This window comes from Streptomyces sp. NBC_00086, assembly GCF_026343255.1.
Taxonomy (GTDB): Bacteria; Actinomycetota; Actinomycetes; order Streptomycetales; family Streptomycetaceae; genus Streptomyces.
On sequence record NZ_JAPELZ010000001.1, the window covers coordinates 7,223,543 to 7,281,213 of the forward strand.

Annotated in this window: 45 protein-coding genes and 1 riboswitch (2 of these 46 running past the window's edge); of the genes, 23 read left to right on the forward strand and 22 right to left on the reverse strand. The window is 72.3% G+C overall.

All coding sequences use genetic code 11. From position 1 onward, the window contains the following. Nucleotides 1-2,061: the 5' portion of a M28 family peptidase gene (locus OG276_RS32795; protein WP_266913316.1), read on the reverse strand. 1,407 nt of this gene lie to the left of the window's left edge; 2,061 of the gene's 3,468 nt are visible here — the first part of the coding sequence; the start codon lies at nucleotides 2,059-2,061; its stop codon lies off the left edge, out of view. Nucleotides 2,062-2,280: 219 nt separating this feature from the next. On the opposite strand from OG276_RS32795, the gene OG276_RS32800 reads away from it, so the two are divergent. The 3 genes from OG276_RS32800 (at nucleotide 2,281) to OG276_RS32810 (ending at nucleotide 5,749) form a co-directional block, all read left to right on the forward strand. Beyond that, on the forward strand, nucleotides 2,281-3,240 hold the full coding sequence (locus OG276_RS32800; protein ID WP_266910901.1) for a LysR family transcriptional regulator: 960 nt from the start codon (nucleotides 2,281-2,283) through the stop codon (nucleotides 3,238-3,240). A 121-nt stretch (nucleotides 3,241-3,361) separates the two neighbouring features. Beyond that, entirely contained in the window at nucleotides 3,362-4,762 is a 1,401-nt protein-coding gene (locus OG276_RS32805) for a sulfatase (RefSeq protein WP_266910903.1), read from the forward strand. Between the two features lie 156 nt (nucleotides 4,763-4,918). Next, entirely contained in the window at nucleotides 4,919-5,749 is an 831-nt protein-coding gene (locus OG276_RS32810; protein WP_266913318.1) for a formylglycine-generating enzyme family protein, read from the forward strand. Nucleotides 5,750-5,756: 7 nt separating this feature from the next. Here the strand turns inward: OG276_RS32810 and OG276_RS32815 are convergent, their stop codons facing one another. The 3 genes from OG276_RS32815 to OG276_RS32825 form a co-directional block, all read right to left on the reverse strand. Further along, the gene (locus OG276_RS32815; protein ID WP_266910905.1) at nucleotides 5,757-6,356 is read right to left on the reverse strand and encodes a TetR/AcrR family transcriptional regulator; all 600 of its coding nucleotides are present in this window, start codon (nucleotides 6,354-6,356) and stop codon (nucleotides 5,757-5,759) included. 82 nt (nucleotides 6,357-6,438) lie between these two features. Beyond that, a complete protein-coding gene (locus OG276_RS32820; RefSeq protein ID WP_266913320.1) occupies nucleotides 6,439-8,430 on the reverse strand; it encodes a discoidin domain-containing protein in 1,992 nt (663 codons plus the stop codon). Nucleotides 8,431-8,720: 290 nt separating this feature from the next. Continuing rightward, entirely contained in the window at nucleotides 8,721-9,539 is an 819-nt protein-coding gene (locus tag OG276_RS32825) for an AraC family transcriptional regulator (RefSeq protein ID WP_266910907.1), read from the reverse strand. Between the two features lie 97 nt (nucleotides 9,540-9,636). On the opposite strand from OG276_RS32825, the gene OG276_RS32830 reads away from it, so the two are divergent. Next, nucleotides 9,637-10,068, forward strand: coding sequence for a DUF2000 domain-containing protein (locus OG276_RS32830; RefSeq protein ID WP_266913321.1), 432 nt, complete (start codon nucleotides 9,637-9,639; stop codon nucleotides 10,066-10,068). A gap of 208 nt (nucleotides 10,069-10,276) precedes the next feature. On the opposite strand, the gene OG276_RS32835 is transcribed toward OG276_RS32830, so the two are convergent. After that, nucleotides 10,277-10,894 (reverse strand): TetR/AcrR family transcriptional regulator, encoded by a 618-nt coding sequence (locus tag OG276_RS32835; RefSeq protein WP_266910909.1) that lies wholly within the window; start codon nucleotides 10,892-10,894, stop codon nucleotides 10,277-10,279. 68 nt (nucleotides 10,895-10,962) lie between these two features. On the opposite strand from OG276_RS32835, the gene OG276_RS32840 reads away from it, so the two are divergent. Continuing rightward, on the forward strand, nucleotides 10,963-12,297 hold the full coding sequence (locus OG276_RS32840; RefSeq protein WP_266910911.1) for an alpha/beta hydrolase: 1,335 nt from the start codon (nucleotides 10,963-10,965) through the stop codon (nucleotides 12,295-12,297). Between the two features lie 342 nt (nucleotides 12,298-12,639). After that, nucleotides 12,640-13,206: an NADPH-dependent FMN reductase gene (locus OG276_RS32845; protein ID WP_266910913.1), complete on the forward strand. Its 567-nt coding sequence runs from the start codon at nucleotides 12,640-12,642 to the stop codon at nucleotides 13,204-13,206. Here the strand turns inward: OG276_RS32845 and OG276_RS32850 are convergent. Genes OG276_RS32850 through OG276_RS32865 form a run of 4 tightly spaced genes read right to left on the reverse strand, consistent with a single transcriptional unit; the run spans nucleotide 13,203 to nucleotide 18,357 of the window. After that, entirely contained in the window at nucleotides 13,203-14,717 is a 1,515-nt protein-coding gene (locus OG276_RS32850; protein ID WP_266910915.1) for an AMP-binding protein, read from the reverse strand. The genes OG276_RS32845 and OG276_RS32850 overlap by 4 nt on opposite strands. Beyond that, nucleotides 14,714-16,000 carry an MFS transporter gene (locus tag OG276_RS32855; protein ID WP_266910917.1) on the reverse strand — a complete coding sequence of 429 codons (1,287 nt, stop codon included), beginning with the start codon at nucleotides 15,998-16,000 and terminating at the stop codon, nucleotides 14,714-14,716. The genes OG276_RS32850 and OG276_RS32855 overlap by 4 nt, the downstream gene beginning before the upstream one ends. Continuing rightward, complete coding sequence (locus tag OG276_RS32860) at nucleotides 16,001-17,125, reverse strand: phosphopantetheine-binding protein (RefSeq protein ID WP_266910919.1); 1,125 nt, start codon at nucleotides 17,123-17,125, stop codon at nucleotides 16,001-16,003. Beyond that, the gene (locus tag OG276_RS32865; RefSeq protein WP_266910921.1) at nucleotides 17,122-18,357 is read right to left on the reverse strand and encodes an acetyl-CoA carboxylase biotin carboxylase subunit family protein; all 1,236 of its coding nucleotides are present in this window, start codon (nucleotides 18,355-18,357) and stop codon (nucleotides 17,122-17,124) included. The genes OG276_RS32860 and OG276_RS32865 overlap by 4 nt, the downstream gene beginning before the upstream one ends. Nucleotides 18,358-19,511: 1,154 nt before the next feature. On the opposite strand from OG276_RS32865, the gene OG276_RS32870 reads away from it, so the two are divergent. From OG276_RS32870 to OG276_RS32880, 4 genes are all read left to right on the forward strand, one after another. Continuing rightward, complete coding sequence (locus OG276_RS32870; RefSeq protein WP_266910923.1) at nucleotides 19,512-20,537, forward strand: hypothetical protein; 1,026 nt, start codon at nucleotides 19,512-19,514, stop codon at nucleotides 20,535-20,537. Nucleotides 20,538-20,894: 357 nt separating this feature from the next. Continuing rightward, nucleotides 20,895-21,149: a KR domain-containing protein gene (locus OG276_RS40980; RefSeq protein WP_353963467.1), complete on the forward strand. Its 255-nt coding sequence runs from the start codon at nucleotides 20,895-20,897 to the stop codon at nucleotides 21,147-21,149. Further along, nucleotides 21,068-21,268, forward strand: a complete 201-nt coding sequence (locus OG276_RS32875; protein WP_266910925.1) for a hypothetical protein — start codon at nucleotides 21,068-21,070, stop codon at nucleotides 21,266-21,268. Before OG276_RS40980 ends, OG276_RS32875 begins: the two co-directional genes overlap by 82 nt. An 8-nt stretch (nucleotides 21,269-21,276) precedes the next feature. Then, a complete protein-coding gene (locus OG276_RS32880) occupies nucleotides 21,277-22,602 on the forward strand; it encodes a PLP-dependent aminotransferase family protein (RefSeq protein WP_266910927.1) in 1,326 nt (441 codons plus the stop codon). 38 nt (nucleotides 22,603-22,640) lie between these two features. Here the strand turns inward: OG276_RS32880 and OG276_RS32885 are convergent, their stop codons facing one another. Beyond that, nucleotides 22,641-24,638, reverse strand: a complete 1,998-nt coding sequence (locus OG276_RS32885; protein WP_266910929.1) for a sigma-70 family RNA polymerase sigma factor — start codon at nucleotides 24,636-24,638, stop codon at nucleotides 22,641-22,643. A gap of 3 nt (nucleotides 24,639-24,641) precedes the next feature. After that, complete coding sequence (locus OG276_RS32890) at nucleotides 24,642-24,965, reverse strand: YciI family protein (RefSeq protein ID WP_266910931.1); 324 nt, start codon at nucleotides 24,963-24,965, stop codon at nucleotides 24,642-24,644. Between the two features lie 163 nt (nucleotides 24,966-25,128). Between OG276_RS32890 and OG276_RS32895 the strand changes: the two genes are divergently transcribed. The 5 genes from OG276_RS32895 (at nucleotide 25,129) to OG276_RS32915 (ending at nucleotide 29,035) form a co-directional block, all read left to right on the forward strand. After that, nucleotides 25,129-25,806, forward strand: a complete 678-nt coding sequence (locus OG276_RS32895; RefSeq protein WP_266910933.1) for a DUF998 domain-containing protein — start codon at nucleotides 25,129-25,131, stop codon at nucleotides 25,804-25,806. Nucleotides 25,807-26,030: 224 nt separating this feature from the next. After that, the gene (locus OG276_RS32900; protein WP_266910935.1) at nucleotides 26,031-26,627 is read left to right on the forward strand and encodes a hypothetical protein; all 597 of its coding nucleotides are present in this window, start codon (nucleotides 26,031-26,033) and stop codon (nucleotides 26,625-26,627) included. A 121-nt stretch (nucleotides 26,628-26,748) separates the two neighbouring features. After that, the gene (locus tag OG276_RS32905) at nucleotides 26,749-27,234 is read left to right on the forward strand and encodes a hypothetical protein (protein WP_266910937.1); all 486 of its coding nucleotides are present in this window, start codon (nucleotides 26,749-26,751) and stop codon (nucleotides 27,232-27,234) included. 111 nt (nucleotides 27,235-27,345) lie between these two features. Continuing rightward, nucleotides 27,346-27,900: a hypothetical protein gene (locus OG276_RS32910; protein WP_266910939.1), complete on the forward strand. Its 555-nt coding sequence runs from the start codon at nucleotides 27,346-27,348 to the stop codon at nucleotides 27,898-27,900. Between the two features lie 103 nt (nucleotides 27,901-28,003). Next, a complete protein-coding gene (locus OG276_RS32915; RefSeq protein ID WP_266910941.1) occupies nucleotides 28,004-29,035 on the forward strand; it encodes a serine/threonine-protein kinase in 1,032 nt (343 codons plus the stop codon). Here the strand turns inward: OG276_RS32915 and OG276_RS32920 are convergent. The 4 genes from OG276_RS32920 to dacB all read right to left on the reverse strand — a co-directional run bounded on the left by OG276_RS32920 (nucleotide 28,986) and on the right by dacB (nucleotide 36,645). Beyond that, nucleotides 28,986-29,216: a response regulator transcription factor gene (locus OG276_RS32920; protein WP_266910943.1), complete on the reverse strand. Its 231-nt coding sequence runs from the start codon at nucleotides 29,214-29,216 to the stop codon at nucleotides 28,986-28,988. The genes OG276_RS32915 and OG276_RS32920 overlap by 50 nt on opposite strands. Nucleotides 29,217-29,474: 258 nt before the next feature. After that, nucleotides 29,475-31,925 carry a SpoIIE family protein phosphatase gene (locus tag OG276_RS32925; RefSeq protein WP_266910945.1) on the reverse strand — a complete coding sequence of 817 codons (2,451 nt, stop codon included), beginning with the start codon at nucleotides 31,923-31,925 and terminating at the stop codon, nucleotides 29,475-29,477. 82 nt (nucleotides 31,926-32,007) lie between these two features. Next, on the reverse strand, nucleotides 32,008-34,863 hold the full coding sequence (locus OG276_RS32930) for a type I polyketide synthase (RefSeq protein WP_266910947.1): 2,856 nt from the start codon (nucleotides 34,861-34,863) through the stop codon (nucleotides 32,008-32,010). 141 nt (nucleotides 34,864-35,004) lie between these two features. Then, the gene (dacB, locus tag OG276_RS32935; RefSeq protein WP_266910949.1) at nucleotides 35,005-36,645 is read right to left on the reverse strand and encodes a D-alanyl-D-alanine carboxypeptidase/D-alanyl-D-alanine-endopeptidase; all 1,641 of its coding nucleotides are present in this window, start codon (nucleotides 36,643-36,645) and stop codon (nucleotides 35,005-35,007) included. Nucleotides 36,646-36,852: 207 nt separating this feature from the next. On the opposite strand from dacB, the gene OG276_RS32940 reads away from it, so the two are divergent. Beyond that, nucleotides 36,853-37,497, forward strand: coding sequence for a hypothetical protein (locus OG276_RS32940; RefSeq protein WP_266910951.1), 645 nt, complete (start codon nucleotides 36,853-36,855; stop codon nucleotides 37,495-37,497). A gap of 98 nt (nucleotides 37,498-37,595) precedes the next feature. Here OG276_RS32940 and OG276_RS32945 read toward each other — a convergent pair whose 3' ends face one another. Beyond that, nucleotides 37,596-39,245 carry a carbohydrate binding domain-containing protein gene (locus tag OG276_RS32945; RefSeq protein ID WP_266913323.1) on the reverse strand — a complete coding sequence of 550 codons (1,650 nt, stop codon included), beginning with the start codon at nucleotides 39,243-39,245 and terminating at the stop codon, nucleotides 37,596-37,598. A 313-nt stretch (nucleotides 39,246-39,558) separates the two neighbouring features. Here OG276_RS32945 and OG276_RS32950 point away from each other — a divergent pair, with 313 nt between their 5' ends. Continuing rightward, nucleotides 39,559-40,515, forward strand: a complete 957-nt coding sequence (locus OG276_RS32950) for a GlxA family transcriptional regulator (protein ID WP_266910953.1) — start codon at nucleotides 39,559-39,561, stop codon at nucleotides 40,513-40,515. A 92-nt stretch (nucleotides 40,516-40,607) separates the two neighbouring features. Here the strand turns inward: OG276_RS32950 and OG276_RS32955 are convergent, their stop codons facing one another. Next, entirely contained in the window at nucleotides 40,608-41,474 is an 867-nt protein-coding gene (locus tag OG276_RS32955; RefSeq protein ID WP_266910955.1) for a poly-gamma-glutamate hydrolase family protein, read from the reverse strand. Nucleotides 41,475-41,825: 351 nt separating this feature from the next. Between OG276_RS32955 and gap the strand changes: the two genes are divergently transcribed. The 3 genes from gap (at nucleotide 41,826) to OG276_RS32970 (ending at nucleotide 48,427) form a co-directional block, all read left to right on the forward strand. Then, nucleotides 41,826-42,824: a type I glyceraldehyde-3-phosphate dehydrogenase gene (gene gap, locus OG276_RS32960; protein WP_266910957.1), complete on the forward strand. Its 999-nt coding sequence runs from the start codon at nucleotides 41,826-41,828 to the stop codon at nucleotides 42,822-42,824. Between the two features lie 219 nt (nucleotides 42,825-43,043). Continuing rightward, nucleotides 43,044-47,000: a Pls/PosA family non-ribosomal peptide synthetase gene (locus OG276_RS32965; RefSeq protein WP_266910959.1), complete on the forward strand. Its 3,957-nt coding sequence runs from the start codon at nucleotides 43,044-43,046 to the stop codon at nucleotides 46,998-47,000. Nucleotides 47,001-47,089: 89 nt separating this feature from the next. Continuing rightward, a complete protein-coding gene (locus OG276_RS32970) occupies nucleotides 47,090-48,427 on the forward strand; it encodes a M1 family metallopeptidase (RefSeq protein ID WP_266910961.1) in 1,338 nt (445 codons plus the stop codon). Here OG276_RS32970 and OG276_RS32975 read toward each other — a convergent pair. Together OG276_RS32975 and OG276_RS32980 are read right to left on the reverse strand one after the other, a co-directional pair. After that, nucleotides 48,424-48,786 (reverse strand): hypothetical protein, encoded by a 363-nt coding sequence (locus OG276_RS32975; RefSeq protein ID WP_266910963.1) that lies wholly within the window; start codon nucleotides 48,784-48,786, stop codon nucleotides 48,424-48,426. The two genes, OG276_RS32970 and OG276_RS32975, sit on opposite strands and share 4 nt — an antisense overlap. A 687-nt stretch (nucleotides 48,787-49,473) precedes the next feature. Next, nucleotides 49,474-49,965, reverse strand: coding sequence for a DUF1269 domain-containing protein (locus tag OG276_RS32980; RefSeq protein ID WP_266910965.1), 492 nt, complete (start codon nucleotides 49,963-49,965; stop codon nucleotides 49,474-49,476). A 237-nt stretch (nucleotides 49,966-50,202) separates the two neighbouring features. Continuing rightward, nucleotides 50,203-50,429, forward strand: a riboswitch (cobalamin riboswitch). A 168-nt stretch (nucleotides 50,430-50,597) separates the two neighbouring features. Here OG276_RS32980 and metE point away from each other — a divergent pair. Next, nucleotides 50,598-52,925, forward strand: coding sequence for a 5-methyltetrahydropteroyltriglutamate--homocysteine S-methyltransferase (metE, locus tag OG276_RS32985; protein ID WP_266910967.1), 2,328 nt, complete (start codon nucleotides 50,598-50,600; stop codon nucleotides 52,923-52,925). 54 nt (nucleotides 52,926-52,979) lie between these two features. Here the strand turns inward: metE and OG276_RS32990 are convergent, their stop codons facing one another. After that, entirely contained in the window at nucleotides 52,980-54,269 is a 1,290-nt protein-coding gene (locus OG276_RS32990) for a DUF2254 family protein (protein WP_266910969.1), read from the reverse strand. Between the two features lie 218 nt (nucleotides 54,270-54,487). Here OG276_RS32990 and OG276_RS32995 point away from each other — a divergent pair, with 218 nt between their 5' ends. Together OG276_RS32995 and OG276_RS33000 are read left to right on the forward strand one after the other, a co-directional pair. After that, on the forward strand, nucleotides 54,488-54,958 hold the full coding sequence (locus OG276_RS32995) for a hypothetical protein (RefSeq protein ID WP_266910971.1): 471 nt from the start codon (nucleotides 54,488-54,490) through the stop codon (nucleotides 54,956-54,958). Nucleotides 54,959-55,068: 110 nt separating this feature from the next. Next, nucleotides 55,069-55,797 carry a hypothetical protein gene (locus OG276_RS33000; RefSeq protein ID WP_266910973.1) on the forward strand — a complete coding sequence of 243 codons (729 nt, stop codon included), beginning with the start codon at nucleotides 55,069-55,071 and terminating at the stop codon, nucleotides 55,795-55,797. A 59-nt stretch (nucleotides 55,798-55,856) separates the two neighbouring features. Here OG276_RS33000 and OG276_RS33005 read toward each other — a convergent pair whose 3' ends face one another. Beyond that, nucleotides 55,857-56,543, reverse strand: coding sequence for a response regulator transcription factor (locus OG276_RS33005; protein WP_266910975.1), 687 nt, complete (start codon nucleotides 56,541-56,543; stop codon nucleotides 55,857-55,859). After that, on the reverse strand, nucleotides 56,540-57,671 hold the 3' portion of the coding sequence (locus OG276_RS33010) for a sensor histidine kinase (protein WP_266910977.1). The gene runs 161 nt beyond the window's last position; 1,132 of the gene's 1,293 nt are visible here — the last part of the coding sequence; its start codon lies off the right edge, out of view; its stop codon occupies nucleotides 56,540-56,542. The genes OG276_RS33005 and OG276_RS33010 overlap by 4 nt, the downstream gene beginning before the upstream one ends.

A 57,671-nucleotide genomic window follows, 5' to 3' on the forward strand; every position in this document is an offset into this window, starting at 1 on the left:
GATCAGGTTGTTCGACGGGTAGGTGCACGAGCTGCAGTTCTGCTCGGTCACCGTGTAGCCGGCGGCCTGCAGCTTGCCCTTGATGTACGCCACCGAAGCCGTGTAACCGGCGCTGCCCGCACGGCGGTTGCCGCCGTTCTGGGAGGCGATCGTGTTGAACTGGGTCAGGTGCGCCTGCACCGCGGCCACGTCGATGTTCGGCGCGCCGGGGTTGGGCGTGGTGCCGCCGACGGTGAGCGCGTAGTCGACGGTGTGCGAGAGGCTGGTGCCCTGGCCCTTGACCACGACGGTCGAGGAGCCGGGGGCCGCGTTGGAGGAGGCGGTCAGCGTCAGCGTCGAGGACTGTCCGGACTGCACGGTGGCCGGGCTGAAGGAGGCCGTGACCCCGGCGGGCAGGCCGGATGCGGTGAGGGTCACCTGCTGGGCCGTGCCCGTGGAGATGGCGGTGGCGACCGTGGTGGTGGCCGAGGCGCCCTGCTGGACGGTGCCCGAGGAGGGGTTCAGCGCCAGCGTGAAGTCGCTGTTCTGGCCGCTCGGGGTGCAGGTCGGGTCCGCGGTCTGCGCCGGCACGCTGATGGCGTCCCAGGCGGCCTTGGTCTTGGTGAACAGCCCGCAGGTGGTGTCCAGCGACTTGGCGGAACTGAGCGTCGCCGTGCGGTACTTCTTGTAGGACATGCTGGAGGTCTTCAGCAGCATGCCGCCGTAGAAGATCTTGCCGGCGTTCTGGATGCCCACCCCGGTCAGCGTGGACTGGTTGCAGGTGCTGCTGTTCGGCTTGCCGCCGCCCGGGCTGGTGCCCTCGGCGAGCAGGTAGAACCAGTGGTTCAGCGGGCCGGCGGCCGCGTGCACCTCGGTGCCCGGTATCGCGGAGCTGTAGCAGGCCGGGTCGTTGTTGACGGCCGGCGGGTTGTACATGTTGCGGATCGGACCGTTGCCCACGAGGTTGATCATCTCGCCGACGGTGTAGTCCGGAGTGTCGTACGGGGAGGGCTCGTTGATGAACGCCTCGGTCAGCGCGCCGAAGATGTCACCGGTGGCCTCGCCGAGCCCGGACTCCTGGCCGCTGGTGCCGCCGGGGGTGTTGGAGTCGATGGCGTGCCCGTACTCGTGGGCCACCACGTCCACGCCGGCGATCCACTCGTTGGCGTTGTTGTGGCCGATGGTGACCGTGCTGCCGTCCCAGTACGCGTTCACGTCGTTCAGGCCGACCTTGGCCGGGAAGCTGCGGCCGCTGCCGTTGACGCCGTTGCGGCCGAGCCACTGGCCCAGCATGTCCCACTGCTTCTGCGCCGCGAACATCAGGTCCACGCAACCGGTCTCCTTGGAGGTCGGGTTGCCGGTGCCCCAGGAGTCGGTGGACTTCGAGAAGACCGTGCCGCTGCTGTAGTCGGCGCAGCTCAGGCCCGTCCGGTTCGGGTCGCGCAGGGAGTACGTGCCACCCGAGGCCGTGGTGTCGATGGTCAGCGGGTTCGGGCCGTTCCACTTGCTGTTGCCGCTGCCCGCGACCACGTCGTCGAAGCTGTCGACGAACTTTCCGGTGCGGGCGTCCACGAACACGTGGAGCTTGCTGGGCGCCTTGGCGGTACGGCCGATCAGGACGGTCTCCCAGGCCAGCACCGGCTTGTCGTCCTTGATCTTGACGACGAGCCGGCTGCTCTCCACCTTGTCGGTCTTGACCTGCCGGCCGCGCGAGAGCGCCTCGGCGGCCCGGGCCGTGACCGTCGCCGTGGTGGACACGTCGATCACGGTGGCGGAGGCCGACTGGAGGGCGCGCACCCGGCCCTGCCCGTCGGCGAGGACGACCGCGTCGCCGCCGACGACCGGCAGGCCGCGGTAGCTGCGCTCGTACGCGACGGAGTAGAGGTCCTTGACCCAGGGGGTGACCAGGCGCCGGTCGTACTGCTGCTGCGGGGAGTTGACCAGGCTGTCGAGCCCGCTGCGCACGGCCGCGTCGGCCGCGGCGACCGCCCGTTCGGCAGCGGTGGGCGGGAGGGGATCCGCGTTCTGCGAGGCGGTGGCGGTGGTGGCCAGCGTGCCGGCGAGGCCCGTGGTCAGCACCATGGCCGTGAGGGCGGCCATCCATCTGGTGGGCTGCAAGAGTCCACTCCGATCGTGTGGGGGGGATGGAACGGGGAGGTGAGGCGAAGGCGGGGAAAGGCGGGAAGGCGGTCTGGCTGTTCGCGGCCGAGTATGGGCGTGTCCATGACGAGATCGGGACATCCCTGCGGGCATAAGACCGGCGTTATGGCGGCGGCGGATGGCGCTGCGTAAGCTGCCCGGATGCAGCTGGAGTTGAGACATCTGCAAGCCGTCTGCCAGATAGCGGAGACCGGAAGCCTGGGGGGCGCGGCGCGGATCCTCGGGGTCTCCCAGCCGGCGCTCTCCGCCCAGCTGCGCCGGATCGAGCGGGTCACCGGCGGCGAACTCTTCGTCCGGGGCCGGCTCGGGGTCGAACCCACCCCGCTCGGCCAGTTCGTCCTGGCGAAGGCCCGCCGGGTGCTCAGCGAGATGGACGCCCTCGGCTCCGAGGCGCGGGCCCGGACGGCAGACGCCCCACTGCGCCTGGGCTGCATCCTGCTGGTGCTGATCGACGGACTGATCGCCCGGCAGGACCTGGTCCTGTCCGGCCGGGAGATCACCGTGGACATCGAGGACTCGGTGACCGCCCTGGTACGGATGCTCGGCGCGGGCCGCTACGACGTCATCGTGTACGGCGAGGTGAACGACCACGAGGTGCCGCTGCCCGCGGGAGTGACCGCCCGCACCCTGGTGTCCAAGGAGCCCTTCTGCATCCGCATGTCAGCCCGCCACCCGCTGGCCCGGCTGGAGGCCCTCGACCTCGCCGACCTCGCGGACGAGCAGTGGATGACCCTGGTGGAGGACGACGACGGCGGACCCGAGGCGCTGGTCGAGGCCTGCGCCAAGGCGGGCTTCGTCCCCGCGCCGCGCTACCGGATCACCGACCGCATGATGCAGTACGACCTGATCTCCGCGGGCCGCGCCATCTCCCTTAGCCAGCCCACCGCACCCGCCGTCGCGGGCACGGTCATGCGCCCGCTGATCGGGTCCCCGGTGACCGGGCGCATCCGGCTCGCCTGGAACCGCTCGACGGTCTCGGCCCGCCAGGCGGAGCTCTTCTACCGGTCGGCGGTCTACGCGTACCTGGCCAATGTGGACAACAACGCCTTCCACCGCACCTGGTGGGACGAGCATCCGGAAGCCCATCCGGCCCTGGACTGACGTCATTTCATACTCCGTACATGGAATGTGTATTCCCCTCGATTTACGCTCTCCGCATGGCAGTGACCGCCACACCATTGGTGCGGTAGGGGGCCCCTTCGGAGAGCAGGAGGAAATACCCATGAGTAAGAGAGCCCGTACGCAGGTCAGTCGCAGAGGATTCCTCGCCGGCACCGCGGCGGCCGCGGCCGCCGCCACCGTGCCCGCGATCGCCCAGGCGGCCGCGGCCCCCGCGGCGGCATCCGCGGCCCGCCCGAACATCCTCCTGATCGTCACCGACGACCAGCCCAAACAGACCGAATGGGCGCTCCAGAAGACCATAGGCTGGCTCGCCGGCCAGGGTGTGAAGTTCAACCACGGGCACGTCACCACCCCCCTGTGCTCGCCCTCCCGCTCCTCGGTGTTCTCCGGCCGCTACGCCCACAACCACGGGGTCCGCAACAACGCCTCCTCGGCCGTGCTGGACCAGAACACCACCGTCCAGAGATATCTGAAGCAGGCTGGATATCGCACGGGCCTCTTCGGTAAATACCTCAATTCCTGGAACATCGCGGACGCGCCGCCGCATTTCGAGGAATTCGCGCTGCTCCAGCCCGGATACGTCGACGCCAAGTGGAACGTCAACGGAGCCGTCCAGACGATCAACGGCTACACCACGAACATCATCAAGAACCGGACGCTCGGTTTCGTGGACAGGGCGGCCACCGACACCCGGCCGTGGTTCGCCTACGTCACCCCGTACGCCTCGCACGGGCCCCGCACCCCCGAGCCCAAGTACGCGGGCACCCCCGTACCCGAGTGGAACGGGCGCCCCTCCGTCACCGAGGCCGACCGCAGCGACAAGCCGCCCTACATCCAGGACGCCACCGGCACCCTCGCCGACGGCCGGCGGATCCGCGCCGAGCAGCTGCGCACGCTCCTGTCGGTCGACGACGCGGTCCAGGCCTTCAAGGACAAGCTCGCGGCCACCGGTCAGCTCGACAACACCCTCGTGATCTACATCGGTGACAACGGCTTCGGCTGGGCCGACCACGGCTGGACCGCCAAGTCGGTGCCCTACAGCCCTGCCCACGAGGTGCCGTTCTACCTCTCCTGGCCCGCCGGAGGCCTCGGCGCCGGCACGGTGGACAACCGCATCGTCGCCAACATCGACATCGCGCCCACCATCCTCGACGCCGCCGGAATCACCCCGAACACCCCGCAGGACGGGGTCTCGCTGCTGGGCACCCACAGCCGCGACCATCTGCTCGTCGAATGGTGGAAGCAGGGCACCGGTGCCGACCACCGCACCTGGTCCTCCTACGTCGCCAAGGACAAGCAGTACGTGGAGTACTACAAGCTGCACACCGATGCCAACGGCACGGTGTCCGGCACCGGAGAGGTCACGTTCCGCGAGTACTACGACCTCGCCGCCGACCCGCACCAGCTGGTCAACAAGCTGTACCAGGCCACCCCGACGCAGGAACGGAACCTGGGCATCCCGGCCCTGGCCGCCCAGCTCGCCGCCGACCGGGTCGGCTAGCCGCAGGGCCACCCAGTCCTACGGCCTCCGGCCGGGCGCGCCGCCCCGCGCCCGGCCGGACCGCGTCCATCCCGCACGTTCACCGGAGCCGCTGTGTCCTCTTCGTACCCCTCCTGCTGCACCCCGGGCCACGTCGCCCCGGCCGGTGCCCTCACCCTGCTCGCGGCGCCCGCGGTCCCCGCGCCCCGGCCCGTACGCGGTCTGCTCGACCTGCCCGGGGGCCGGTTCCTCATGGGTACCGAGGCGGCGGACGGATTCCCGGCGGACGGGGAGGGCCCCGTCAGGGAGGCGGAGGTGGCCCCCTTCCGGATCTCGCCGACCACGGTGACGAACGCCCAGTACGCCACCTTCGTCAAGGCCACCGGGCACGTCACGGAAGCCGAGGACTTCGGCTTCTCCTTCGTCTTCGCCGGCCTGCTCGCGGCGGAACTCGCCGACACCGCACCGGCCGTGGAAGGGGTCCCGTGGTGGCGAGCGGTGTCCGGGGCGAGCTGGAAGCGGCCCGAGGGGCCCGGCTCCTCCATCGCCACCCGGCAGAACCACCCCGTCGTGCACGTTTCGTGGAACGACGCGGCGGCCTACTGCGCCTGGTCCGGGACCAGGCTGCCCACCGAGGCCGAGTGGGAGTACGCGGCCCGCGGCGGCCTGGAGCAGCGCCGCTACCCCTGGGGCGACGAACTCGCGCCGGGCGGACGGACGATGCTGAACATCTGGCAGGGCGACTTCCCCACCCTGCACACCGGACCCCGCCTCGGCACCGTCCCCGTGAAGTCGTACCGCCCCAACGGCCACGGCCTGTACAACGCGGTGGGCAACGTCTGGGAGTGGTGCTCCGACCCGTTCGCCCCGGGCCATCCCTCCCGCGCCATGCGCGGAGGTTCCTTCCTCTGCCACGACTCGTACTGCAACCGCTACCGGGTCGCGGCCCGCAGCTCCAACACCCCCGACAGCTCCACGTCCAACATCGGTTTCCGGGTGGCTGTCTGAGGTCGGGTCAGTTCGTCTGGACGGCGAGACCGGTCACGTGATCGGTGACCATGTCCAGGATCTCGGCGGCGGCCTTCTCATCGCCGAGGACCAGGAAGTTCAGGGTCACCCCGTCCGTCATGGCCGCCAGGTAGCGGGCCAGCACGGCCACCGGCACGCTCAGCTCGAACGGCGTGATCCGGCGCAGCTCTTCGAGCAGCTCGGCGTACGTATCGCAGTAGGACTCGTACTGTTTGCGCGCCAGGTGCCCGAACTCCGGCTGGCGCAGCGCGTACTGGGTGAGCTCGTAGGTGAGCATGTGCGCGCCCGGACTGGCCACCACGTGGTCCCAGTACGCCTGGAAGCCGGCCCGGATGGTCTCGCGGAGCGTCGGCCTCGGCACGATCGCGGCCTTCACGAGGGTGACGTAGTGCGCGGTGATCGTCTCGATGACCGACTCCAGCAGCGCCTGCTTGGAGTCGAAGCAGTAGTGGAAGACGCTCAGGGAGACGCCCGCCTCGGCGGCGATGGACCGGGTCGTGGTCCTGGACACCCCGTCGCGGGTCATCGCGCGGATCGCCGCCTCCGTCAGCTGCCTGCGCCGGTCGGTCAACGGCATCCGTGCCATGTACGGGTTCCCCTTCGCTCCGGTGCGCCCCGAGCGGGGTGTCCGCGGGCTCACCGGCCCCCGGACACCCCGCTCGACGCCGTCAGCTGCTGTATACGCCGACTTCGTACAGGGAGTAACCCCACTGGGTACCGCGTCCCGCTCCGTGGACGCGTACGTACCGGGCCGGGACCCCGGCGAACCTCGCCGTGTCCACGCCGCCGTCACCCTCGGCCGTGGACCAGGCCGTCGTCCAGTCCGTCCCGTTCGCGGAGACCTCGATGCGGTACGAACGACCGTACGACGCCTCCCAGTCCAGGGTGACCCGCTTGACCAGGTGCTCGGACCCGAGGTCGACCTGCAGCCACTGGTCGTTGCTCCACTCGCTCGCCCAGCGGGTGCTCCGGCTGCCGTCGAAGGCGAGGCCGGGAGCGAAGCTGACGAAGGGGTTCCACCACTCGGACGTGCTCGCGGAGGCGGGCCGGCCCGCGGCGAGGTTCACGCCGGCCTTGTGCTGCTCCGAGTAGCCCCAGGTGCGCAGGTAGGACTCGGCGCCCTTGAACAGGTCGTCCACCACGCCCTGCCCGCCGACCAGCCGGATGTCCTCGATCCAGTCGGGCACCAGGCCGTAGTGCGAGGCGCCGTCGGTGTTGAGGTCCCACGTGCGCTGGCCGGTGGTCTGCTTGTCGATGACCGAGCCGCCGTCGGTGCTCCGGAAGGGGTACGTGACCGGGTTCGGCGTGTTCGCCCCGCGCGGGCCGGGCCAGCCGCCGACGCCGTTCATGTCGGTGCCGTAGCCGTAGCCGACGTTGTACTTCTCGCGCAGCGCGTCGGTCCGCTTGGCCTCGGCGCTGAAGCCTTCGGAGCCGCCCATGTACGCGGCGGCGAAACCGCCGAGCTTGTAGAGCCGCTCCATCCAGCCGAGGTCCATCCAGCTGTGCGAGGAGATCACGCCCGGGTAGTTCTCGGTCTCCATGATGTCGAAGGCCTGGCCGGCCGCCTTCACGCTCATGTGGTCGAGTTCGAGCATCATCTTGCGCTTCATCATGCCGCGCACCGCGTAGTCACCGAGGTCGGTGAGGCCGCGGGTGTTGCACTGGGCGCCGGAGGCGTACGAGGGCACGCTCACGCCCGCCGGCAACTGCTTCTCGGCGGCCGCCGCCGGGGCCAGGCCGATGGGGTTGTCGTGCTGCGGGCCGGTGCACGCTTCCGTCTTCCAGAAGGTGCCGGTCGACAGGAACTGCCCGACGTTGATGGCCGTTCCCAGCGCGCCCTCGTCGAAGCGGACCCCGCACAGGGCGTTGTCGAACTTGTGGCACAGGAACATGCTGCGCACGCCGAGGTTGTACAGCTCGTCGAGGCCGCGGTCGATGTCCTGCTTGCTGCACTGCGCGATGTCCAGGATCTGCTTGCAGCCGAAGGGCTCGGAGGTCTCGACACCGAGGACCACGGCCAGCTTGCCCTGCTTGATCACCTCGCGGGCCTGGTCGGAGTCGGTGACGATGCGGAACCAGCCCTTGCCCGCGCCGCCGTACATCTTGTCGACGTAGGCCTGCATGTCGTAGGTCTTCTTCGCCTCGAGGCGAATGGCGGTCATCTCGTCGCAGCTGCGGTCCTTGAAGAAGTAGACCGAGCAGATCACCCCGTTGGTGACGAGGTCGTTGACGAGGACGCGCTGGCCGCCGCGCCAGGCGCGCTCGATCCAGGCGTAGTAGTTCTGCTGGTGGGTCAGCGAGTCGTGAGCGGGCCAGTCCTTGAAGGTGGGCCAGCCGTCGGGGTCGTGCTTGCCGTCGCCGCCCTTGGTGATGAAGTCGAAGATCGCGAGGCTGCCGTCGGGGTAGTGCTCGGGACAGTCCTTGAGCGCGTCGGCGATACCGGCGTCCGAGAACGGCTTTCCGCAGATCAGGCGGCCGCCGAAGCCCTCGTTGGACATGATGTGGTCGTGCGCGTCGACGAAGCCCCGGACGTTGCCCTGGGCGTCGGTGCCCTTGAAGGGCTCGCCGGTCACGTTGATCTGGGAGTCGGGCCCGGGCCGTGCGGTGGGGTTCCACCAGCCGTTGTCGGCCGCCGCTCCCGGTACGGGGCCGAGCGCCATGGCGAGCAGGCCGAGCAGCAGGGACAGGATCGCGAACGGCTTGCGCCGACTGCGGGGGTGTGGTTCTCGTCGTTGCCTTCGTGGTTCTGGGGTCATGGCCACTCTCACGTCCTCGGTCGGCGGAGGGCGCGGTCGAGGACACGGTCCACCCGAGGCGTGGCCGCCCTGGCACCTGTTTGTCATGTCCCGCGCAAGCATTGGGTCGAGAATCGCTACTGCCGGGTACAGAGTCAAGGGTCCGGGTCAGATGACCTGATGGATCGTCACCCTACTCGCCCGTAGGCCCGGCGTCAGCGGGATGCGGAGGACCGGGTGTAGCGCCCCGGGGTGGTGCCCACGACACGCTTGAAGTGCCGGGTGAAGTGGGACTGGTCGTAGAACCCCGCCTCGGCCGCCACCTCGGCCGCCGGGCGGCCGTCGAGGAGCAGCCGGCGGGCCAGGGAGACCCGGCGCGCGACGAGGTACTGGTGCGGGGCGATCCCGAAGGCGGCGCTGAACGCGCGCACCAGGTGGGCGGGATGGGCCTGGAGCAGACCGGCCGCCTCCTCGAGTGACAGGCCGGCGGCCGCCCGCTCGTCGAGGAGCTCGCGCAGGCTCCGCGCGAGGCCGGCGCCGGTGCCGGGCGATGCGGCCCGGGCGCGGGGGAGTTCGAGGCGGGGCCGGAGCAGGGTGCGCAGCCGTTCGCCGATCAGGGCCAGCCGGCTCTCCGCCTCGAACTCGTCGCCGGGGGCTGCCAGGACCCGGTGGAGCTGCCCGACGCGCCGGCGCAGGACGGGATCGGCGAGGTCGGGACCGTCCACGGCGGCGCCGGTGAAGCGCGCGTCCAGCACGGTGGTGTCGAGGTAGACCACGCGCTTGCGGAACCCGTGCGGGGTCGCCGCCGAGCCGTTGTGCGGGACCTGCGGCGGGAGCAGGCTCACGGTGTCGCCCGGGGTGCCGCGCCGGTGGCGGTCCAGGTCGTAGCGGACGGCGCCGTCGTCGACGATCAGCAGGGTCCAGGCGTCGTGGACGTGCATGGGGTAAGCGTGCGCGGTGAAGCGGGCGTGGAAGACCTCGACGACACCCGCGACCCGCGGACGCCAGGCCGAAACCTCCTGCTGGGGCTGCACGCAAAGAACGTACAAGACCGTGCGCGGGGACTCCCGGCAGTCTCGGTGCATGAGCGACGAAAAGACCGGCGAGAAGACCGGCGAGAAGGCCGGCGAGATGGACGGGCAGGACGCACCCGTGCGGTTCGACACCAAGATCGCGGTGCTGCTGCGCGACGACCTGGAGACCTGGCAGCGGCTGAACGTCACCGCGTTCCTCGTCAGCGGGCTCGGTACGGCCTGTCCCGAGGTGGTCGGCGAGCCGTACGAGGACGCCGACGGAACCCCCTACCTGCCGATGTTCCGCCAGCCCGTACTGGTCTTCGAGGGCGGGAAGGAGACGGTGACGGCGGCGCACGAGCGGGCGGTGCGGCGCGGGCTGGCGACGGCGGTGTTCACGGCGGACCTGTTCGGCACGGGCCACGACCGGGCCAACCGCGCGGCCGTGGCGGCGGTGGGCAGGGAGCGGCTCGACCTGGTGGGGATCGCCGTTCACGGGGCGCGCAACTCCGTGGACAAGGTGCTCAAGGGGGCCCGGATGCACGGCTGACGGGCGTTCGGGCGGTGACTGACGGACGTCCGGGCGGTGACTGACTGGCTGACGGACGGACGTCCGGGCCGGCGGCGGGTGGGCGTTCGGGCCGGCGGCGGGCGGGCGCCGGGGAGCCGCGTATCGGTGGGGTTTCGGCCAAACGGCTCCGGCGGGCCGAGCCGGTTTCGGGGCGGCCCCTGTGGGGTCTACAGGCCGAGGGATCCGGTCACCGGGCGAGTTCGGCTTGGCGAAGACTGCGGAACACCTCCGGGGTCGTCCATCCGCGCAGCGTGGCGTGAATCGTCGAGCGGAAAGCGGCCTCGGCCGTGGTGGCGTCGAGGGCCCCGGCGAGTTCGAGAGTCACGAGCCCGTGCAGGGCGGCCCAGATCGACAGGGCGATCGACGTTGCTTCGCCGGCGAGGACGGACGCCGTCAAGGCGCGATCGATCGCCGCGAGCAGCGGGCGGATCGGGTCACCGGCACCGGCCTCTCCCGACGGGTCGAAGGACTGCACACCACCGAACAGCACCGTGTAGAGGTGGCTGTGTCCGCGCCCCCAACGACGGTAGGCGACGGCCAGTGCGTAGAGGTCGGCGAGAGGGTCCGCGGAGGTCTGCACCGCCGACAGGTCCTGGAACAGGCCGGCGACGGCTCTGTCGCGCACCGCACGGATCAGCCCGTCCTTACCGCCGAACAAGGAGTACACCGCCGTCGTCGACGCCTCGGCGGCAGTGGCCACGGCGCGGACCGTGACGGACTCCCGCGGACGGGTGGCGAGCATCTCGGTCGCGCACTCCACGAGCCGCTCTTTGACGGCCTCGTCGTTTGTTCTGGGCCTACCCACGGTCAGCAGCCTACCCCCTCTGATAACGTCGTTTTGAAACAGCGTTCTGAAACTGTCGGAGGCCCGCCGTGCCCACGTCCGTCATACGTCTCGTCCGCTTCACCGGACGCCTCCTGTTAACCCTGGCCGCCGTTGCGGCGCTGGTCGTCGTCTTCCTCGCACTGATCGCACTCACGGACGGGGCGGGTTCGGGGCTCGCCGCGTGGTTGACGACCCTCGGGACCGGGACCGTCCTCGCGCTGTGGAGGGGGCGGCACCGCACCTGGCCGGCGCGGCTCGTGCCGTTCCTGCCGGTGGTCGTCGCGGCGGCGTTGACGGCGGCGGTCTGCATCCCGACCGCACCGACGGCCCGGCGGTATCCGCCCGCGCTGCCGTTCGTGTCCACTCAGCACTGGAACCTGGACACGGGCAGCCGGGTCGCGGTCTATCACTACCCGCCCGCGAACCCCGGCCCCCGGCATCCCGTCCCGTTCGTGTACCTCCACGGGGGCCCCATCCGCGGCATCTCGGTGCAAGACCACACCTTTCTGCAACTCCTGGCACGCCAGGGCTACGACGTCTACGCCTACGAACAGGCCGGCGGCGGACGAAGCGACCTGCTCCCCATGGACCAGTACACGATCTCCAGGGCGGTCCGTGACCTCGCCGCCTTCGTCGACCGCCTGGACAAGGGCAAGGTCGACATCCTCGGATTCTCCGGGGGCGGAGTCGTGCTCACCCGAGCCCTGGCCGACCCGGGCGTCGCCACACGCCTGCACCGGGCGGTCATCGCCGAGCCCGGGCCCATGGACGGCCCCACCGCACACATCACCGGGCACAAGGGCCGGGCATCCGCACGAGGCCTCGCCCCCAACCCGACCGGACCGCGATCGACGCACGTCCCCCGGTACGCCGTGGCTTTCGGCTTCATGCGACTCGGACTCCTCAGCCCCGACACCGGACTGATCGGACAGGCCGAAGGCGCCAACGCCTTCACCGCCGCGGACCTCGGCAGCGACACCGCATCCGCCTACTGCGCGGGCGACGCGCACCGCATCCCCAGCGAGGACACCGCACAGAACTTCTCCTTCAGCCCTGCCGCCAGCCTCCGCGTCCAGCAGACGGTCAAGGACTCGCCCTCCGTCGCACCGCTACTGAGGCAGTCCCGGACCCCCGCGATGCTGATGATCGCCGCATGCTCCTCCCAGGTCCGTCAATGGGCGACCGCCATCCTCGCCCATGACCCCGCCATCCAGCGCACGCAGTACATGCCCGGAGTCGGACACCACATGTGGAACGGCCTCGACGACAACAACGACCGAGCCGCTGCCGTCATCACTGCGTTCCTTCAGGACAAGCCGGCACCCCTGCCGAACTACCCGACCCGCGACGAGATCCCTGCCTTCATGCGCGACCACAAATGACCGCCTGGGCCCTGCGCGAAGTACAGCCAAGGACGTGTCCTTGGTCCGCAAAGGCATCCCGCTGACGATGACCATGCGGGACTGCGCGAACCAGGCGGGCTCCACCACCCTCGAAGGCCGCTACGACCTGACGGTCGTGTGCCGCAAGGCCTTCGGCACGGAGAGCTACGAGGAGTTCGCGGCCTCCCCGTGGTTCACCTCCAACACCGAGTACCCCCGAGGTGGTCGCCTCACGGACCATGTCCGGGGCCCCCGCCGACCCGCGCACCTCGGACTACGTCCAGGGCCGCTTCGGCTGACCCCGGCGGCTCCCTCCCGTCGCGGATCACTACATTGGGGCACATGACTGCGCTCCCTGTGATCCTCTTGCTGTCGGGAAGCCTGCGGGCCGGCTCCTCCAACGAGACCGTCCTGCGCACCGCGCGAGCGGCGGCCCCTTCCGGGGTGCGGACGGTCTTCTACGAAGGGCTGGCGGACCTCCCGCACTTCAACCCCGACGACGACGCCGAACCGCTGCCGGGTCCGGTGGCCGGGCTGCGCGCGGCGATCGCCGGGGCGGCCGGGGTGCTGATCTGCACCCCGGAGTACGCCGGCACCCTGCCGGGCTCCTTCAAGAACCTGCTCGACTGGACCGTCGGCGGCACCGAGATCTGCGACAAGCCCGTCGCCTGGGTGAACGCGGCGGCCCCGGGCCGCGGCGAGGGCGCGGAGGCCACCTTGCGGACGGTCCTCGGCTACACCGGCGCCGACATCCGGGACGCGGCGTGCGCGCGGATCACCGTGGACCGCGGGACGGTGGGCGCGGACGGCACCGTCGCCGACGAGGCCGTACGCGCCCAACTCGCCGGGATCCTCACCCTGCTGGCGGCCGGGGCCGGAGCCGACTTCCGTCCGGAGGCCGACTCCTAGCGTGCCGCCCGGACCCGGTTGCCGACGGCGAACTCCTCCATGAGACTGCGACGGTCGATCTTGCCGTTCGCGTTGGTCGGCAGGGCGTCCACGTGCACGAAGCGGCTCGGCACCATGTACGGGGCCAGCTCCTCGCGCAGCAGCTTCGTCAGCTCCGAGGTGGGGCGCTGCTCGCCGGTGTGGACGGCGATCAGCCGGCCGCCGTTGGCGCCGGGCTGGTGCAGGACGACCGCCTCGGTGACCCCCGGCACCGCGCGCAGCTTCGCCTCGATCTCGGGGAGTTCGATGCGGTAGCCGCGGAACTTGACCTGCTGGTCGATGCGGCCCCGGTGGACGAAGACCCCGTCCTGGAGGGCCACCAGGTCACCGGTGCGGTACCAGTCCTCGGGGACCGGCGCCGGGCCCTCCTTCGGGTGGAACCGGCCCTCGTCGTCGGCCGGGTCGAGGTAGCCGTCGAACCTCTGGGGACCTCGTACGCACAACTCGTCGTCCAGGAGCAGGTATTCGAGATCCGGGTGCAGTGCCCCGATGGGCACGGTGCCGTTGGCCGTCGCCGGCCAGTCCGATCGCTGGGGCGGCAGCACGTAGGTCGTGATGGTGACGACCGCCTCGGTCGGCCCGTACATGTTCTCGATCGTGCTGTTCGGGGCGGCGTCGGCCCAGATCGCGGCCTGCTCCAGGGTGAGTGCCTCGCCTCCGAACAGGCTGCGCCGCAAGGTGGGCATGGAGCCGGGCGGCAGCAGTCCGAGGCGGTTCGCCAGGGTGACGATGTAGGGCACGCAGAACCAGTGGGTAATGGCCCGGGCGCTGACGAAGGCCGCCGGGTCCAGCAGCTCGGAGGCGTTGGGCACGACCAGGGCCGCGCCGCCGCCCCAGCAGATGAACATGTCGAAGACCGACGGGTCGAAGGTCAGGTCGAAGGTCTGCGAGTAGCGGCAGCCGGGCGCGCTCTCGTGCCGGGCCACGTGGTGGCGGACGTACGCCTCGGCGTTGCGGTTGCGGATCGGCACGCCCTTGGGCCGGCCGGTGGAACCGGAGGTGAAGAGGACGTACGCGATGTCGTCGCCGCCGCCGGCGTACGGGCCCGGTTCCGGTTCGGTGGCGGGCCCCGTGACCGTGGCGTCGGTCTCGACGAGCGCCCGGGCCGAGAGCCGCTCCGCGGACGCGGTCATCGCGGCGACGACGGCCTCGTCGAGCCCGCCGTCGATGAGGAACAGCCCGAGGTTCGCCTGGGTGGCGATGGACTCGATGCGCTGCCGGGGGAAGGTCGGGTTCAGCGGGACCACGGTCGCGCCGCACCGCAGGATCGCCAGGTAGCCCGCGTACGCCGCGAGGCTGCGGGTGGCGACCAGGCCGACCCGGGTGCCGGGGGCGACCGCGAGCCGGCCGGCGAGCCGGTCGACGAGGTCGGTGAGCTCGGCGTAGGTCAGGACGTGTTCGTCGACCTCCAGCGCCGTCGCGTCGGGATGACGGTGGGCGCTGTCTCGGAACGCCTCGTAGAGCGTGGTCATGATGGTGCCGAGTCCTTCCCGGTAGGGGTTTCCCGGGGCAGCAGCAGCGCCGACCACACGCAGGCGATCAGCACCAGAGCGCCGAAGGCCAGCCACCCGGTGCTGCCGAGCGCAACCACCAGGACCATGGAGGTCGGGCCGATGATCTCCGTCGCCGGGGTGGAGATGTCGAAGGTCGTCAAGTACTCGGCGCGGCGGTCGGCGGGCGCCAGGTCGATGGAGATCACCCACCAGCTCGCGGTGTCGGTCATCTCGCCGAAGACGGCGAGCACGGTGCCGACGAGCAGCAGGATCGCCGCGGTCACCGCGCCGACGTGGGAGGCGACGGCGAAGCCCACCATGCCGGCGCTGGTCAGCGCGCTGCCGAGGAGCAGGAAGCGCCGTGCCGAGACGAGGCCGACGACCCGGGCGGAGATGCCGACCTGGAAGAGGACGACGAGCAGCGTGTTGAGTCCGAGCAGGATGCCGGCGAGCCAGGCCGGGGCGTCGGTCTTGGTGGTCACCCACAGGGGCAGGCCGACGGTGAACACCGAGGTGGCGAGGACGCCGCAGACGCTCCGCAGCGCGGTCAGCGTCAGGTACCGCCGGTCCTGGAAGAAGCCCCGGGGCCTGGTGCCGGGTTCGGCCGCGGACGGGGGGCTCGTCTTGATCCGGGCGACCATCAGGGCGGCGGCGACGAAGGTGAACGCGTCGAAGAGGAAGGCCACTTGGAAGGCCCCGCGGCTGCCGCCGGCGATGGCGAGCGTGGCAAGGCCGGCAGCCACGGTGAAGCCGAGGTTGCCGATCGCGCGACGGATGCCGAGGACCTCGCCGCGGTCCTTCTCCGGCACCACGTCGACGATGATGACCTGGTACATGGCGTAACGCCCGGCCTCCGCCGCGCCGTTCAGCACCATGAGGACGAAGACGGGGACGACGCCGGAGGTGAACGGCAGTACGGCGATCAGCGCGCCGCGCACCAGGCTGGAGATGATGGCGTAGCGGCGGGCTCCGATGCGCGGCATCAGCCGGCGGGCCGGCAGCGTGGCGAGCAGCCCCGCGACGGCCGCGGCGGACAGGCACGCGGCGACCTCCGACGTGGTCAGCCCGGCGGGGCCGATCAGGTAGAGGGTCAGCAGGCCGAGGGCGATGCCGTTGCCCGAGGAGTCGATCAGCGCCTGCCAGGCCAGCAGGCGCCGGGCGCCGGGCCGGCCCAGCTCGGTGACCCAACTGGGCAGCCGCAGGCCGCCGCGGGGCGGCTCGGGCGCCGGAGGGGGCTCGGCGACGGTCGTGGCCTCGGCCATCTAGCCCGCCCTCCGTCCGTCGGCGATCAGGTCGGCCGTCCGGACGAGCCAGCGGGCGATGGTGACGTCGTTCGGCGGCTCCAGCAGCTGGAAGTGCTCCAGCGGTACGGCCCAGCACCGCTCGGGGTCCGGGACATCGGCCCAGACCGCATGGGGCGCGCAGGCCGTCCAGTCCTCGCCGGCGGCCAGCGCGAGGGACTCGCCCTTGCGCGGCGTACGGAGCAGGGCGCGGCGGTCGTCGGGGTGCCGGCCGGGGGCGTAGCCGGTGAGGATCTCGGCGTTGGCGGCGTACACCTGCCAGGCCGCCTCGACCTCGTCGGCGCCGGCGTTCTTGGGCAGCGTGGCGGCCTCGGCCGCGGCGGCGGCGATGCCCGCGAAGTCCATGGTGCCGTCGGCGTCGAGGAAGGCGGCCGGTTCCCGGGCGGTGATGCGCCAGCCGACCCGGACGAAGATGTCGAAGGTCTCCTCGTGGGACAGCGTCAGCGAGGGGTCTTCGGGGGACGGCGGGTCGATGAGCAGCGCGGAGACCTTCTCGTGCCCGATCCGGGCGGCCAGCGCGCCGGCCACCTCGTGGGCGAAGACCCCGCCGAGCGAGTAGCCACCGAGCACGATCTCGTCGAAGCCGGTGAGGCCCTCGGCGATCAGCGCTTCGGCGAGACCGTCGGCGACGGCCCGCATGCCCTGGCGGGACAGGGAGGCCGGGGTTTCGCAGGCCCAGACGGCGTCGGCCAGCGGGAGGAGCCGGGTCATCCGCCCGTAGCGGGTCACCGCTCCGGAGAGCGGTGGCAGGAAGACCCACAGACGGCCGCCGTCGGCGTCGCGGAAGCGCACGACCGTGCGCCCGGTGGTGTGGTGTGCGGCCGGCACGGCGCTCTCGTCGATGAGCAGGGCGGTGGTGAGTCCGGCGAGGCTCGGGGAGCGGTAGACGTCCTGGATGCGGGGCGAGCGGCCGAGCTGCTCCTGGAGGTGCTCGATGAGCTCCACGGCGGCCAGGGAGTCGCCACCGGCGTCGAAGAAGCTGATCTCCTCGGACTCGGGCTCTTCGCCGAGCACGTCGGTCCAGGCGCGCCGGACTGCCTCGGTGACAAGGTCCTCGGCCGAGGCGTCGGGGGCATGGGTGGTCACGCGTTCCTCCAGGTGATGTGGTGATCGAGGTGCCGCTCGGCGGCGGCGAGTCGGGTGGCCAGCTCGTCGAGGTCGGCCGCTTCCAGCCAGACGTCGACGACCCGGCCGATCGAGCCGCGCCGCCAGTCGACGGGGGATCCGGGGGCGAGGACCCGGCCGGCGGCGAACACCCCGTCCATGCGCCGCAGTTCCGGCATTCCGGTGAGGGTGTCGACGGCAGTGGCGGACATGGGCGGCTGGGCCCAGTGGACCAGGGTGACCTTCTCGGCGGGCCGGATCAGTTCCCGTACCCGTGCCGGGGTCGCGCCGGCGGCGATCTCGACGGCAAGGGCCACCGGGTCGGTGACGCCGGCCTGGGGCATGAGGGCTTCGAAGGCGCCGCCGAGCCGTCCGTTGACCTCGATGACCTGCGCGCCCTTGGGGGTCAGCTTGATCTCGGTGTGGGTGAGGCCGGTGGTGATGCCGAGCGCGCGGACCGCCCTGGCGGACAGGTCGCGGACCTCGGCGTCGACGGCGTCGCCCAGCACGAGGGGAAAGACGGCGCCGCGTTCGCGGACGGGCGGCGCCATCGGGAGCTTGCCCGAGACGCCCACGCAGACGAGCTCGCCGTCGACGAGGGCGTTCTCGACGGACACGTAGTCGGCGAGCCACTCCCCGGCCGGGGACTCGCCGGTGCCGATGATGGCCTCTTCCAGGACGTAGGGCTGTCCGGAGACCAGTTCGGGCGTGTGGGCGAGCAGGTCGGCATGGCTGTCGAGGAAGAGGGTGTCACGGCTGGACGCCCCGGAGTCGGGCTTGAGGACCGCCGGGTAGACGGCCTCGGCGAGGCTCGCGGGCAGCTCGCCCCCGTAGGTGAAGGCGGTGGTGTCGACGTGTCCGACGCCCTCGCCGTTGAGCCGGAGCCGCTGCAGGTACTTGCTGGTGAGCAGGGAGCAGACGGAGGCGTCGTGGGTGCGCAGGCCGAAGTGCGCACCGATGCGCGTCGCCAGCGGCAGCAGGGCGTCGACGAACGTGACGACGCCGACGGGCGCGTACGGCTCCAACCGGGCCGAAAGTTCCGGGTCCTCGGGGTCGCCGTGGACGACCATCCCGAACCGCTCCAGTACCGACAGGACGGCGGGGGGTTGTGGTACGGCGGCGTCGACGACGAAGACGACTCCGCCGAAGCGTTCGGACGCGGAAGCGATCCGGCTGGGACTGGCCGCGCCCTGCGCGTACGGAACGATGATCACTTGCTGAACCCCCTTGTGGTGCATGCGTGAGAGGCGTCAGCCCCCGCATGCGGGGACGTACGGGGCGAGGGCGGGCCGGGGTCTTCGGCCGGCGGCACCGGCGGCGCTGCCGGAACCGGCGCGAGGTCTGCGAAGAAAGGGCGTGCGCGGGGGCATGGGGCGGCACCGCGTCGGCCCGGGGAGCCGGCAGATCCGTCCTGTGGTGCGGTGGCGTGGGCCCGGTGGGGCCGACCGAGGCGCCCGGTCTGGCGCAAACGGAACTGGAGCTGTCAGCTCGGCCAAGTTATGCGCACGCCAGACCGCCAGTCAAGATCGATTTTCGCGATCCGGGGAATTATCGACCTTTACGCCTGCTCCGCAAATGCGGTCGCTCCATGCAATCCCGGAGGTGAAATACCGACATGACCGAATAGGAGAGGTACTTCAAGGGTGTCCGGCAGCAGCATGCGGGCAGTCCGTTTCGGGGAGCCGATCGGAATAGCGCTCTCCGTTTCGCCGGTCAGAACGTCATGGGGCTCCCGTCCGGGACGTACCGGACACCCCGACAGGGATTCGGTGTTCTCCGTGCATATCCGGTTTACCCCGGCGGGTCGCTGCGGGGGGACTCGCGCCGTGGCGCGCCCGCAGCGGGATCCGGGCCGAAGGCGCACGCGTCGGGCGGCGGACATGTCGGGAGGGCGCCGCGGCGGGCGGCGGCAGGCCGGTGGCACGCCAAAACCCCTTAGCGTGCGGGGGATTTGGGAAGGTCCCTTCCGCAACGGGGCTTGGTCTAGTTCGGTTCCGCGCCTTCTCTGCGCCGTTGCGGCGCTGTGACCTGCATATTCACAAGAAGACCGCGACTTTGAAATCGCCCGGTAACGGAATTGGTTGCGTTCAACAAAAAGATTGATCTTGACGGGTGGCGAGCCCCGTGCCTAACGTTCGCAACGCCACAACGTCTGGCACTACTTTGCGCCAAACAGACTTGGCGTCACGGCTGCGCCTTACAAGGCCCTTGCCGCTTCGGCTTTGCCTAATAGGGCAGCCATCATCACGGCTTTGCCGTGTTCCGCCCCGAGGTTTCGACGGGCGGCCGAGCAGCTTCCGACTGCCCGGCCACCCCAGTGGCGAAACGCGAACGCCGGCGAGACCTACCAAATGCGTAAGGAGTCCCTGTGACCACCGCACCCGCCATCCTGGGCACTGGGTGGGAGATCACTCCCGAATTCACGTTCACCGACCTGGAGTGTACCGCTCTCGAAGAAGCCCTCGGCAGGGTCACCGCCAACCCCTACCGGCTCTACGAGGCACACCTCTTCCAGGTCAACGCGCTGATCGCCGAAGGTGTCGTACCCGAGCGCTTCCGTGCCTACGTGGACTCGCTGGCGACCATCGACCGCGCCGAGCAGCCGGCCGTCGTCATCAAGAACGTGCCGTACGACCGCGAGGTACCCCACTTCGACTTCGACGAGCCCGTCAAGTCCAAGTACGAGCTGAAGAAGACCTTCATCGCCGAGGGCTTCCTCGCCCTGTTCGCCCAGCTCGCGAACACCCCTGGGATCGGCTACGTCAACGTCAACGACGGTGACGTGTACCAGGACATCTACCCCAAGCGGTCGATGAAGGAGAGCCAGTCCCAGAAGGCCCTGAACCGCATCTACTTCCACAAGGACCTGGCGAACCACTTCGTCCGCCCCGACCAAGTCTACATGGTCGGCATGCGCAGCGACCCGGTGAACGAGGTGTACACCTCCTTCGTCCGCAACATCGACGTCATCGCCTCCTTCACCGAGGAAGAGCTGGAGGCGCTGCGCAGCAACGAGTTCTACACGCCCTTCGACGACCTGACGGTCATGGGCGGTTCCCTGGAGCTCGGCGAGGCCGACAAGCACCCGGTCATCGGCGGCGAGGACGACCTGCGGTACTTCGAGAACCGCACCGTCGGCGTGACGGACCGCGCCAAGGCCCTCGTACCCAAGGTCAACGAGGTCCTGCACGCCCACAAGAGCAGGGTGTTCATCGGCCCGGGCGACTTCGTCATCACCTACAACAACCACACCGTGCACGCGAAGGAGGTCGTCAGCGTCGGCGACCCGGACGCGTTGCGCACCCGGTGGATCATCAAGACCGTCAACGTCGACGACATCGATCCGTACCGGGCCCACCTGGTCCCCGGCACGGAGCACCTGATCAACGGCTGACAGCCACCTCGCGCAGCGGCCGAGCGGCCGCCAAGGGGGCAGGGGCGGGGCCGTACTCCGTCACGCACGGCGAACCCCGCCCCCGCGCCGGTGGCCGTCGGCCGTCGACCGCTCCAACGTCGTACGACCGAAGGAGACAGGTCGTGCAGGGTACGAACGACAACACCACTCCGTGCGGGGCGCACCATTGCGGCTGGGCCTGTGGTGCGTGACCCGGGGAGTGCGTGAGGCCCGCACGCCGCCGCTCCGCGCGGCAGCGGCGCCGAGGTCCCCCGTCTCGTACGGGTCGAGCGGGAGCCGGTGCGCCCGGCGCCGGCCCGCCGCCCCGACGGTCCCGGGCGGTTCCCGCCGGGCAGCGTGGACTTCTTCACGCTCTTCTCCTCGTGCGGCCGGCTCCCGGGCATCACGGGACAGGGCGACTACGCCTCCGGCAACGCCTTCCTGGACGCCCTCGCCCCGCACCCGTGCGGCGCAGGGCGACGCGGACACGGTGCGCATCGCGTGGACTTCGTGGCGGGGTGGGTCTCGGCATGCCGACGTCCTCCGAGGTCATCGACGCCGAGCTCGCGGCGCGCGGAACGGCGGACATCGCGGTCGCCGAGGCCACGGTGACGGCGATCGCCGACGACCTGGCGGAGCGCGGGCCCGACGGCCTGACCGGCTGCCGGATCGGCCGGGGCCCGACCCGGCGGTACCACCTGCCCCCTGAAGCCCTGCCCCTGAAGCCCTGAAGGAAACGATGCCCGAAGAAGCCTCGCCGCGCCGGCCGCGGGTCCGCATGGCCATGTCCGATCTGCACGGCTCCGTCGCCGATCCCGCTCTGACCTCGATGACCCTCCTGAACGAGATAGCGGGCAGGTTCCCCGACGCCGTCTCGTTCGCCGCCGGACGCCCGTACGAGGGCTTCTACGCACTGGACGACCTGCCGCGCTATCTGGCGGCCTTCGCCGCACACCTGGAGCGCGAACATTCCCTGTCCCCCTCCCAGGTGCGACGGACCTTCTTCCAGTACGGGCGCACGAAAGGCGTCATCCACGACCTGATCGCCCGCCATCTCGAGATCGACGAGGGTCTGGAGGTGGATCCCGAGTCCATCGTGGTGACCACCGGCTGCCAGGAGGCGATGGTCCTGGTGCTGCGCGCCCTGCACCGTGACCCGCGCGACGTGGCGCTGGCGGCGACGCCGTCGTACGTCGGTTTCATCGGCGCGGCCCGGATCGCCGGCATGCCCGTGCGCGGGGTGGCCGAGGGCCCCGACGGCATCGATCTGGCGGACCTGCGACGGCAGATCCGGGCAGCGAGGTCGGAAGGTGCGCGGCCCCGGGTGGTGTACGTCGTACCGGACTTCGCGAACCCCAGCGGCGTCAGCATGCCGGTGTCGGCACGGCGGGCGCTGCTGGAACTGGCGGCGCGGGAAGACGTGCTGGTCCTGGAGGACAACCCGTACTCGATGTTCCGTCTCGACGGCGAGCGGCCACCGACACTGCGGGCGCTGGACACCGAGAGCCGGGTGGTCTACCTGGGCTCGTTCGCGAAGAGCGCTTTCGCGGGGGCGCGCGTCGGCTACGCGGTCGCGGACCAGGTGGTCGTCGGCGAGGACGGGCGGGAGAGCCTGTTCGCCGACGAACTGGCGAAGCTGAAGAGCATGGTCACGCTGAACACCTCCACCGTGGCGCAGGCCGTGATAGGCGGCTTCCTGGTCGAGAACGGCTGCAACGTCGTCGCCGCCACCACCCGGGAGGCGGCGGTCTACCGGCGCAACCTGCGGGCGGTGCTGGAGGGCCTGGAGAGCCGGTTCGGTCCCACCTGGGCCCATCACGGAGCAGTCGGCTGGAACGCGCCCCGGGGCGGCATGTTCGTCGTCCTGACGCTCCCCTTCCGTGCCGACGACGCGGCCCTGGAGTACTCGGCCTCGCGCTTCGGCGTGCTGTGGACACCGATGCACCACTTCTACGACGGCGCGGGCGGCCTGACGCAGGTCCGGCTGTCCGTCAGTGTCCTCACCCCCGAGGAGATCTCCCTGGGCCTCGACCGACTGGCCAAACTGGTCGACGACCTCCTCTGACACGCCGCTCCGGCGGGCGCCCCGCCGGGCCGTCACCATCAACCCCGTTCCTTCGGGCCGGGTTTGAGGCGGCGGAGGGTGTAGCCCTCGCGGGCGGGGTCCAGGGGCCTGGTGGCCTCCTTGAAGAGGTGCTCGGCCCGCTCGTACGACAGCCGGCGCCGGCCCGTGTCCGGGCAGAGGTCGGCCGGGGCGGGGGTGCGGGCCGGGCCGGGGCGCCGGTCGGAGAGGAACACCGGGCCCCGGGTGCGGCCGGCCAGCAGCGGGGGCAGGAGGCGGGCCGTCCCGGAGCGCCAGCTCACCCACGTGCCGCCCGCGCGGGCCCGGCGGTCCTCCAGGTCCAGGTCCTCCACGTTCAGGGACAGTACGGTCGTGACCCCCGCGGCCGATTCGTGCAGGAGCAGCCACAGGGCCCGTTCCCGCAGCGGTACTTCGGGATCGCTCCACAGCGCGTCGAGCCGCGCGGGGTCCAGCGCGGACGCCCGGGGCCGGGGCTCGGGGCGCCGCTCCAGCCCTGCCGCGAGTCCGTCCAGGCCGGCCCAGGCGCCGAAGGACCGTACGGCCGAGCGGTGCCGGTTCCAGGTGCGGGCGGCCGCGGCGCCCCAGGCGGCCGAGCACACCCGCGCCACCTCCTCGGACGTCAGCCGGGACAGCGGCGCGGCGTCGCCGAGGTCCAGGCGCAGCCGCCGCAGGGTCTGCCCGTACGAGCGGACCGTCGCCGCGTCCAGATCCGCCCGGCCCAGGAAGCCCTCCGCGGCCCGGCCCAGGGTCGGACCCGGCGCGGGACCGGCCGGGCCGCCGGTGGCGGGGACCTGCTCCGCGCGCCGGCGCAGGAAGGCGCGCTCGGCGGCGTTCTTGGCGAGGGCCGCCGCCCGGAGGAACTCCAGCCGGGCCTCCGGGCCCCGGTCCAGGCGCAGCAGCAGGTCTCCCCGGACGCTGGGCAGGAGGTGGTAGTCGCGGAGCACGGGATCGGCGACCAGGGAGTCCACCAGGTCGAGGCCGGCCTGCGGACCGTGGGCCATGCCGAGCGCCACCGCCTGGTTGAGCCGGACCACCGCCGTCGGCAGCAGCCGCGCCAAGGCCCCGTACAGGGTCGCGATCTGGGTCCAGTCGGTCTCCTCGGCGGTGCGTGCCTGCGCGTGGCACACGGCGATCGCCGCCTGCAGCATGTACGGGCCGGGGGCCCCGCCGGCTTCCCGTGCGCGCAGCATCGCGGTGAAGCCGCGGCGGACGAGCAGCGGGTCCCAGCGCCCCCGGTTCTGCTCGTGGAGCTGGACCGGCTCGCCCGAGGGACCGGTGCGCGCCGCCGAACGGGAGGCCTGGATCTCCATCAGCGCGACCAGGGCGTGCACCTCGGCCTCCCGGGGGGCCAGCTCGGCGAGCAGCCGGCCCAGCCGGAGGGCTTCGAGGCAGAGTCCGGGCCTCATCAGGTCGTCGCCCGAGGTGGCCGAGTAGCCCTCGTTGAAGATCAGGTAGATGACCTCCAGCACCGAGGACAGCCGCTCGGGCAGCTCGGACCCCTCCGGCAGGTCGAAGGGCACGTGGTGCTCGGCCAGCGTGCGCTTGGCCGCGGCGATCCGCCGGGTGACGGCGCTCGCCGTGACGAGGAAGGCCCGTGCGATCTCCTCGGCCGTCAGGCCGCCCAGCAGCCGCAGCGTGAGCGCCGCACGGGCCTCGGCGGGCAGCACGGGGTGGCAGGAGAGGAACATCAGCCGCAGGACGTCGTCCTGTTCGGGCTCCTGTTCCTCCTGGTGCTCCCGGTTCTCCTCCAGCTCGTGCGCGAGCTGCTCCTGCTTGTCCGTCAGCATCCGGGAGCGCCGGATGTGGTCGACCGCCCGGCGCTTGGCCGTGGTCGTCAGCCAGGCGCCGGGGTTGTCGGGGACCCCGGCGCCCGGCCACTGTTCGAGCGCGGCGACGAGCGCGTCCTGGGCCAGTTCCTCGGCCAGGCCGACATCGTGCACCAGGCGGGTGAGCGTGGCGATGATCTTGGCCGATTCGAGCTTCCAGACCGCGTCGATCGTCCGCGAGGCGTCGGGCACGGGTCAGGGGCCGAAGACCTGCTGGACCACGCTCTCCCCGTCACCGACGATCCTGCGGAAGCGGCGGGCCAGCTCGATCGCCTCTTCCCTGGACCGGACCTCGATCAGCGCGAAACCGGCCACGGCCTCCTTGGCCTCGGCGAACGGCCCGTCCGTCACGGTGATCTCCTCGCCGGTGGAGGCCACCAGGATGCCGCCCGGTTCCAGGCCGCCCGTGGCCAGCAGTACGCCGGCGGCCGTCAGCTCCTCGATGAACTTGCCCATCTCGGCGTACAGCCGCTCGTCGGGGGCGGTCTCGGAAGGCTTCGTCGTCATCAGGTAGCGCATGGGGACTCCCTCGTCTCGTGGTGCCGAGCTGCTGCCGGTACCTGCTTACACGTCGAACCGGCGATGTGACAGGGAACGCGCGCATTCCCTGTCACATCGCCGGTTCGACGTATCGGCGAGAACCGAACGAAGCCGCGTACGACGAACCCGAGAGGCACCTGCCATGAGCACCCGGACCCCCACCGCGACCGCCACCGTCTCCTCCTCCGCCCCCGTCTCCGCCACCACCCGCTCCCTGCTCACCTGCGTGGTCGTGGCCTCCCCGCTGTGGGCGGTCGTCTCCCTGACCCAGGCCGCGACCCGCCAGGGCTTCGACATCACCCGCCACCCGCTGAGCGCGCTGAGCAACGGCAGCCTCGGCTGGCTCCAGATCACCAACTTCCTGCTCGCCGGCGTCCTGCTCGCCATCGGGGCGACCGGCCTGCGCCGGGCCCTGCGCGGTGCCCCCGGAGCCACGTGGGCGCCACGGCTGGTCCGGATCGCCGGCATCGGCATGATCGCCGCGGGAGCCTTCGTCATGGACCCGGTCGACGGCTTCCCCCTGGGCGCCCCTTCCGTGGAGACCGCCACCCTCACCTGGCACAGCTACGCGCACTTCGCCGCCGGGTCGGTCACCTTCACCTCGCTGATCGCCGCCTGCTACGTCCTGGGCCGGCACTTCGGCCGCACCGGGAACCGCCGGTACGCGATCGCCTCCCGGGTCGCCGGTACCGCCCTCCTGATCGGCAACGGCTGGGCCATGGCCGGCGGCCCGGCGGGCACCCTGACGCTGGCCGTCGGAGCCGTCACGGCCTTGCTCTGGGTCTCCGTGGTCGCGCACCGCAGTCGCCGCGGCATCTGATCTGCGGGGTCTACGGGGTCCATCCATGGGGTCTCCCGGGCTTTTAACCCGTGACGCGGAGGGTGTCAAGTCCCGAGTTTCCGGAACATGACCCGGATGTGCCGGCCGGGGCTTACTTGAGGCACGAGGAAGAGACGGAAAGCCTCACCCGAGGAACTCCTCCTCTCCCCTCGAATACCCCACCGTCCCGAATACCCGGGGCACATAAGCAATAGGAGAAGGTCATGAACCGTAAGACTCGCACCAACAACGTCGTCCGCACCAACCGTCGTGGATTCCGCATGGCGACCCTGGTCGCATCGGCCGCCATGATCTCGGGAGCGGTCATCCTTCCGGCCTCCATGGCGACGGCGGCCCCGGTGACGGCCCATGTGGCCACCGCCCTCCCGGCCGCCGGTGGCGCCGGAGGGGACGGCGGGGAAGGCGGCGGCGGCCTCATCGGCGGCGGTGGCGGCTCCGGCGGCTCCGGCGGGGGCAGCGTCCTCGGCACCGGCGGCCAGGGCGGCAACGGCGGCAAGGGCGGCGACGGCGTCCTGGTCGGTGGCGGCGGCGGTGGCGGCGGTGGCGGCGGTGAAGGCGTCGTCGGCGGCAAGGGCGGCAACGGCGGCGGGGGCGGCAGCGGCCTCTTCGGCGGCAGCGGTGGCAACGCCGGCGGCGGCGGCGACGGCCTCCTGATCGGCGGCCAGGGCGGCAACGGCGGCAAGGGCGGCAACGGCGTCTTCGAGGGCGGCAAGGGCGGCAAGGGCGGCAAGGGCGGCTTCGGCGGTCTGTTCGGCGGCCTCGGCGGCAACGGTGGTGCCGGAGGCATCAGCATCTTCTGATCGCTGACCCCGCACCCTGCTCCACGGGGTGGAGGCCTTCAGGGCCTCCACCCCCCAGATCCACCCTCACCACCCCTTCTTTGATCAGCGACATCCGTGCACACGGAAACGGAGAACCCCCATGTTCACGAGCTCCTGGCAGCGTCCGCTCATCCTGGCGGCGGCCTCCCTGGCTTTCGTCACCGGCACGGCGTGCGCCGCGCAAGCGTCGCAGTCCCACACCCCCACGAGCACCGTTTCCTCGCCCATGACCGGATCGCCCGCCCACTGCGGGTCCGGCGGAGCAGGCGGCGAAGGCGGCGAGGGTGGCGAGGGCGGCAAGGGCGGTCAGCCCGGCAAGCCCGGTGAGCCCGGCAAGCCCGGTGGAGTCGGCTGCTTCCGGTTCGACGACCTGCCGGACAAGTCCAAGTCGGAGCTGACGATGGTGGACAAGGTGCGCATCGTGGTGACCCTGCTGGCCGACGACTCCGATGAAATGAAGGAGAAGATCGCCAAGAAGTACAAGATCTCGACCGAGCAGATCGACACCTGGAAGAAGAGCTACGAGGACGGCGACTGGTTCGCCCTGATGGGTACCAGCAACCCCTTCTCCCCCCTCTCCACCTGATATACGGGCCCGACCGGCCGGTGGCCGGCCGGGCCTTTCTCCATCCGAATTCCAGACATCGTTTCCGGTATCGATTTCAACCATCAATGATCAATCGGCAAGGAGAATCCCATGCGTACGCGTTCCTGGAAGTTCCGTATAGGTCTTGTCATCTCGTCGACGTTGATCGGTGCCGGCGCGATGGCGCCCGCGGCCATGGCGGCGCCGACGGCCACGGTCACGACGGTCGCGGCGTCCAGCGGCTGGCAGGACGGTGGTGACAGCAGACCGGGCACGAGCCGCCTCACCGGCAAGGTCAAAGTGGGCAACGGCAGCGTCCGCGTCGGGGACAGGGTCTGCGCCGGCAACTGCAACGGAACGGTCAACGGAACCAACGGGGGCAACGGCGGAATCTGCGCCGGACTCTGCAACGGCAGCGCCAACGGCGGGAACGGCACCCAGGGCCGGCCGTCCGGCGACGGCACGAAGGGCGGCAACGGCGGAATCTGCGCCGGAGTCTGCAACGGCAGCGTCAACGGCGGAAACGGAGGCAACGGCGGCACCGCGTCCCCCGGCGGCGACGGAGGCAGCGGCGGCCGGGGCGGCAACGGCGGCATCTGCGTCGGCGTCGGCTGCGAGAGCAGCGGCCGCGGCGGCAACGGCGGAGCCGGCGGCGACGACGACTGACCGCCGGGCCGAGGGCCCGGGCACATCCCCCGTGGGGCGAGCACCGCTCGCCCCACGGGCGTGTGCAGGGATCGCTGGATAGACTTTTTTCGGGAGGCGCCTGATGGGCACGGCAGCGAACCAGGGCCTTTATACGGGCCGGGCCTCCGGCCTCATCGGCAGGCAGATCGCCGGCTACCGGATCGAGCGCATCATCGGCCGGGGCGGCATGGCCGTCGTGTACCAGGCGAAGGACCTGCGCCTGGACCGTACCGTCGCGCTCAAGCTGATCGCCCCGGAGCGCGTCCGGGACGAGGTCTTCCGGCGCCGCTTCGCCCACGAATCCCGGGTCGCCGCCAGGATCGAACACCCGCACATCGTCCCCGTCTTCGAAGCCGGGGAGATCGAAGGGGTCCTCTACATCGCCATGCGGTACGTCGCCGGGCCGGACCTGCGGGCCCTGCTGGACCGGGACGGACCGCTGCCCGTCCCGACCGCGCTGCGCATCGCCGCCCAGGTGGCATCCGCGCTCGACGCCGCCCACGACCACGATCTGGTGCACCGGGACGTCAAACCCGCCAACATCCTGGTCGCCGCGGGCACCGACAGCGAGCACCCGGAGCACATCTACCTCACGGACTTCGGGCTGACGAAGAAATCGCTGGCGCTCACCGGGTTCACCACGGCGGGCGAGTTCGTCGGCACGATCGACTACGTGGCGCCGGAACAGATCTCCGGGCGCCCGGTCGACGGAAGGTGCGACGTCTACAGCCTCGGCTGTGTCGTCTACGAGTCCCTCGCCGGCGGGCCCCCCTTCGTCCGCGACGATGCCCCCGCCCTGCTGTGGGCGCACCAATACGACAAGCCGCCTCCCCTGACGGAGAAGCGGCCGGATATCGCGCCGGAGGCCGGCGCCGTACTGGAGAAAGCTCTGGCGAAGGTCCCGGAGGACCGTTACGACTCGTGCCTGGAATTCGTGGCGGCGCTACGTGCCGCCACCGCCACCGCACCTGCCCGGCGGGCCGCTCCGCGCCCCGTGGATCCGGGGAGCGAGGCGCCGCCCGGGGAGCCGCCGAGGGAGCCGCCGGACTGGGCGCGGCCCGTGTTCACAGGCCCAGGGAGATGGCCAGGCGGGTCATCTCCGCCGTGGTGTTGATGCCCAGCTTGGCCCGGATGCGGCGCAGGTAGGCGTCGACCGTGTGCTTGGAGAGTCCCATGGAGCGGGCCGTCTGCACGTAGGTGCACCCGGCGGCGATGTGGCGGAGGGCTTCCTGCTCGCGCGGGGCGAGGACGGCTGCGGTGGCTGCGGTGTGGTGCGCGACGAGTGTGAGGCTCATGGGACTTCCTCCGGCACTTCGGCTCGATCATCACGGCTGCTCGCACCTTTGGAAGCAGGAGACATGTCCACGAATGTGAATGTATGTCCGTGTTAAAGAGCCTGTCGGTGGGAGTTCGCGAACCTGTCCGTCGTCTGTCACGGGCGTGTCACAGGGAAGGGGAGAAGGTCCTCGGAAGGTTTGCGGACCCCGGGTCCTGAGAGTCCGGGTCCCCGGAACCTGAGCTCCCCGGAACCTGAGGTCTCAGAACCCGAGGTCTCAGAACCCGACGAGGGACTGCTCGGCCCAGATGGTCTTGCCGAAGAGGGTGTGCCGGGTGCCCCAGCGCTGGGTGAGCTGCGCGACCAGCAGCAGGCCGCGCCCTCCCTCGTCGAAGATCCGGGCACGCCGCATGTGCGGGGCGGTACCGCTCGCGTCCGAGACCTCGCAGATCAGCGTCGTGCCCTCGTGGATGAGCCGCAGCTGGATCGGCGCCTCGCCGTACCGGATGGCGTTGGTGACCAGTTCGCTCACCACGAGCTCGGTGACGAAGGCGGCCTCGTCGAGCCCCCAGGCGGTCAGCTGGTCCGTGGCGCCCCGTCGGGCCTGCGCGACGAAGGAGGGGTCGGCGGGCAGGTCCCAGACGGCGACCTTGTCGGTGTGCAGGGCCCGGGTCCTGGCGACGAGCAGGGCCACGTCGTCCTCCGGGCGGTGGGTCAGCAGCGCCGTCAGCACCCGGTCGCAGACGGTGTCCAGAGTGGAGGCGGGCTGGATCAGGGCCGCGAGCATGCTGTCCAGGGCCTCGTCGATGTCGTGGTCGCGGGCCTGCAGGAGGCCGTCGGTGTACAGCGCGAGCAGGCTGCCCTCGGGAAGTTCGACCTCGACGGTCTCGAAGGGCAGGCCCCCCAGGCCCAGGGGCGGCCCCGCCGGAACGTCGAGGAGGTACGCGGAGCCCTCGGGGGAGACCACGGCGGGCGGCGGATGGCCGGCCCGGGCCGCCGTGCACACGCGGGTCACCGGGTCGTAGACCACGTACAGGCAGGTGGTGCCGATCCCGCCGGAGGATTCCTGGCCCGTCTCGTCCGCTGACAAGTGGATGATCAGGTCGTCGAGGTGGGTGAGCAGCTCGTCGGGCGGCAGGTCGACGTCCGCCAGCGTGCGCACCGCGGTCCGCAGCCGGCCCATGGTCGCGGAGGCGCGCATGCCGTGGCCGACGACATCGCCCACGACCAGGGCCACCCGGGCTCCGGACAGCGGGATCACGTCGAACCAGTCGCCGCCCACACCCGCCTCGCCGCCGGAGGGCAGATAGCGGGAGGCGATCTCCAGCGCCGACTGCACGGGCAGCGTGTGGGGGAGCAGACTGCGCTGCAGCGTCATGGTGCTCGTGTGCTCCCGGGCGGTCCGGCGCGCCCGGTGGATGCCCGTAGCCGCCCGGGCCGCGAGCTCCTCGGCCAGCCGCAGGTCCTCCGGATCGAAGGGCTCGCGCCGCTGGTGACGGCTGAAGACGGCCAGGCCGAGGGTGATCGCGCCGTCGCGCAGCGGCACCAGCATTATCGAATGGGTCCCGTACTCGCCGATCCAGGCGGCCCCTGGATCCTGCGCCACCCACCGCGCGACGGCCGGGTCGGCGGTCCCGTACACGGCGCCCCGCCCTGCGGCCAGACACTCCACGGGGGGCGACAGCGCCGGGTAGACGGCCGTCTCCCCGACCGCGAACCGGGACTCCTGGCTCCCGCCGAGCACCGACCGCACGGCGCTACGGGACACCGTGAGCGCCCCCGTACCGGGACCCGGGGACGGGGCCCCGCCGCGCGGGGAGGGTTCCAGCAGGTCGACGACCGCGAAGTCGGCGAGCCGGGGGACGGCCGCGTCGGCCAGTTCCTGTGCGGTGCGGGCGCTGTCGGGGACGGTGTCGATCCGGGCCCCGGCGAGGGTCGGCGGGAGCGGCTTGCGCGGGGCGGTCTCACCCGCGGCCTTGTCGTGTGCGCTCAGGTACACGGCCCGTGCCCGGCCGTCCGGGCCCGGTACGGGGGCCAGGGTGGTCGCCCAGCCGTTCGCCGAGCCCGCGCCGGGCGGCCGGACGAAGCCGTCCACGGACTGCGGCTCGCCCGTTTCCAGCGCCCGGCGCATCCCCCGCTCGACCTCCTCGCTCACCGGGCCGGGGGCGATCTCCGACAGGCGCAGCCCGCGCATCTCGGCCTCCGTGAGGGACAGCGCGTGGTGCATGCCGGTGTTCGCCCGCACCAGCCGCAGGTCCTCGTCGAAGACCGCCAGGACACAAGGGGAGCGGTCGAAGGCCCATTCGCCCAGGGGCCCGTCCCAGGACGCGGCCGCCGCCCCCGCCACCGCGGACACCACCAACCACTCGGCCGTCCCGCCGTCGGCCGTCCTGCGGTGGGCGAGGAGTCCCGTGTCCAGCCGGCGGCCGTCCCGGTGGCGCAGCGCCGCAGTGCCGCTCCACCGTTCCTGCCCGGGTGCGACCGGCCGCGCCGCAGTGCCCGTACCGCCGGATCCGGCGGTATCGCCGGGCCGGTCCGCGAGCAGATCCGCGGCGGGCATCCCCACGACCTCCGAGGCCAGGTAGCCGAGCAGCCGACGCGCGTCCTCGCTCCACCCGGTCACGATGCCCTGCTCGCTGACGGTGGCCGTGGCCGTGTACGCCGCACCCGGGGAGGCGTGCGTGGTCCGGGCGGGCCGCTCACCGGGAGGGGTGGGAAGTTGCTCCATCGCCGCTCATCTCGCCTTCGCTGGCCAGGGGCTCCACTGACAAGCATGAGACGGCGCGGCAAGGAGCACCAACGCAGTGCCGTCACGCGCCCGGAGCGGCCTGCGCGAGCGGCGCGGCTGCGGACGGTGCGGCGAGCCGCAGGGCCGCCGGGCCCGGTGCGGCAGGCCGGGTGGGCGCGGGCTCCTTCGCGGGGCGGCGGGCCGGGACCCGGCAGGACCGGCCGTCCGCCTTGGCCACCGGCAGGTCCAGGAGCCGGCGCTCCTCCGAGGCGACCAGCGCGCGCGGGTCGACGGGGGCGCCCAGGACCGCGAGCCGGGCGAGGGCCAGGACGAAGGTGCGTCCGTCGTCCGGCACCTCCCCGGTGACGGGGACGACGTGGACGTCGCCGTGGCCGGTGAGGTTGCGGCGGACCGAGGTGAGGAGCGAGGTCCCGCCGGCCACCTGGAGGAAGACGCGGGCCCCCCGGTCGTAGGCGGTGCGGACGGCGTCGTCGAAGAGGACCGGCGCGGACGCGTGCCGGGCCCACAGGCCGCGCAGCCGGTCGGGGTCCTCGCAGACCTCCGCGGTCACGGAGGAGACGAACGGCACGGCGGGGCTGCTGATGCGACGGGTGGCGAGGCCCGAGCGCACGGCCTCCTCGGCGCGGGCCAGCCGCGGGGAGTGGAAGGCGTTCGACACGTCGAGCGTCGCCGTGACGACCCCGGCTTCCGCGCAGGCCCCGCGCAGGGCGGCGAGACCTTCCGGAGTGCCGCTGACCACGACCTGCCGCGGCTGGTTGAAGCAGGCGAGCCACACGTCGTCGATGCCGTCGACGAGCCGGCGGCAGGTCTCCTTGTCGGTCTGGACCGCGAGCATTCCGCCCCGGAGCCCGGCCCCGGCCCGCCGCAGGGCCGCGCCCCGGTGCACCAGCAGCCGGACGGCGTCCACGTGGGTCAGGGCGCCGGCCGCCGCGGCGGCCGCGAACTCCCCGGCGCTGTGGCCCAGGGCGAGGTCGGGGGTGACGCCGCAGTCGGCGAGGACCCGGGTGGCCGCGATCTGGACGGTGCCGAGCAGCGGCTGGCACACCTCGGTGGCGGCGAGCATGCGCCCGAGCTCCCCGTTGTCCGTGAGCGGGGCCCGGGGTGCGGAGGCCTCGCCGTAGAGCAGGTCGGCCAGGTCGAAGCCGAGGCCGGCCCGGGCCACGGCGCTGAGCACGCAGACGGCCGAGCGGTAGGCGGGGAACCTCTCGTACAGGTCCCGCATCATGCCCGGACGCTGACTGCCCTGGCCGGGGAAGAGGAAGGCGATGCGGCGCCGCGCGGCCGGCAGCGGGGCGTCGGCGGCGAAGGCGCCGTCGCCGAGGTCGCCCCGGGCGCCGGCGAGGAGCTGCTCACGGGCTCGGCGCAGCCGCTCGACGAACGCGTCCGTGCCGGTGGCGACGATGGCGAGCCGGGCCGGCAGCGGCGCCCGCGCGCCTAGGGTGTGGGCCACGGCCGCCAGCGGCGTACGGTCCGCCGCGTCGAGTACGTCGAGTACGTCGAGTACGTCGAGTACGTCGAGTACCTCGCCGATGTGCTGGTCCAGCAGCTCGGGGTTTCCGGCCGAGAGGAAGACGAGCTGGGGCCGGGCGACCTCGGTGTCATCGGCGGCTCCGGCGCTCCCGGAACCGGCGGCGCGGTGCGCGGGCCGTCCGGGGACCGGTCGGGGGACCGGTTCGGGTCGCTCCTCCAGTACCACGTGGACGTTGGCGCCGCCGAAACCGAACGAGCTGACGGCGGCACGCAGGGGAGCGCCGCCGCCCGGAAAGGGCCGCGGTGTGTCGGCGAAGCGCAGGCCCGCCGCGGAGATGGCCAGGTCGGGGTGGGGGGTGGTGGCCGGCTGTGGCACGACCGTGCGGTGGTGGACCACCAGGGCCGTCTTGATCAGTCCCGCGATGCCCGCCGCGGCCAGGGAGTGCCCGATCAGGGCCTTGCCCGAGGCGAGGTAGCACAGGGCCGGGTCGTCGTCGGGGTACTCGGTGCGCAGCCGGCGCAGGGCCTCCACCTCGGTACGGTCCCCGGCGGCGGTTCCGGTGCCGTCGGCCTCCAGGAAGCCGACGGAGGACGGGGCGACTCCGGCGTCCTCGTAGGCCCGGCGCATGGCGCGGAGCCGGCCTTCGACGGAGGGGACCAGGGGGCCGGGGGAGGCGCCGTCGTCGGCCGAGCCGATGCCCCTGATCACCGCGTAGACGCGGTCGCCGGCGGCGAGGGCGTCGGCGAGGGGCCGCAGGACGACGACGCCGGCGCCCTCGCCGAGGACGAAGCCGTCGGCCTCCGCGTCGAACGGGCGGCACACCCCGGCGGCGGACAGGGCGCGCAGCCGGGAGAAGCCGACCAGGCTGTCGGGGGCGAGGTTGAGGTGCACGCCGCCGACGAGGGCGATCCGGCAGCTGCCCCGGCGCAGGTGGGCCACCGCCCGGTCGAGGGCGACCAGCGAGCCGGAACGGGCGGCGTCGACGACGACGCCGGGTCCGCCCAGGCCGAACCGGCGGCTGACGGCGCCTGACGCGCGCATGCGGGCCGTCACGAGGTCCTTGCGGTCGGACACCGACAGTCCGACGAAGACCCCGGTGTTCTCCCGGTCGAAGTCGCCGCGGCCCATCCCCGCGTCGTCGAGGGCCTCGCGGCTGACGTCCAGCAGCAGCCGGTGCTGCGGGTCCACGGCCCGCGCGCGGGCGGGCGGCACCCCGTGGTGCGGGGCGTCGAAGCGGTCCACGGAGTCCAGGAAGGCGCCCTGGTCCGTAGCGGCGGGATGGGGGGCCGACCGGTCGCCGGGGGCGTGGAAGGTCCCGCGGGTCCAGCGGTCCGCGGGCACGGCGCCGAACTGCCGTGCCCCGCGCAGGAGGAGGTTCCAGTAGCCGAGGACGTCGGGGGCGCCGGGAAAGCGGCAGCCGAGTCCGATGATGGCGATGTCAGTCATGGCGGGTCCGCCTTCGGTCCGGATGACGCGTCGCTCCTGCGGGGCGCAGGACGGTCGCTTTCCACCGTGCCCGGAGGCGGCGCGGGGCCGTAGACCCGGCTATTCGTTACTTGACAGGGCCGGGGGCTGGTGCTGCCGTGCTCAGGTGCCGCCCACGCCCTCCTGGAGGTAGGCGGCGATCATGGCGACGTCGTTCGCGATGTCGAGGATGCCGCTCGGGTCGGTCGTCGGGGTCGAGGCGCCGGTGACGCCCGCGTAGAACACGTCGAAGCGGCCGTCGCCCTTGTCCAGGTAGCCGGCGATGGTGATGGCGCCGACGCCCAGGCGGTCGTTGAGGGCGTCCAGCCCGACGGCGGCCCCGGTCTTGGCGAACACCTTGCCGCGCGCCGGGCAGTCGCGGCAGTTCTCGGCCAGCAGCCCGTCGACCCCGAGGATCGGCAGGGCCTCGCGGAAGCGGCGCGCCTCGGGGGAGCGCAGCCAGTACGTCAGCATCTGGATCTCAGCCTGCGGCGTGGAGCGGTCGACGGGGTTGCCGCCCCGCCCGTCCAGGAGCTGTACCTGCGCACGGTCGACCTCGGCCTCGTCCAGGAAGGAGGCCAGGACGGGGAAGCCGTCCATGCAGGCGCGGCTGCCGGTGGTGACCGCCATCAGGCACATGCCGAGGTTGGCGCCGAGGTTGTGGCTCACCTTGAGGATGAGCTCGGCGTACTCGGCGAAGGGCGGCGAGGTGTACGCGGCCACCCGCGCCCGGCCCTCGTAGCCCGCGGGCAGCCGGTCCACCGGGTTCCCGCCGGCCGGAGCCGCGGTCACGTCCACCCCGGCCCGTTCGAGGGCCTCGATCAGCGCGGTCCGGCCGAAGGCCGCGGGGTCGGTGATGGGGGAGACCTTCAGCACCGGTGCGGCGCCCGCCGCGATCGTGCCGGACAGCCGGATCCGGGTGCCGTCGTCCGAGGTCGTGACCGTGACGGCCGTCGGCTTTCCCGCCGCCACGGTCTTCACGGTCGAGGTGACCCGGTAGGGGGCGACCTTCGGCCGCCAGTCCAGCCTGGCGGGGGCGTCGGCGCGGTCCCCGGGGGTGGTCGTCAGGTCGATGAGGTTGTCGTTGAGGATCAGCGGGGTCGGGGTGGGGATCAGGACGGGCTCGGGCTCGAAGAGCCGGTCGTCGACGATGACGTTCCCGTCGACGCGGGTGATGCCGGAGTCGCGGACCTGGCGCGCGAGGAGGTCGATGCCGGCGAGCGGGTTCTGCGGGGTGAGCGTGGCCCCGGGGACGTCGTCGGCGTAGGTGTGGTCGAGGTCGGTGAAGGCGACCGTACCGTCGGGGCGGGTCCGGCCGCCCATGGTCAGATCGCCTTGGGCGACCAGGGCGAGATCGCCGGTCAGGGTCGCGCCGCGCCGCTCGCCGACCGCGTAGAGCGGTGTCACGAAGCGGTGGCCGGGACCGAGGGCGTGCCAGGCGCCGGAGACGCTGAACAGCTTGGCGGTGGACCCGGGGATGAAGAGCTGGTCGGGGAACCGGCTGTGGACGGTCCGTCCGGTCTCCGGATCGACCTGGAGGAGGCCCCACTGGGCGTTGCGGTAGCCCGGCTTGCGCATGATCTCCGTGATCCGGGGGTCGAGCGGGCCGGAGCCACCGGTGTCGGAGGGCGCGGTGCCGGAGGGCGTCGGCGTCGGCGGTGTCGCCCCGGCGGCCGGGCCCGCGGTCAGGGCCACGAACAGGAGGGCCGCGCATCCGGCGGTGATGCGCCGGCGCGGGGACCGGGGGTGCGTTCCTCGTGGCACGGCGAGCCCCGTTCGTCTCGGCGGCGGGCTCCGGAGGCGTCACCCGGTCGCGTGTAACCAGTACCCAGGGTTCCGCCAGCGTGGCACGCCCGCATCCGGCACGCACATCGCCGGGGCGCCGCCCGCGGCGGATGCGGTCCGGGTGAGGCGGCGTACGTTGAGAGGGGGAGGGGGACCGGACCAGGCTGCTGCAGGAAGGGCCGACCCATGGCGCACACGGCTGGTGCCCACGGCACGAACAAGGTGGCGCAGTTCCTGGACAGCCCCTTCGTGGGGCTGTCCCCCTGGATCGTCTTCGCCCTCGTGGTGGGGCCCGGACGCTTCGAATGGGCGGTGGGGCTGGCCCTGGCCATCTCCGTCTGCCTCGTCGTCGGCAGCCGTCTGCTGAATCCCGGATCCTCGCTGAAGATCCTGGAACTCGCCGACGTCGTGTTCTTCGCGATCCTCACGGTCGTCGGGGCGTTCGCCAGTGACGGCACACGACGCTGGCTGGAGACCTACGCGGGCGAGATCGCGAACGTCACCCTCTTCGCCATCGCCCTCGGTTCCATCCTGGCCGGGGTGCCGTTCACCCTCCAGTACGCCCGGGAGCAGGTCGACCGGAAGTTCTGGGACACGCCGGCCTTCAAACGGACGAACTACCTGATCACCGGGGTCTGGGGACTGACCTTCCTGGTCAACGCGGTCGTGGGTGCGTACGGCGACCTCGTGCTGCGGGACCCGCAGAACGCCTGGACCGGCTGGATCATCCCGATCCTCACCATCGTCGGGGCACTGCGCTTCACCCGCCGGTACCCGGAGGCCGTGCGGGCCCGGGCCCGCGCCGAAGGGCCCGCCCCGACCGGTTCCTGACCGGGTGCCGGCCGGTCCCGACCGGTTCCTGACGCAGCGCACGGCCCGGGGGCCGCCGCGGAACTCCGCGACGGCCCCCGGTCGTACGAGGCGGTGGATCAGCCGGTGAAGCCGGCCGTGATGGAGGTGAACTGCCAGTCGCTCTGGGCGATGCCGGAGCAGGTCTCCTGCAGACCGCCGCCGGGGCAGCCGCGGTCGCGGTTCACCGACCAGAAGGCGAGGCGCGCGATGTGGTGGGAGTTGGCCCAGTTGCGGATGTCGGTCCAGTTCTGGACGGTGGTGGTCTCCTGGGTGTCGCTGATGCCGTTCATGCCCGAGATGCCGATGTGGGAGTACGCGGTCGCGTCGTCCCAGCCGTAGGTGGACTTGAGCTTGGCCTTGAGGCCCTCGGTCGCGCTGACGGTGCTGGCGTACATGTCCGTCGAGGCGTTGCCGAAGTCGAACGGCATGATGGTGAAGACGTCGATGCCCGTGTTCAGCGCCTTGGACTGCTCGATCAGGCGGTTGCCCCAGCTGGTCGGGCCGGTGGTGGAGGTGCCGAAGGTCAGGATGGTCTTCAGGCCGGGGTTGTTCTGCTTGACGATCTTGAGCGCGCCGAGGATGCGGTCCTGGACCACGGCGTTCTCGAACTCGTCGGTGTTCTCTATGTCCACGTCGATGGCCTTGAGCCCGTACGCGCTGATGACCTGCTGGTAGGCGCCGGCCAGGGCCTCGGCGCTGGAGCAGTTGGGGCCGAGCTTATTGCCCTGCCAGCCGCCGATGGAGGGCACGATGTCGCCGCCCGCGGCGCGGATCGAGGCGATGGTGCTCTGGTCGATGCCGCCGGTCAGCGGGCGCTGGCCGTCCCAGGACGGGTTGCAGCCGCCGGAGGAGAGGATGAACGCCATGGTGAACCACTTGGTGCCGGTCGCGTTCATCACGGTGGTCGGGCTCGGCGGGTTGCCCCAGCCGAGGTAGAGGTACGGCGCGGCCTGCTTGAAGCCGGTCGGCGGCGTGGTCCCGGTATCGGTGGTGACGTTGACGGTGTTCGAGGCGGCCGAGGTGTTCCCCGCGGCGTCGCGGGCGCGCACGGTGAACGCGTACGCGGTGCTCGGGGTCAGGCCGGTGACGGTCGCGCCGGGGGTGGCGGAGGTCGCGACCTTGGTCCCGCCCTGGTAGACGTCGTAGCCGTTCACGCCGACGTTGTCGGTGGACGCGGTCCAGGTCAGGGACGCCGTGGTGGAGGTCTTGCCCGTGGCGGCGAGGCTGCCGGGCACGGTGGGCGCCTGGGTGTCGACGGTGCCGCCGGGACCGTCCAGGGTGATGTCGTCGGCGTGGTAAGTGCCCTGCCCGTACCAGCCGTTGAGGTAGATCTCGGCGCTGGTCTGGGAGGCGCCGGTGGTGAAGGCGACGGTCAGCTTGGTGTAGGCGGCGGCCGAGGGGGTCCAGGTGGAGGCGCCGCCGGTGACCCCGAGGTAGACGTAGCTGCCGCGGACCCAGGCGGAGAGCGTGTAGCTGGTGTTGGGCTGCACGGCGACGGTCTGGACGCACTTGGCGTTGTCGCTCGCACTGGCGGCGCCGGCCAGGGCCTTGCTCCCGCCGTGCACCGGTGAGCCGACCACGGAGCCCAGCCCGCCGGAACAGGACCAGCCGGCCGTGGTGCCGGACTCGAAGTCCCCGTTCGAGAGGATGTTGGCGCCGAAGGCCGCCCCGGGAGAGGTCAGCACCGCGGCCGCGCCGAGCAGGGTGGCGCCGAGGGCGCAGGCCAGCCGTGTACGGGTTCGGTTTGGGGTACGCAAGGAAATGCCTCCAGTGGGAATGGGGGGACGGCGTGGAGCGCGAAGCGTGGGAGTGCGGCCCGCCGGGACGCGTGGGGACGGGGCGGCGGGCCCGTGGGTGGGGGGCCTGCGACCCGGCGGGCGTGGGGAGTTGACGCCGTATCCGCTTCGTGGCCGGGAACCTAATCCTCCGGAAGGATCGCCGTCAACAGGTCTGGACCAACTGATAGGTGGTTATCTCAATCGGAAGCTTTACTAACGGTGATGCTTGACAAGGCTCCCGCCCCTTCGGAAGCATGACGCGGTGCCAGCCTCCCGCCCCCACCACGTCGCCGTCCTCGTCCTCGAAGGGGCCAAACCCCTCGACGTCGGCATCCCGGCGCAGGTGTTCACGACCCGCGCGAGCATGCCGTACGAGGTCCGGGTGTGCGGCGCCGCCCCGGGACTCGTGACCGGCGGCGACGGCCTGTCGTACGCCGTCGCCCACGGCCTCGAAGCCCTCGCCTGGGCCGACACCGTCTTCGTCCCCGGCTACCGGTTCCCCGACCGCGAGGACCCGCCGCGGGCCGTCGTCGACGCGCTGATCGCCGCCCACGCACGGGGCGCACGGCTCGCGGCCATCTCCACGGGAGCCTTCGCGCTCGCCGCCACGGGCCTGCTCGACGGCAAGCGGGCCACCACGCACTGGCACTACACCCGGGCGCTCGCGGCGAAGTGGCCGCTGGTCCGGGTCGACGAGAACGTCCTGTTCGTCGACGAGGGCTCCGTACTGACCTCGGCCGGAGCCGCCTCGGGCATCGACCTGTGCCTGCACGTGCTGCGCAGCGATCTCGGGGTGGCCGCCTCGAACCACACGGCCAGGCGGCTGGTCGCGGCCCCCTACCGCAGCGGCGGCCAGGCGCAGTACGTGCCGCGCAGCGTGCCCGAGCCGCTCGGCCCGCGGTTCGCCGCCACCCGTGAGTGGGCGCTGCACCGGCTCGGCGAACCCCTCACCCTGGAGGCGCTCGCCCGGCACGCGGCGGTCTCCCCGCGCACGTTCTCGCGGCGGTTCGCCGAGGACACCGGGTACACGCCGATGCAGTGGGTGATGCGCGCCCGCATCGACATGGCCCGCGAACTGCTGGAGCGTTCGGAGCGGAGCGTGGAGCAGATCGCCGCGGACGTGGGCCTGGGCACCGGGGCGAACCTGCGGCTGCACTTCCAGCACATCCTGCGGACCACGCCGAGCGAGTACCGGCGCACTTTCGCCCGGGGGGAATGAGGGGGCAGGCGGACCAGGCCGCGGTTCCTGCGTACGAGGTCGCGGCTCCCGCGGACGACCTCGCGGTTCCGGGCGGAACCCGTACTTCCGGCTCAGGCGGTGAAGAGGCTCCTGCGGGCGAGCTGTTCGGCCTCCATGGCCGTGATGGCGTTGCGGCAGGCGTTGGCGAACTTCCAGAAGTCGGTGTTGGTGGTGGTGGCGCGGTTGGCCGCACCGGAGAAGTTCGCGAAGAGGCTCTGGCGGAGCTCGGTGGTGATCTCCAGCTGGGCGCCTCCCGCGCTCGTCAGGGTCCGGTTGCAGATGTTCTCGGGCAGGTCTCCGTTGAGGTCTTCCGGGTTGCCGCCGAGCACCTGGAAGCCCGCGGCGCCCAGCTTCGCGGAGAGGAGCTGGCGGAAGCGGGCGTTGAGGCCGCCGACCACGACCGCCTTGGGCTTCCCCTGGGGCGCCCCGGCCTGAGTCGCGGTGCAGCCGTGCAGGCTCAGCACGTTGGCACTGCCGGCGGCCATGGACCGCGCGACCGGGTCGTCGCAGTGCGAGGCGGTGACGTGCAGCTCCGCGTTGTCGGAAGCGCGCATGCCCTCGAACATCCAGTAGTCGTACAGCGGGGCGCCCTGGGTGACGGGTGCGAGTCCGTCCGGGTGGTAGCCGGCCACGGCCAGACAGAGCTCGGAGGTACCCATCTCGATGCCGCCGCCGTGGATGGCCAGCACACTGCTCAGGCGGGGGCGCGGAGTGGTGGCCTTGTCGTTGTCGACGGCCTCGTGGCGTCTGAACCGGCGCGCGTAGTCCTGACCCTCGATCGCCGTCGTGCTCGCGTAGAGGTCCGAGTTCGAAGCGTAGAGGTCGCCGCCGGCGGCTGCGGCGGGAGTTGCGGTGAGTCCCGTCAGGATCGGGCCACCGGCGGCCGCGGCCATCAGGGAGAGGAGGACGGTCCTGCGGCTGGCGCGAGTCCGGGACATGGGTGTTCCTTCGCTGCTATGGGGCCGGGTGGCCAGGGGATGCTGCCCGGCCGGGACATCGGCCGTGCGGTGTCGAAGGCGCTGTGCGGTCCTTCCGGTGAACATCCTGTCCACCCCCGGGCACCCGCAGAAGGTCCGCAGGGTGGCACCAAGGGTGCAGGCACCTTGATGCCACCACCGCGGGGCCCGGCCGTCCGGAGCGGGCGCCCTGCCCGCACGCTCCGCGTGCCGTGATCCCCGGCCGCCTCGTGGCGCGATCCTTGCGGACCGTGGCGATCGCGCCGCTGTCGCGGGCGCCCCGGACCGGCGAACCTGGTGACGCACCCAAGGGACAGGGACAAGGGAGACACCATGACGCGCATCGCCATCAACGGATTCGGCCGCATCGGACGCAACGTGCTCCGCGCGCTGCTCGAACGGGACAGCAAGCTCGAGGTCGTCGCGGTCAACGACCTCACCGAGCCCGCCACCCTCGCGCGGCTGCTCGCCTACGACACCACCTCCGGCCGGCTCGGCCGCCCGGTGAGCGTGGACGGGGACGTCCTGGTGGTCGACGGCCGCCGCATCAAGGTGCTGGCCGAGCGCGAGCCGGCGCAGCTGCCCTGGGCCGAGCTCGGTGTGGACATCGTGCTGGAGGCGACCGGCCGCTTCGCCACGGCCAAGGCGGCCCGCGCGCACATCGACGCCGGGGCCAAGAAGGTGCTCGTCAGCGCACCGGCGGACGGGGCCGACATCACGCTCGCGTTCGGCGTGAACAGCGACTCCTACGACCCGGCCCTGCACACGATCGTCTCCAACGCCTCCTGCACGACCAACGCGCTCGCACCGCTGGCCGCCGTACTGGACGAACTCGCGGGCATCGAGCACGGGTTCATGACCACCGTGCACGCCTACACGCAGGAGCAGAACCTCCAGGACGGTCCGCACCGCGACCCCCGCCGCGCCCGCGCCGCCGCCGTGAACATCGTGCCGACCACGACGGGCGCCGCCAAGGCCATCGGCCTGGTCCTGCCCAACCTGGACGGCAAGCTCTCCGGCGACTCGATCCGCGTCCCGGTTCCGGTGGGATCCATCGTCGAGCTGAACACCACCGTCGCCCGCGACGTGACCCGCGAGGACGTGCTGGCGGCCTACCGCGCCGCGGCCGAAGGCCCGCTCGCCGGCGTGCTGGAGTACTCGGAGGACGCCCTCGTCTCCTCCGACATCACCGGCAACCCCGCCTCCTCCATCTTCGACTCGGAGCTCACCCGCGTCGAAGGCCGCCACATCAAGGTCGTCGCCTGGTACGACAACGAGTGGGGCTTCTCGAACCGGGTCATCGACACGCTCGAACTGCTCGCGAGCCGCTGAGGCCGGGCTCCCGCTCACCAGGCGCGCCGCGGACCGGGATTCCGGTCCGCGGCGCGCTGCTTTTACCGCTCCTTCCCGGCCAAGCGCAAGGCTTGAAACAGAAATTCCTTGTTGTCGCACTAGACTGGCGGGCTGTTTGGCGCTGGACCGGAACAACCTGGGCAGACCCGGGCTCCGCCCGGCGACCCGGAGGGTTCCGGAAACACGACGCGAGGGCCGATGGCAGCCACACCAGAGCACGGTGAAGTCACTCTGCTCGACGACGGGACCGGCCTCGACGAAGGCCCCGCGCCCGACGCCGGGGCGGGGCCCGGCGAGCCCGGCAAATCGGCCCTGTTCTCCGCCGGACCCGCCGCCCCGACGCGCACCCTCGTCGACGTCTTCGAGGCCTCCGTACGGGCCCACCCCGACGAGCTCGCCCTGGACGACGGGACCGGCCGGCTGACCTACCGGGCGCTCGCCGCCGAGGTGGAGCGCCGCCGCCAGGCCCTCGCGGCCGCCGGAGTGGGGCTCGGCGACCGGGTCGGCGTACGGGTGCCGTCCGGGACCAACGAGCTGTACACCGGCATCCTGGCCGTCCTCGCGGTGGGCGCCGCCTACGTGCCCGTCGACGCCGAGGACCCGGACGAGCGGGCCGACCTGGTCTTCGGGGAGGCCGGAGTACGGGCCGTACTGGGCGCGGGCGGGCGCATCGAGGTCGCCGCGCCGGGCAAGGGCGCCGACCTCGGCACATCGGCCCCCGCCGGCCGCCCCGGCCCCGAACACGACGCGTGGATCATCTTCACCTCCGGCTCCACCGGCAAGCCCAAGGGCGTCGCCGTCAGCCACCGCAGCGCCGCCGCCTTCGTGGACGCCGAGGCCGAGCTGTTCCTCACCGAGGAGCCGATCGGCCCCGGCGACCGGGTCATGGCCGGACTGTCCGTGGCCTTCGACGCCTCCTGCGAGGAGATGTGGCTGGCCTGGCGCTACGGCGCCTGCCTCGTGCCCGTCCCCCGCTCCCAGGTCCGCAGCGGCGCCGACCTCGGCCCCTGGCTCGCCGAGCAGGAGATCACCGTGGTCTCCACGGTGCCGACCCTGGCCGCCCTGTGGGAGCCCGAAACCCTCAACGAGGTCCGGCTGCTGATCTTCGGCGGCGAGGCCTGCCCGCCCGAGCTCACCCAGCGCCTGGTCACCGAGGGCCGCGAGGTCTGGAACACCTACGGCCCCACCGAGGCCACCGTCGTCGCCTGCGCCTCGCTCCTGACCGGGGAGGAACCGATCCGCATCGGCCTCCCGCTCATGGGCTGGGAACTGGCCGTCGTCGACGAATCCGGCGAACCGGTGCCCATGGGCGGCAGCGGCCAGCTCGTCATCGGCGGCGTCGGCCTGGCCCGCTACCTCGACCCCGAGAAGGACGCGGAGAAGTACGCCCCGCTGGAATCCCTCGGCTGGGAGCGCGCCTACCGCAGCGGCGACCTCGTCCGCGCGGAACCGGAGGGCCTGGTCTTCCTGGGCCGCGGCGACGAGCAGATCAAGCTCGGCGGCCGCCGCATCGAGCTGGGCGAGGTGGACGCCGCCCTCCAGGCCCTGCCCGGGGTCGCCGGCGCGGCCGCCGCCGTCCGCACCGCACGCAGCGGCAACCAGCTCCTCGTCGGCTACCTGGTCACCCAGGACGGCTGGGACCACGCCGCGGCCGTCACCCGGCTCCGCGCCGAGCTGCCCGCAGCCCTCGTACCGCTGCTCGCGCCCGTCGAGGAGCTGCCCACCCGCACCTCCGGCAAGGTGGACCGGGGCGCACTGCCCTGGCCGCTCCCGGAACTGGAGACCAGCGGTCCCACCGAGCAGCTCTACGGCACCGAGGCCTGGCTCGCCGAGCAGTGGAGCGAGACCCTGGGCGTGACCGTCGCCGGCGCCACTGACGACTTCTTCGCGATCGGCGGCAGCAGCCTCGCCGCCGCCCAGCTCACCACCCGGCTGCGCACCCGCTACCCGAGCGCGGCCGTCCTCGACATCTACCAGCAGCCCACCCTGCGCAAGCTGGCCCGCCACCTGGAGAAGTCGGCACAGGACGACGGCGCGGTACGCACCATCGCGCCCGTGCCGCTGCGGACCCAGGTGATCCAGTCCCTGCTGCTGCTCCCGCTCTTCACCCTGGTCGGCCTGCGCCGGACGGTGGCGGTGCTCGCCCTGGGCAACGTACTGCACTGGTCCGGGGCCTATCCGTGGGCGCCGACCGCCTCCTGGTGGCTCGTCGCCGCGGGCGCCGCACTGCTCTACAGTCCGCCCGGCCGCCTCGCGATCGCGGCCGGCGGCGCCCGCCTGCTGCTGCGCGGGGTCAAGGCGGGGCGCCACCCGCGCGGCGGAAACGTTCACCTGCGGCTGTGGACGGCCGAGCGGCTCGCCGAGTACTCCGGCGCCACCTCGCTCACCGGATCCTGGCTGGAGCGCTACGCACGGGCGCTCGGCGCCAAGGTCGGCCCCGAGGTGGACCTGCACTCGCTGCCGCCCGTCACGGGCATGCTCAAGCTCGGCCGCGGCTGCGCCGTGGAGTCCGAGGTGGACCTCTCCGGCCACTGGCTGGACGGGGACCGCCTGGAGATCGGCGCCGTGAAGGTCGGCGCGGGCGCCGTCGTCGGCACCCGCAGCATCCTCTTCCCCGGCGCCCGCGTCGGCAAGCGGGCCGAGGTGGCCCCCGGCTCCGCCGTCGTCGGCCAGATCCCGACCGGCCAGCGCTGGGCCGGAGCCCCCGCCGGCAAACTCGGCAAGGCCAAGCGGAACTGGCCCAAGGAGCGCCCACCGCGCGGCCTGCCCTGGCGCGCCGCCTACGGGACGGCCGGCTTCTGCCTCACCGCCCTGCCCGTGCTCGCCGCCCTGCCCGCCCTCCTCGTGGCCGGCCGGTTCGTGCCCGCCGACGCCGGACTCGGCCGGGCGCTGGCCGGAGCGCTGCTCGCCGTGGTGCCGGGGGCGCTCGCCTTCGGGTTCGCGTACGCGGCCCTGCTCCTGGTCTCCGTACGCCTCCTCAGCCTCGGGCTGCGCACCGGAACCCATCCGACGCACAGCAGGATCGGCTGGCAGGCCTGGACGGTCACCCAGCTGATGGACCTCTCCCGGGAAACCCTCTTCCCCCTGTACGCCGGACTGATCACACCGGTGTGGCTGCGGCTGCTCGGCATGAAGATCGGCCGGGGCGCCGAGGTGTCCACGGTGCTCGCGCTGCCGAGCCTCACCACCGTCGGCGAGGGCGCCTTCCTCGCCGACGACACCCTGACCGCCCCCTACGAGCTGGGCGGCGGCTGGCTGCGGATCGGCCACTCCGAGATCGGCCGCCGGGCCTTCCTCGGCAACTCCGGAATGACCGCGCCGGGCCGTTCCGTACCGGACGACGGGCTGGTCGGCGTCCTGTCCGCCACCCCGAAGAAGGCCAAGAAGGGCAGCTCCTACCTGGGCCTGCCGCCGGTCCGGCTGCCGCGGTCCACCGCCGACTCCGACCAGAGCCGGACGTACGATCCGCCCGCGCGGCTGCTGTGGGCGCGCGGGCTGGTGGAGCTGTGCCGGCTCGTCCCGGTGTTCTGCTCGGTCGCGCTGGCCGTGCTGACACTGGCGGCGTTCTGTGCGCTGGCCGGACCGGACGGGCCCGGCGCGTGGGTGACCGCGCTGCTGTCCGGAGCGGTCCTGCTCGCCGCCGGGGTGGCCGCGTGCGTGGTCGCGACGGCCGCGAAATGGCTGCTGGTGGGCCGCCACCGGGTGGGAGAGCACCCGCTGTGGAGCGGCTTCGTGTGGCGCAACGAACTGGCCGACACCTTCGTCGAGGTCCTGGCCGTGCCCTGGCTGGTCGGCTCGGTGCCCGGGACGCCGGTGCTGTCCCTGTGGCTGCGCGCAATCGGTGCCCGGATCGGCCGCGGCGTGTGGTGCGAGAGCTACTGGCTGCCCGAGACCGACCTGGTCGTCCTGGGCGACGCGGTCAGCGTGAACCGGGGCTGCGTGTTGCAGACGCACCTCTTCCACGACCGGATCTTGAGGACGGATACTGTGGTCCTGCGTGAGGGCGCCACCCTGGGCCCGGGCGGAATCGTCCTGCCCGGGAGCACGGTCGGGGCCCGCAGCACTCTGGGTCCCGCCTCCCTCGTGATGGCCGGGGAATCCGTTCCCGCCGACACCCGCTGGCTGGGCAACCCGATCGAGGCGTGGCGGTCCTGAAGGGCGGGTCCGGGCGCCGGGAAACCGGGCGACCGGGCCCGGCACCACCAGCACGTCGTACGAGCACAACGCAGGGAGCGGAAGCGGCAGTGAACGGCCAGAAGACAGCGGCATCGGACCCGTACTTTCCGGCCAACGGCGACCCCCGTTACCGCGTGCACCGGTACGAACTCGCTCTGGAATACCGTCCCGGCCCCAACCGGCTCGCCGGGACGGCCCGGCTCAGTGCCATCGCCGGGCGGGCGCCGCTCACCGAGTTCCACCTCAACCTGGCCGAGTTCAAAATAGGCCGCGTCCTCGTCAACGGCAGGGCGCCGCACTACAGCCACCGGGGCGGCAAACTCCGCATCCGGCCGCCCAAGCCGCTGCCCGCCGGCGCCGCCTTCACCGTGGAGGTGCACTGGGCGGGCAACCCCACACCGGTGCGCAGCCCCTGGGGCGGCCTCGGCTGGGAGGAACTGACCGACGGCGCGCTGGTGGCCAGCCAGCCGGTCGGGGCGCCCTCCTGGTACCCGTGCAACGACCGGCCCGCGGACAAGGCCTCGTACCAGATCTCGGTCAACACCCCCTCCGCGTACACCGTCGTGGCCGGCGGCAGGCTGCTCACGCGGACGACCCGCGCCTCCACCACCACCTGGGTGTACGAGCAGCCGGCGCCGACCTCCAGCTACCTGGTCGGCCTGTCCATCGGCATGTACCAGACGGTGCTGCTCGGCGACCCCGGGCTCGGCGGCGTCCCGCAGAGCGCCCACGTACCGGCGCATCTGCTGCCCCGCTTCTCGCGCGACTTCGCGCGGCAGCCCGCGATGATGCAGCTGTTCGAGGAGCTGTTCGGCCCCTACCCCTTCGGCGAGTACGCGGTGGTCGTCGCCGACGAGGAACTGGACGTGCCGGTGGAGGCCCAGGGGCTCTCCCTGTTCGGCTCCAACCACGTGGACGGCGTACGCGGCTCCGAGCGGCTCATCGCCCACGAGCTCGCGCACCAGTGGTTCGGCAACAGCGTGACCATCGCCGACTGGCGGCACATCTGGCTCAACGAGGGCTTCGCCAAGTACGCGGAATGGCTCTGGTCGGAGCGCTCCGGCGGCCGCACCGCGCACGAACTGGCGGCCGCCGCACACCGCTTGCTCTCCGGGCAGCCGCAGGACCTCCTGCTGGCCGACCCGGGACGCAAGCTGATGTTCGACGACCGCCTCTACCAGCGCGGCGGCCTCGCCGTGCACGCGATCCGCTGCGCGCTGGGGGACGGCCCGTTCTTCCGCATGCTGCGGGAGTGGGCCACCGTGAACCGCCACGGCGTGGTCACCACGGCCGGTTTCACCGCGCACGCGTCCCGCTACGCGCTCGAACCGCTGGACGACCTGTTCGCGGCCTGGCTGTCGGCGCCGGGCCTCCCGCCCCTGCCCGCGCCGGCGGCGACGGCCTAGAGCCAGCCCTTCTTCTTGACGAAGACGAAGGTGCCCAGGGATGCGGCGAGTACGGTGCCCAGGAGGACCGGCAGGGCGAAGAAGTTGTCGAAGCCGTACTCGTTGAGGTGCTCGAAGTTGGCGCCCGGGATCGCGGCGAAGGTGGACGGAATGACGAACATGAGGGTCAGCGCCGTCAGCTTCCGGTTCTCCACGGTGGACTTGACCTGATCTTCCGTCAGGGCGTTCAGGCGGTCCATGTCCCGGTTGAAATCGCGCAGTTCGTCGCGGATCTCGTGCAGGACGGCCAGGGCCTGGGCCTGCTCATCGGCGGTCGAGGCGGCGTCGGTGCGGGTGTTGGTGTTCGTGCTGATGGTCATGACAGTGCTTCCTTCTGGTGAACGGGGACGTGCGGGGAAATGGGCGTGACGGTGCGCGAGACCTCGCGCGGACCGGACGGAGCGGCCTGTGGACGCCCCGGAAAGGGGTGGGTGGAGGAGCCCGGAGCATGCCGGACGAGCCCGCCGCAAGGGCTGGGCGCGGGGTTGCCGGAACGGGCCGGGCAAGGGTGAGCGGCCGGGCGGCGAGCGCCGACGGGCCGTCGGGGGTGGAGCGAGAGCTCTGGCTACGCGGAGGTGCGGCTCAGAGCGCGGCGCAGGACGAGGCGACGCGGCGCGGGTGGTTCAGCGGACTCGGACTGTGATCCATGGGGCGATCGCCTCCTCTCGGCAGGGCATACGGCATACGCGGTCGCGGCCATCGGCCATCGAATGGGCGAGCGCAGTGCACTCACGGGCGGCGACACCTCAACGCTAACAGCAGCTCAGGGGCCCAATCCGGGTCTTTGGTCCCACGGGCCGGGCCAAAGGTCCCCTCCGGCGGGGACGCGAAACGCCCCGCCCGGGCCGCCGCGGCCGGGGTGGAGTCCGGGGCGCGGCGGGCCGGGCGGGGCGTGCGGGGCCAGTACCCGAGTGCGGTGCCGAGGGCGGCGCGCACACCGCTGCGGCCCGGATCCGGGGGAGGAGACCCACCGGTCCGGGCCGAGACGTCGCGGCGACGGGTGGGTCTCAGGCCGCGAAGACCTCGCGGAGCTGCTGCTCCTGCGTGCCGGAGAGGTTGGAGCGGATCAGCTGCGCCTGCCCGCCGGGGAAGGAGGCGCGCACCCGCTCGACCACGGCGTCGGAGGAGAGCAGGAACAGTGCGGAAGTCCCGGGCTTCACCTCGGACTTCACGTCGTCGATGAACTGGTCGTCGATCCCGACGTCGGACAGCGATCCACCGATGGCCCCGGCTGCCGCACCCACGGCGGCGCCGAGCAGCGGCACGAAGAACAGGAGCCCGAAGAGCATCCCCCAGAAGGTGCCGGACAGCGCGCCGGCTCCCGTGAGGCTGTTCAACTGCTGGGTCTTCGGCTTCCTGGCGTCTTCGTGCCAGGTGACGACCGCGGCGTCGTGCACCTGTATGAGCTGTTCCTTCTGCAGGGCGAGCAGGGCGGACTCCGCCTGCTGGGCCCCCTCGGGAGTGGGGAACTTCCAGACGGTGAGAGTGGTGGATGCCACGTAACGCTCCAGTTCCTGGACGGTGTTGCCGGTGTCCAGTACACCCTAGAATCAGACAATCCACCACAATTGGTATAGTCGTGACTCCATGTCATCTGCCGGGCCGTCAGCGTCACTCGCCCGTTCGGCCGTACCCGGCCGTCCGCGCGCCCCGCTTGCTTCTCGGCAGGCCTCTCCGTGTCTCATCTCACCGTCCGGCATGCGGGAAGTCGTGTTCATTCACCGGGCGTCCGCCCTACTGTGGGCCTCGCAGCTGGTTCGCCCCCGTCCGCCAGGCGGGATGCGTCGTAAGAGGGAACCCGGTGGGAATCCGGGACTGCCCCGCAGCGGTGAGCGGGAACGACCGCCGTCATACGCACTGGGACCGGAAGCGGTCCTGGGAAGCGACGGCCATTAGGTGCCCGCCGGGAGACCGGCAGGCGAGCCCGCGAGTCCGAAGACCTGCCCGTTGCCCGTGCGCGAACGACCGCGCACGGTTTCCCGGTGACCTCGTGGGCGGGTCGGCGTGCTTCAGGCGGATCCTCCCGTCGCGTACCGAGCCGTACGCGACCCCAACACCCGCCCGTTCCCGCACCCTTCGCGTCCGCGACCCGTCACCGGGCCATGGAGACACGCTCGCGAAGGAGAGTTCCGTGACCACCGAGTCCGCAGCCGCGCCCGTAGGGGCCACCGTGTACGGGTACCCCCGCCAGGGACAGAACCGGGAACTGAAGAAGGCGGTCGAGGGCTACTGGAAGGGCCGCGTCACCGCCGAAGCCCTCCGCGCCACGGCCCGCGACCTGCGCCGGACCAACTGGGCCCGGCTCGCCGAGGCCGGCATCACCGAGGTTCCCACCGGCGACTTCTCGTACTACGACCACGTCCTGGACACCACGGTCATGGTCGGCGCGATCCCCGACCGCCACCGGTCCGCCGTCGCGGCGGACGCCCTGGACGGCTACTTCGCGATGGCGCGGGGCACCCAGGACGTGGCCCCGCTGGAGATGACCAAGTGGTTCGACACCAACTACCACTACCTGGTGCCCGAACTGGGTCCCGACACCGTCTTCACCGCCGAACCCGCCCGGCAGGTGGCCGAGTTGAAGGAGGCCCTGGCCCTCGGCCACAGGGCCCGCCCGGTCCTGGTCGGACCTGTGACCTACCTCCTCCTCGCCAAGCCCGCACCCGGCACGCCCCCCGGCTTCGATCCGCTGGCCCTCCTCGACCGGCTGCTCCCCGTCTACGCACGGGTCATCACCGAACTGCGCGCTGCCGGCGCCGCCTGGGTCCAGCTCGACGAACCGGCCCTGGTCCAGGACCGCACCCCGGCCGAACTGAACGCGGCGGCCCGCGCCTACCGCGAACTCGGCGGCCTCAGCCTCGCCCAGCGCCCCAAGCTGCTCGTCGCCTCCTACTTCGACCGGCTCGGCGAAGCGCTGCCCGTACTGGCGAAGGCGCCCGTGGAGGGCCTCGCCCTCGACTTCACCGACCGGGCCGCCGCCAACCTCGACGACCTCGCCGCGGCCGGCGGCATCCCCGGCAAGCGCCTGGTCGCGGGCGTGGTCAACGGCCGCAACATCTGGATCAATGACTACCAGCAGTCACTGGCGACCCTGGGCACCCTGCTCGGCCTCGCGGGCCGGGTCGACGTCGCCGCGTCCTGCTCCCTGCTGCACGTCCCCCTCGACGCGGACGCCGAGCGGGACACCGACCCGCAGATCGGGCGCTGGCTCGCCTTCGCCCGGCAGAAGAGCACCGAGATCAGCACGCTGGCCCGCGGACTCGCCCGGGGCACCGACGCGATCGCGGCCGAACTCGCCGCGAACCGGGCCGACCTGGCCTCCCGCGCCGCCTCCCGGATCACCCACGACCCGGCCGTCCGCGCCCGCACCGCCGCGATCACCGACACCGACGGCCGCCGCCTCCCCGCCTACGCCGAACGGGCCGCCGCCCAGCGCGCCCACCTCGGCCTGCCGCTCCTTCCCACCACCACCATCGGCTCCTTCCCGCAGACCACGGAACTGCGCACCGCCCGCGCCGACCTGCGCGCGGGACGCATCGACACGGCGGCCTACGAGGACCGCATCCGGGCCGAGATCCGCGAGGTCGTCGCCTTCCAGGAGAAGGCCGGCCTCGACGTACTCGTACACGGAGAGCCCGAACGCAGCGACATGGTCCAGTACTTCGCCGAACAGCTGACCGGCTACCTCGCCACCCGGCACGGCTGGGTCCAGTCCTACGGCACCCGCTACGTCCGCCCGCCGGTCCTCGCCGGAGACATCTCGCGCCCCGACCCGATGACCGTGCGCTGGACCGCGTACGCCCAGGAGCAGACGGCCAAGCCGGTCAAGGGCATGCTCACCGGCCCCGTCACCATGCTCGCCTGGTCCTTCGTCCGCGACGACCAGCCGCTCGCCGCCACCGCCCGCCAGGTCGCGCTGGCGCTCCGCGACGAGGTGGCCGACCTGGAGGCCGCCGGCACCTCCGTCATCCAGGTCGACGAGCCCGCCCTGCGTGAAACCCTGCCGCTGCGCGCCGCCGACCACGCCGGCTACCTGGCGTGGGCCACGGAATCCTTCCGCCTCACCACCAGCGGCGTCCGTCCGGACACCCAGATCCACACCCACATGTGCTACGCGGAGTTCGGGGACATCGTCGAGGCCATCGAGAACCTCGACGCGGACGTCATCAGCCTGGAGGCGGCCCGCTCCCACATGCAGGTCGCGGACGAACTCGCCGGCGCGGGCTACCCGCGCGAGGTCGGCCCCGGCGTCTGGGACATCCACTCTCCCCGCATCCCCTCGGCCGGGGAAGCGGCGACCCTGCTGCGCAAGGGACTTGGGGCGATCCCGGCCGAACGCCTCTGGGTCAACCCCGACTGCGGCCTGAAGACCCGCGGCTGGCCCGAGACGCGGGCCTCGCTGGAGAACCTCGTCGAGGCGGCCCGCAGGGTGCGCTCGGAGGTGGCGCCGAGCGCCTGACCTCCGTGGGGCGGCCGGCATCCGGGGCGCCCGGGTGCCGGCCGGGGGGCGGCTCTACCCGCCGGGTGAGGCGGCCCAGATGAGGGGGTACCGCTCGCTCCCCGCCCGGTCGACCCACTGCAGCCGGTCCCGTACGATCCCGCGCCGACCTTCAGGGATCCGCTCCGCCAGCCTGCTCAGCAGGTCGCGCATCCTGCGCAGGGCCATCGGGGAGCCGGCGGCGGAGAAGAGCAGGTCGTCGACGGCCGTGCGCACGTAACGCTCCCAGTCCGGCACCGGGAGCGTGACCCGCGACCGTCCGCCCTCGTCGGCGAAGTGGCCGATGCCCAGCTCCACGCCGGCGAGGCGGGTCAGCAGGTCTTCGAGCCGGTCCATGCTCTCCACCGCGGTGGCCGGGTCGTTGACGGCCGGGGAGAGCGCGCGCAGCGCGATGTCGGCGAGGAGCCTGAAGGGCAGGTCGGGGTCCTGGTCGAAGGTGCGCTCGACCCCGGTCTCCAGGGCGCCGCGCAGCGCCGCCTCGGGGAGCTCGCCGCCGGTCACCTCGGCGAGCGTCATGCCCCGCGACACGGTCGCTCCGGGGGCGACGAGGAAGGTGATGGAGCAGTCGTGCTCCCTGGCCAGGCCGACCAGGGCGCGTACGTCGATCTGCTGGACCACCACGGCCGGTCCGGACCAGAGGACGGCGGTGGCACCGGCCGCCGGGGGAGGCGAGGCGTGGCACGTGGGTGCGGCCGTGGCCGCGACCGTGGCCGCTTCCGGGTCGTACGGCCGTACGTACACGTCATCGAACAGCCGGTGCGCGCGCGTGGCGATCGCGCTCAGGGAGTGGCCGAGCTGGATCGAGTGAAAGGCTCTCGTCTGCAGGGTCCGCATGAGGGCGAGCGCGATCAGGGTGAGCACCATGGCGGTGCCGGGAACGAGGGTCGACACGGTCGTCCTGCGGGCCCCGATGGCCAGCCCCGAGGTGATGCTGAAGACGAACACGCCGACGGTGAAGGCGAACGCGCGCCACACGATCGGGTCGTCCCGGAAGAGGCCGAGGCGCGGGGTGAAGGTGCTGGCGGAGAACTGGATGACCAGGAACAGCATCGAGTAGATGATGCTCACCAGGCTGATGACGCCGAACCCGAGGGTGAACAGGAGCGTCACCACGGGTCCGGCATCCACCTGGGGGCCCAGCGAGAGCGTGGGGAGCAGCATCCCCAGGGCCACCCCGCCGACCGCGCAGAAGAGCTGGGCGAGATCCCGGCGCACCGTGCGCGAGGGAGGGCGCGGCGAGGCGCTCCGCCCGAGTCGGCGGTCCCGGGTCCACGGGCGCGTGGGGTCGTCAGCCGAGCCGGACATCCAGCCTCCTCCAGGTCCTGGTGAACGCACCCTTCCGATGAGGATGCAACCACGGGAGCCACGAGAGCGGGCGGCGAAATGCCGTATACGTCCTATGTCGGGGGGAGTCTCGGTGCCTGGGCGCGGTCATCGCGTGCGGCGAAACCGACAACGGCCGTACGCCTCGCGTCAACGGGGCCGCCATACAGCGGATTCCGGCCGCCGGATAGGGTCCTGGCATGATCACGGCCCGAGCTGCATCCGGCGCGAAGCGGGCCCGCCGTCCGGCGGGTGCGCTGCGGCTGCTGTGGCTGGCCGCCCTGCTGTTCGCCTTCCTCTACACGCACGCCGCCGGAGCCGACAGTGCCTCGGCGCACGTCGCCCGGGGCGCCGTGCCCGTGGCGCACCTGGATGCCATCGTTGATGGCAGTGCCGGCGTCGGCGACCGCGGCGACAGCGCCGACCCTCACGGCGCCGAGGCGCCCCGCGGGCACGACGATGGTGGCGGCGGTGGGCACGATCACCCCGCCGAAGCGTGCGTCTCCGGTCATCCCCAGCAGGGTGCGGAGCTGCCCGAGCCTGCGCTGGTTCCCCTCGGCGATCCGTCCCCCGCCGTGGCCGCGCTGCGGCCGGGCTCGTGGGCGCCGACCGTTCCGTGCGGCCTTCCGCCCTTGCGAAGCGTCCTCGGCTCCGTGGTGCAGCAGGTATAGGACCGGGCGTTCCGTCCCGTTCTGACCCGACTCTCATCGCAGACCCCGGCCCGCCCTCAGGTGGGTGACGGGGTGATGAGCCGTGCACGCAGCATCAAAGGAACTCGTACGTGACTTCGCCCCAGCTCCTCGGCGCCCGGACCGCGGACACCTCGCCGGACTCTCCCGCCACGGGACGCGCCGCCCGGCGCAAACACCACGCCGGCCTGGCCCGGAAGCGGTCCCTGGCCGCCCGGTACCTCGGCTACGTCGGCTACTTCGTCGGCGCCGGCCTCATCAGCGGCGCCGTGGTCCACCACCCGCTCGACCCCGACCGCTACACCCGCATCGCCGTGTACGGCGCCCTCGTCTTCCTCGCCGCGACCGTCCTCAACGAGTTCGTGCTCGCCAGGGAGCGTCCCGGGCTGCCCCGGCTGCTGCTGGTGATGGGCGCCTCGCTGCTGCTGTCCTTCGGCATCGGCATGCTCAGCGGCGGCCTCCAGCACTTCGACGATTTCCCCGCCAGAGGCGCCGTCCTCGTCCCCGCCGGACTCGTCGTCTCCTTCGTCGCCTACGTGATCAAGGACGCCGACACCCCGGCGCGGCGGATCTTCGGCCTCGTCGGCCTGGCCGTCCTCGTCACCGCCGCACTCGCCTTCCTGGGCCTGCGCGAAGTCGCGGCCTCGATGGAGAGCGCGCCCGGCGGCGGCCACAGCCACGGCACCGGCGAAGAACCCGCGGCGGACGACCACGCCCCCGCCGCCACCCCGGCGAGCCCGGCGGCGCCCGCCCCCGGCGCCTCGGCGACCGCGCGGCCCGCTCCTTCGCAGCCGCCCCACAACGACGGCCACGCTCACTGAGCCACGGGGAGGGGCGGGCTCACCTGCCCCTCCCTCCTGACCACCGCTCTCGCCCGGGGTCAGGGCGGAGGGGCGCTCCCCGGTGCGGCCGGGGTGACCAAGCCCGTCTCGTAGGCCGCGATCACCGCCTGGGCGCGGTCGCGGAGGCGGAGTTTGGCGAGGATGCGGGCGACGTGCGTCTTGGCCGTGGCCTCGCTGACGTGGAAGCGGCCGGCCAGTTCGGCGTTGCTGAGGCCGCGGGCCAGGGCTTCGAGGAACTCCAGCTCGCGCGGGGTGAGCGCGGACAGGTCCCGGTGGAGGGGAGCGGCACGGTCGTCGGCGCCGGCGAAGCGCTCCACCAGCCGGCGGGTGATGGCCGGGGCCAACAGGGCGTCGCCGGAGCGCACCAGCCGGACCGCGGCCGCCAGGTGCTCGGGGGTGACGTCCTTCAGCAGGAAGCCGCTGGCCCCTGCGCTGAGGGCGGCGTAGACGTACCGGTCGAGGTCATAGGTCGTGAGGATGACGATCCGGGGCGCCGGGCCCTCGGGACGAAGGATGCGGCGCGTGGCCTCCAGACCGTCGGTCCCGGGCATCCGGATGTCCATCAGGACCACGTCGGGCCGGGTGCGCCGGACCACGGCGACCGCCTCTTCCCCGTCGGCGGCCTCACCGACCACCTCGATGCCGTCGGCCGCGAGGATCATCCCGAAGCCGGTTCGGACCAGGGCCTGGTCGTCGACGATCACCACACGCGGTGTCCCGGTCATGGACCCTCCACCGGGAGGACGGCGCGGACCCGGAATCCTCCGCCGGGCCGCGGGCCCGTGTCCAGGGTGCCGCCGTAGAGCGCGAGCCGTTCGCGCAGGCCGGCCAGGCCCCGACCGCCGCCCGGCCCCGGAGGCCGCGGGCGGCCGCCGCTGTCGGTCACCTCCACCCGCAGCTCCCCGGGCGCGTACTGCACCAGGACCGAAACGGCGGCGCCCGCCGCGTGCTTGACCGTGTTCGTCAGCGCCTCCTGCACGACCCGGTACGCGGCCAGGTCCACACCCCCCGGGAGCCGGGCCGGGGCGCCGCGCACCGTCAGTTCCACCGGCACGCCGCCGTCGCGCACCCGGTCCGCGAGCTCCGGCAGCCGGTCCAGGCCGGGTTGCGGCGCGAGGTCCGCGTCGGCGGCCGGGTCGGGGCCGTCGGAGGTCATGGTGAGCAGGCCCATCACCTGGCGCAGTTCCGACATCGCCGACCGCCCCGCGGCCTCCACCGCCAGCAGCGCCTCCCTGGCCCGGTCCGGATCGGCGTCCAGCACCTTGCGCGCGGCGCCGGTCTGAATGGTCATCATGCTCACGTTGTGGGTGACCACGTCGTGCAGCTCCCGGGCGATCCGCGACCGCTCCTGGTCCACGGCGCGCCGCAGCGCCGCACGCTGCTCCGCCTCAAGGGCCCGGGCCCGCTGCCTCCAGGTGTGGATGCCGTGCGCGGCGAGGCCGACCGGGAGCAGGACCAGTACGGGGACCAACCCCTTGTCCACGTCGGGGACCAGGGGGAAGACCGCGTACAGCACGGCTCCCGCGATCAGGGACCCCGCAACGGCCTTGCGGTGGGGGCTGTACACCGCAGCGCTGTACGCCGCGATCAGGCCCGAGGCGAACGTGACCGTGGTGGCGTCCGCGGCGGCCGCTCCCCGGTGCAGCAGCAGCGTCGCGCCCATCACGGCCCAGTAGGCGGCCAGCGGGTACCGGCGGCGCATCAGCAGCGGCAGGGCCGTCAGTACGGCGGCCAGGAGTTCCCAGGGCTCCACGGGAGGCAGGGTGTGCTCCACGACCGGTACGGGATGCGGCACGGCGGGCGGCGACGGCAGCCGTGCCGGGGGCGGCACGGCGACGTCGGGCCCCGCCTGG

What these genes read in the sequence shown, in the direction of transcription:
- OG276_RS32925 (WP_266910945.1), bottom strand. Translation starts at nt 31,925, where the DNA reads ATGGAGCAACTTCCCACCCCTCCCGGTGAGCGGCCCGCCCGGACCACG.
- OG276_RS32915 (WP_266910941.1), top strand. Translation starts at nt 28,004, where the DNA reads ATGGGCACGGCAGCGAACCAGGGCCTTTATACGGGCCGGGCCTCCGGC.
- OG276_RS32830 (WP_266913321.1), top strand. Translation starts at nt 9,637, where the DNA reads ATGGACGGGCAGGACGCACCCGTGCGGTTCGACACCAAGATCGCGGTG.
- OG276_RS32965 (WP_266910959.1), top strand. Translation starts at nt 43,044, where the DNA reads ATGGCAGCCACACCAGAGCACGGTGAAGTCACTCTGCTCGACGACGGG.
- OG276_RS32875 (WP_266910925.1), top strand. Translation starts at nt 21,068, where the DNA reads ATGCCGACGTCCTCCGAGGTCATCGACGCCGAGCTCGCGGCGCGCGGA.
- OG276_RS32850 (WP_266910915.1), bottom strand. Translation starts at nt 14,717, where the DNA reads ATGACCACGCTCTACGAGGCGTTCCGAGACAGCGCCCACCGTCATCCC.
- OG276_RS32975 (WP_266910963.1), bottom strand. Translation starts at nt 48,786, where the DNA reads ATGACCATCAGCACGAACACCAACACCCGCACCGACGCCGCCTCGACC.
- OG276_RS32815 (WP_266910905.1), bottom strand. Translation starts at nt 6,356, where the DNA reads ATGGCACGGATGCCGTTGACCGACCGGCGCAGGCAGCTGACGGAGGCG.
- OG276_RS32905 (WP_266910937.1), top strand. Translation starts at nt 26,749, where the DNA reads ATGTTCACGAGCTCCTGGCAGCGTCCGCTCATCCTGGCGGCGGCCTCC.
- OG276_RS32920 (WP_266910943.1), bottom strand. Translation starts at nt 29,216, where the DNA reads ATGAGCCTCACACTCGTCGCGCACCACACCGCAGCCACCGCAGCCGTC.
- OG276_RS32940 (WP_266910951.1), top strand. Translation starts at nt 36,853, where the DNA reads ATGGCGCACACGGCTGGTGCCCACGGCACGAACAAGGTGGCGCAGTTC.
- OG276_RS32995 (WP_266910971.1), top strand. Translation starts at nt 54,488, where the DNA reads ATGATCACGGCCCGAGCTGCATCCGGCGCGAAGCGGGCCCGCCGTCCG.
- OG276_RS32910 (WP_266910939.1), top strand. Translation starts at nt 27,346, where the DNA reads ATGCGTACGCGTTCCTGGAAGTTCCGTATAGGTCTTGTCATCTCGTCG.
- OG276_RS32805 (WP_266910903.1), top strand. Translation starts at nt 3,362, where the DNA reads ATGAGTAAGAGAGCCCGTACGCAGGTCAGTCGCAGAGGATTCCTCGCC.
- OG276_RS32890 (WP_266910931.1), bottom strand. Translation starts at nt 24,965, where the DNA reads ATGCGCTACCTGATGACGACGAAGCCTTCCGAGACCGCCCCCGACGAG.
- OG276_RS33005 (WP_266910975.1), bottom strand. Translation starts at nt 56,543, where the DNA reads ATGACCGGGACACCGCGTGTGGTGATCGTCGACGACCAGGCCCTGGTC.
- OG276_RS32955 (WP_266910955.1), bottom strand. Translation starts at nt 41,474, where the DNA reads ATGTCCCGGACTCGCGCCAGCCGCAGGACCGTCCTCCTCTCCCTGATG.
- OG276_RS32820 (WP_266913320.1), bottom strand. Translation starts at nt 8,430, where the DNA reads ATGGCGCTCGGCCCCGTACCGGGAGCGGCGGCCGACAACGGCTGGTGG.
- OG276_RS32880 (WP_266910927.1), top strand. Translation starts at nt 21,277, where the DNA reads ATGCCCGAAGAAGCCTCGCCGCGCCGGCCGCGGGTCCGCATGGCCATG.
- OG276_RS32855 (WP_266910917.1), bottom strand. Translation starts at nt 16,000, where the DNA reads ATGGCCGAGGCCACGACCGTCGCCGAGCCCCCTCCGGCGCCCGAGCCG.
- OG276_RS32800 (WP_266910901.1), top strand. Translation starts at nt 2,281, where the DNA reads ATGCAGCTGGAGTTGAGACATCTGCAAGCCGTCTGCCAGATAGCGGAG.
- gap (WP_266910957.1), top strand. Translation starts at nt 41,826, where the DNA reads ATGACGCGCATCGCCATCAACGGATTCGGCCGCATCGGACGCAACGTG.
- OG276_RS32900 (WP_266910935.1), top strand. Translation starts at nt 26,031, where the DNA reads ATGAACCGTAAGACTCGCACCAACAACGTCGTCCGCACCAACCGTCGT.
- OG276_RS32990 (WP_266910969.1), bottom strand. Translation starts at nt 54,269, where the DNA reads ATGTCCGGCTCGGCTGACGACCCCACGCGCCCGTGGACCCGGGACCGC.
- OG276_RS32930 (WP_266910947.1), bottom strand. Translation starts at nt 34,863, where the DNA reads ATGACTGACATCGCCATCATCGGACTCGGCTGCCGCTTTCCCGGCGCC.
- OG276_RS32845 (WP_266910913.1), top strand. Translation starts at nt 12,640, where the DNA reads ATGACTGCGCTCCCTGTGATCCTCTTGCTGTCGGGAAGCCTGCGGGCC.
- OG276_RS32895 (WP_266910933.1), top strand. Translation starts at nt 25,129, where the DNA reads ATGAGCACCCGGACCCCCACCGCGACCGCCACCGTCTCCTCCTCCGCC.